General features: G+C 62.6%; 54 protein-coding genes (1 of these 54 running past the window's edge). 24 read left to right on the forward strand and 30 right to left on the reverse strand.

All coding sequences use genetic code 11. The features are described 5' to 3' along the window. Positions 1–47 precede the first annotated feature (47 nt). From J3D46_RS21780 to J3D46_RS21790, 3 genes are all read left to right on the forward strand, one after another. The gene (locus J3D46_RS21780) at positions 48–1,490 is read left to right on the forward strand and encodes a PucR family transcriptional regulator (protein WP_231340697.1); all 1,443 of its coding nucleotides are present in this window, start codon (positions 48–50) and stop codon (positions 1,488–1,490) included. A gap of 78 nt (positions 1,491–1,568) precedes the next feature. Beyond that, a complete protein-coding gene (locus J3D46_RS21785) occupies positions 1,569–2,855 on the forward strand; it encodes an MFS transporter (protein WP_231340696.1) in 1,287 nt (428 codons plus the stop codon). Next, the gene (locus J3D46_RS21790; RefSeq protein ID WP_253468797.1) at positions 2,852–3,532 is read left to right on the forward strand and encodes a FadR/GntR family transcriptional regulator; all 681 of its coding nucleotides are present in this window, start codon (positions 2,852–2,854) and stop codon (positions 3,530–3,532) included. The genes J3D46_RS21785 and J3D46_RS21790 overlap by 4 nt, the downstream gene beginning before the upstream one ends. Here the strand turns inward: J3D46_RS21790 and J3D46_RS21795 are convergent, their stop codons facing one another. The 9 genes from J3D46_RS21795 to J3D46_RS21835 all read right to left on the reverse strand — a co-directional run bounded on the left by J3D46_RS21795 (position 3,533) and on the right by J3D46_RS21835 (position 13,230). Then, positions 3,533–4,894 carry an MBL fold metallo-hydrolase gene (locus tag J3D46_RS21795; protein ID WP_253468799.1) on the reverse strand — a complete coding sequence of 454 codons (1,362 nt, stop codon included), beginning with the start codon at positions 4,892–4,894 and terminating at the stop codon, positions 3,533–3,535. It lies immediately after the preceding gene. 111 nt (positions 4,895–5,005) lie between these two features. Next, complete coding sequence (locus J3D46_RS21800; protein ID WP_231340049.1) at positions 5,006–5,476, reverse strand: hypothetical protein; 471 nt, start codon at positions 5,474–5,476, stop codon at positions 5,006–5,008. A gap of 41 nt (positions 5,477–5,517) precedes the next feature. Further along, on the reverse strand, positions 5,518–6,132 hold the full coding sequence (locus J3D46_RS21805; protein WP_231340050.1) for a hypothetical protein: 615 nt from the start codon (positions 6,130–6,132) through the stop codon (positions 5,518–5,520). Between the two features lie 54 nt (positions 6,133–6,186). Then, the gene (locus J3D46_RS21810; RefSeq protein WP_253468801.1) at positions 6,187–6,573 is read right to left on the reverse strand and encodes a hypothetical protein; all 387 of its coding nucleotides are present in this window, start codon (positions 6,571–6,573) and stop codon (positions 6,187–6,189) included. Between the two features lie 436 nt (positions 6,574–7,009). Beyond that, a complete protein-coding gene (locus tag J3D46_RS21815; protein WP_253468803.1) occupies positions 7,010–8,476 on the reverse strand; it encodes an FAD-dependent oxidoreductase in 1,467 nt (488 codons plus the stop codon). Positions 8,477–8,496: 20 nt separating this feature from the next. Next, positions 8,497–9,774, reverse strand: coding sequence for a uroporphyrinogen-III C-methyltransferase (gene cobA / locus J3D46_RS21820; protein WP_231340053.1), 1,278 nt, complete (start codon positions 9,772–9,774; stop codon positions 8,497–8,499). 89 nt (positions 9,775–9,863) lie between these two features. Beyond that, entirely contained in the window at positions 9,864–10,682 is an 819-nt protein-coding gene (locus J3D46_RS21825; protein ID WP_231340054.1) for a DNA alkylation repair protein, read from the reverse strand. A gap of 15 nt (positions 10,683–10,697) precedes the next feature. After that, a complete protein-coding gene (locus tag J3D46_RS21830) occupies positions 10,698–11,609 on the reverse strand; it encodes a glutaminase (RefSeq protein ID WP_231340055.1) in 912 nt (303 codons plus the stop codon). A 4-nt stretch (positions 11,610–11,613) separates the two neighbouring features. Then, positions 11,614–13,230 (reverse strand): CdaR family transcriptional regulator, encoded by a 1,617-nt coding sequence (locus J3D46_RS21835; protein ID WP_231340056.1) that lies wholly within the window; start codon positions 13,228–13,230, stop codon positions 11,614–11,616. A 339-nt stretch (positions 13,231–13,569) separates the two neighbouring features. On the opposite strand from J3D46_RS21835, the gene J3D46_RS21840 reads away from it, so the two are divergent. Together J3D46_RS21840 and J3D46_RS21845 are read left to right on the forward strand one after the other, a co-directional pair. Then, positions 13,570–15,048, forward strand: coding sequence for an amino acid permease (locus J3D46_RS21840; protein ID WP_374110819.1), 1,479 nt, complete (start codon positions 13,570–13,572; stop codon positions 15,046–15,048). Between the two features lie 28 nt (positions 15,049–15,076). Next, complete coding sequence (locus J3D46_RS21845) at positions 15,077–17,794, forward strand: aminotransferase class I/II-fold pyridoxal phosphate-dependent enzyme (protein WP_231340057.1); 2,718 nt, start codon at positions 15,077–15,079, stop codon at positions 17,792–17,794. On the opposite strand, the gene J3D46_RS21850 is transcribed toward J3D46_RS21845, so the two are convergent. Then, a complete protein-coding gene (locus J3D46_RS21850; RefSeq protein WP_231340058.1) occupies positions 17,791–18,828 on the reverse strand; it encodes an LLM class flavin-dependent oxidoreductase in 1,038 nt (345 codons plus the stop codon). The genes J3D46_RS21845 and J3D46_RS21850 overlap by 4 nt on opposite strands. Before the next feature lie 143 nt (positions 18,829–18,971). Here J3D46_RS21850 and J3D46_RS21855 point away from each other — a divergent pair, with 143 nt between their 5' ends. From J3D46_RS21855 to J3D46_RS21875, 5 genes are all read left to right on the forward strand, one after another. Then, positions 18,972–20,891, forward strand: coding sequence for a hypothetical protein (locus tag J3D46_RS21855; RefSeq protein WP_231340059.1), 1,920 nt, complete (start codon positions 18,972–18,974; stop codon positions 20,889–20,891). 17 nt (positions 20,892–20,908) lie between these two features. Next, on the forward strand, positions 20,909–21,439 hold the full coding sequence (locus J3D46_RS21860) for a hypothetical protein (protein WP_155854051.1): 531 nt from the start codon (positions 20,909–20,911) through the stop codon (positions 21,437–21,439). Positions 21,440–21,546: 107 nt separating this feature from the next. Further along, positions 21,547–22,083: a hypothetical protein gene (locus tag J3D46_RS21865; protein WP_231340060.1), complete on the forward strand. Its 537-nt coding sequence runs from the start codon at positions 21,547–21,549 to the stop codon at positions 22,081–22,083. 6 nt (positions 22,084–22,089) lie between these two features. Then, the gene (locus J3D46_RS21870; protein WP_231340061.1) at positions 22,090–22,719 is read left to right on the forward strand and encodes a hypothetical protein; all 630 of its coding nucleotides are present in this window, start codon (positions 22,090–22,092) and stop codon (positions 22,717–22,719) included. An 86-nt stretch (positions 22,720–22,805) separates the two neighbouring features. Then, a complete protein-coding gene (locus J3D46_RS21875) occupies positions 22,806–23,360 on the forward strand; it encodes a hypothetical protein (protein WP_231340062.1) in 555 nt (184 codons plus the stop codon). 57 nt (positions 23,361–23,417) lie between these two features. On the opposite strand, the gene J3D46_RS21880 is transcribed toward J3D46_RS21875, so the two are convergent. Continuing rightward, positions 23,418–23,975: a dihydrofolate reductase family protein gene (locus J3D46_RS21880; protein WP_231340063.1), complete on the reverse strand. Its 558-nt coding sequence runs from the start codon at positions 23,973–23,975 to the stop codon at positions 23,418–23,420. 689 nt (positions 23,976–24,664) lie between these two features. Here J3D46_RS21880 and J3D46_RS21885 point away from each other — a divergent pair. Continuing rightward, the gene (locus J3D46_RS21885) at positions 24,665–25,282 is read left to right on the forward strand and encodes a DUF305 domain-containing protein (protein ID WP_231340064.1); all 618 of its coding nucleotides are present in this window, start codon (positions 24,665–24,667) and stop codon (positions 25,280–25,282) included. 110 nt (positions 25,283–25,392) lie between these two features. Here the strand turns inward: J3D46_RS21885 and J3D46_RS21890 are convergent, their stop codons facing one another. The 10 genes from J3D46_RS21890 to J3D46_RS21935 all read right to left on the reverse strand — a co-directional run bounded on the left by J3D46_RS21890 (position 25,393) and on the right by J3D46_RS21935 (position 36,015). Further along, entirely contained in the window at positions 25,393–25,932 is a 540-nt protein-coding gene (locus J3D46_RS21890; RefSeq protein ID WP_253468805.1) for a hypothetical protein, read from the reverse strand. 176 nt (positions 25,933–26,108) lie between these two features. Further along, the gene (locus J3D46_RS21895) at positions 26,109–27,053 is read right to left on the reverse strand and encodes an ABC transporter permease (protein ID WP_089595921.1); all 945 of its coding nucleotides are present in this window, start codon (positions 27,051–27,053) and stop codon (positions 26,109–26,111) included. Then, positions 27,043–27,774 (reverse strand): ABC transporter ATP-binding protein, encoded by a 732-nt coding sequence (locus tag J3D46_RS21900; RefSeq protein ID WP_231340066.1) that lies wholly within the window; start codon positions 27,772–27,774, stop codon positions 27,043–27,045. The genes J3D46_RS21895 and J3D46_RS21900 overlap by 11 nt, the downstream gene beginning before the upstream one ends. 96 nt (positions 27,775–27,870) lie before the next feature. Continuing rightward, positions 27,871–29,022: an ABC transporter substrate-binding protein gene (locus tag J3D46_RS21905; protein ID WP_231340067.1), complete on the reverse strand. Its 1,152-nt coding sequence runs from the start codon at positions 29,020–29,022 to the stop codon at positions 27,871–27,873. 155 nt (positions 29,023–29,177) lie between these two features. After that, a complete protein-coding gene (gene mmuM / locus J3D46_RS21910) occupies positions 29,178–30,131 on the reverse strand; it encodes a homocysteine S-methyltransferase (protein WP_231340068.1) in 954 nt (317 codons plus the stop codon). 101 nt (positions 30,132–30,232) lie between these two features. Continuing rightward, the gene (locus J3D46_RS21915) at positions 30,233–31,645 is read right to left on the reverse strand and encodes a sulfate adenylyltransferase subunit 1 (protein ID WP_231340069.1); all 1,413 of its coding nucleotides are present in this window, start codon (positions 31,643–31,645) and stop codon (positions 30,233–30,235) included. Further along, a complete protein-coding gene (gene cysD, locus J3D46_RS21920; protein ID WP_231340070.1) occupies positions 31,646–32,605 on the reverse strand; it encodes a sulfate adenylyltransferase subunit CysD in 960 nt (319 codons plus the stop codon). Then, positions 32,602–33,354: a phosphoadenylyl-sulfate reductase gene (locus tag J3D46_RS21925; protein ID WP_231340071.1), complete on the reverse strand. Its 753-nt coding sequence runs from the start codon at positions 33,352–33,354 to the stop codon at positions 32,602–32,604. Before J3D46_RS21925 ends, cysD begins: the two co-directional genes overlap by 4 nt. After that, positions 33,351–35,093: a nitrite/sulfite reductase gene (locus tag J3D46_RS21930; RefSeq protein ID WP_253468807.1), complete on the reverse strand. Its 1,743-nt coding sequence runs from the start codon at positions 35,091–35,093 to the stop codon at positions 33,351–33,353. The genes J3D46_RS21925 and J3D46_RS21930 overlap by 4 nt, the downstream gene beginning before the upstream one ends. 154 nt (positions 35,094–35,247) lie before the next feature. Then, positions 35,248–36,015: a sirohydrochlorin chelatase gene (locus J3D46_RS21935; protein WP_253468809.1), complete on the reverse strand. Its 768-nt coding sequence runs from the start codon at positions 36,013–36,015 to the stop codon at positions 35,248–35,250. Between J3D46_RS21935 and J3D46_RS21940 the strand changes: the two genes are divergently transcribed. Together J3D46_RS21940 and J3D46_RS21945 are read left to right on the forward strand one after the other, a co-directional pair. Continuing rightward, on the forward strand, positions 36,016–36,687 hold the full coding sequence (locus J3D46_RS21940) for a trimeric intracellular cation channel family protein (RefSeq protein WP_159700895.1): 672 nt from the start codon (positions 36,016–36,018) through the stop codon (positions 36,685–36,687). Between the two features lie 13 nt (positions 36,688–36,700). Then, the gene (locus J3D46_RS21945) at positions 36,701–37,123 is read left to right on the forward strand and encodes a hypothetical protein (RefSeq protein ID WP_159700898.1); all 423 of its coding nucleotides are present in this window, start codon (positions 36,701–36,703) and stop codon (positions 37,121–37,123) included. 181 nt (positions 37,124–37,304) lie between these two features. On the opposite strand, the gene J3D46_RS21950 is transcribed toward J3D46_RS21945, so the two are convergent. The 4 genes from J3D46_RS21950 to J3D46_RS21965 form a co-directional block, all read right to left on the reverse strand. Further along, the gene (locus J3D46_RS21950; protein ID WP_253468811.1) at positions 37,305–38,177 is read right to left on the reverse strand and encodes a type IV toxin-antitoxin system AbiEi family antitoxin domain-containing protein; all 873 of its coding nucleotides are present in this window, start codon (positions 38,175–38,177) and stop codon (positions 37,305–37,307) included. Positions 38,178–38,763: 586 nt separating this feature from the next. Beyond that, complete coding sequence (locus J3D46_RS21955; RefSeq protein ID WP_231340075.1) at positions 38,764–39,867, reverse strand: polyprenyl synthetase family protein; 1,104 nt, start codon at positions 39,865–39,867, stop codon at positions 38,764–38,766. A 9-nt stretch (positions 39,868–39,876) separates the two neighbouring features. Beyond that, a complete protein-coding gene (locus J3D46_RS21960) occupies positions 39,877–41,220 on the reverse strand; it encodes a geranylgeranyl reductase family protein (RefSeq protein WP_253468813.1) in 1,344 nt (447 codons plus the stop codon). A 29-nt stretch (positions 41,221–41,249) separates the two neighbouring features. Further along, complete coding sequence (locus J3D46_RS21965; RefSeq protein WP_090817170.1) at positions 41,250–42,011, reverse strand: demethylmenaquinone methyltransferase; 762 nt, start codon at positions 42,009–42,011, stop codon at positions 41,250–41,252. Positions 42,012–42,102: 91 nt separating this feature from the next. Here J3D46_RS21965 and J3D46_RS21970 point away from each other — a divergent pair, with 91 nt between their 5' ends. The 4 genes from J3D46_RS21970 to J3D46_RS21985 all read left to right on the forward strand — a co-directional run bounded on the left by J3D46_RS21970 (position 42,103) and on the right by J3D46_RS21985 (position 46,105). Further along, positions 42,103–43,458, forward strand: a complete 1,356-nt coding sequence (locus tag J3D46_RS21970; protein ID WP_231340077.1) for an isochorismate synthase MenF — start codon at positions 42,103–42,105, stop codon at positions 43,456–43,458. 158 nt (positions 43,459–43,616) lie between these two features. Then, positions 43,617–44,414: an ABC transporter substrate-binding protein gene (locus J3D46_RS21975; protein ID WP_231340078.1), complete on the forward strand. Its 798-nt coding sequence runs from the start codon at positions 43,617–43,619 to the stop codon at positions 44,412–44,414. Positions 44,415–44,507: 93 nt separating this feature from the next. Continuing rightward, positions 44,508–45,299, forward strand: a complete 792-nt coding sequence (locus tag J3D46_RS21980; protein WP_253468815.1) for an amino acid ABC transporter permease — start codon at positions 44,508–44,510, stop codon at positions 45,297–45,299. An 11-nt stretch (positions 45,300–45,310) separates the two neighbouring features. Then, positions 45,311–46,105: an amino acid ABC transporter ATP-binding protein gene (locus tag J3D46_RS21985; RefSeq protein WP_231340080.1), complete on the forward strand. Its 795-nt coding sequence runs from the start codon at positions 45,311–45,313 to the stop codon at positions 46,103–46,105. Positions 46,106–46,199: 94 nt separating this feature from the next. Here the strand turns inward: J3D46_RS21985 and menD are convergent, their stop codons facing one another. Together menD and J3D46_RS21995 are read right to left on the reverse strand one after the other, a co-directional pair. Further along, positions 46,200–47,909: a 2-succinyl-5-enolpyruvyl-6-hydroxy-3-cyclohexene-1-carboxylic-acid synthase gene (gene menD / locus J3D46_RS21990; protein ID WP_253468817.1), complete on the reverse strand. Its 1,710-nt coding sequence runs from the start codon at positions 47,907–47,909 to the stop codon at positions 46,200–46,202. A 43-nt stretch (positions 47,910–47,952) separates the two neighbouring features. Continuing rightward, positions 47,953–48,210, reverse strand: a complete 258-nt coding sequence (locus J3D46_RS21995) for a metal-sensitive transcriptional regulator (RefSeq protein ID WP_231340082.1) — start codon at positions 48,208–48,210, stop codon at positions 47,953–47,955. A gap of 122 nt (positions 48,211–48,332) precedes the next feature. On the opposite strand from J3D46_RS21995, the gene J3D46_RS22000 reads away from it, so the two are divergent. From J3D46_RS22000 to J3D46_RS22020, 5 genes are all read left to right on the forward strand, one after another. After that, on the forward strand, positions 48,333–48,944 hold the full coding sequence (locus tag J3D46_RS22000; RefSeq protein ID WP_253468819.1) for a rhodanese-like domain-containing protein: 612 nt from the start codon (positions 48,333–48,335) through the stop codon (positions 48,942–48,944). Continuing rightward, the gene (locus J3D46_RS22005) at positions 48,941–49,699 is read left to right on the forward strand and encodes a sulfite exporter TauE/SafE family protein (RefSeq protein ID WP_231340084.1); all 759 of its coding nucleotides are present in this window, start codon (positions 48,941–48,943) and stop codon (positions 49,697–49,699) included. Before J3D46_RS22000 ends, J3D46_RS22005 begins: the two co-directional genes overlap by 4 nt. A gap of 21 nt (positions 49,700–49,720) precedes the next feature. Beyond that, positions 49,721–50,062, forward strand: coding sequence for a rhodanese-like domain-containing protein (locus J3D46_RS22010; RefSeq protein ID WP_231340085.1), 342 nt, complete (start codon positions 49,721–49,723; stop codon positions 50,060–50,062). 31 nt (positions 50,063–50,093) lie between these two features. After that, complete coding sequence (locus tag J3D46_RS22015; protein WP_231340086.1) at positions 50,094–50,390, forward strand: rhodanese-like domain-containing protein; 297 nt, start codon at positions 50,094–50,096, stop codon at positions 50,388–50,390. 153 nt (positions 50,391–50,543) lie between these two features. Then, positions 50,544–51,944, forward strand: coding sequence for a rhodanese-like domain-containing protein (locus J3D46_RS22020; RefSeq protein WP_231340087.1), 1,401 nt, complete (start codon positions 50,544–50,546; stop codon positions 51,942–51,944). A gap of 70 nt (positions 51,945–52,014) precedes the next feature. Here the strand turns inward: J3D46_RS22020 and J3D46_RS22025 are convergent, their stop codons facing one another. From J3D46_RS22025 to J3D46_RS22035, 3 genes are all read right to left on the reverse strand, one after another. Then, positions 52,015–54,105, reverse strand: a complete 2,091-nt coding sequence (locus J3D46_RS22025; RefSeq protein WP_253468821.1) for a PhoX family phosphatase — start codon at positions 54,103–54,105, stop codon at positions 52,015–52,017. A 78-nt stretch (positions 54,106–54,183) separates the two neighbouring features. Further along, on the reverse strand, positions 54,184–55,200 hold the full coding sequence (locus J3D46_RS22030; protein WP_253468823.1) for an o-succinylbenzoate synthase: 1,017 nt from the start codon (positions 55,198–55,200) through the stop codon (positions 54,184–54,186). A gap of 60 nt (positions 55,201–55,260) precedes the next feature. Beyond that, complete coding sequence (locus tag J3D46_RS22035; protein ID WP_253468826.1) at positions 55,261–55,854, reverse strand: hypothetical protein; 594 nt, start codon at positions 55,852–55,854, stop codon at positions 55,261–55,263. Positions 55,855–55,956: 102 nt separating this feature from the next. On the opposite strand from J3D46_RS22035, the gene J3D46_RS22040 reads away from it, so the two are divergent. Both J3D46_RS22040 and J3D46_RS22045 read left to right on the forward strand, forming a co-directional pair. Continuing rightward, positions 55,957–56,598, forward strand: a complete 642-nt coding sequence (locus tag J3D46_RS22040) for a DUF2510 domain-containing protein (protein WP_253468828.1) — start codon at positions 55,957–55,959, stop codon at positions 56,596–56,598. Continuing rightward, positions 56,595–57,002 carry the 5' portion of a DUF2510 domain-containing protein gene (locus J3D46_RS22045; RefSeq protein WP_253468830.1) on the forward strand. The gene runs 102 nt beyond the window's last position, so 408 of the gene's 510 nt are visible here — the first part of the coding sequence; its start codon is at positions 56,595–56,597; its stop codon lies off the right edge, out of view. Before J3D46_RS22040 ends, J3D46_RS22045 begins: the two co-directional genes overlap by 4 nt.

Raw genomic sequence — 57,002 nt, forward strand, 5'->3', positions numbered from 1 at the left:
AACCCCCCACTTAGTGCGCTTGACCAGTGCAGGGTTACGCTTTAACCATGGCAATGTCCCTCGCTTCACTCGTCGCTGTCCCCTCCCTGAAACTCCGCCAGGCAGGACTTGCCGAAACCACGCTGAACCAAGACATCAGCTGGGTCGCGGTGACGGAGCTGGAGGACCCCCAACGCTTCCTGAGCGGCGGCGAATTGGTCCTCACCACGGGCCTGCGCCTCAAGAGTGCGGCGGATCAGCGGCGCTTCGTCCGTCAAGCCCAGCGCGCGGGAGCCGTGGGGATCGGTTTCGGCATTGGCCTGACCCACGAGTCGGTTCCCGATGCCCTGGTCGCTGAGGCCAACCGCTGGGGCCTGCCCTTGGTGGAGGTCCCTTACGAGATCCCCTTCATCGCCATCGGCAAGCTCGTGGCCGAGTCCCACTCAGCGGACCACTACTCCAACCTGGAACGGCTTCTGGCCGGGCACCAGATCCTTGCCCGCTCCCTGCTCACCGGCGGTGGCCTCAACGAACTCCTCAAGCAGTTGGGCAGCATGCTCCGCACCGATGTTGTGCTCACCCAGTTCAGCGCTCAGCTCTACAACAGCGTGGCCGGCAAGCCCGCGCCGACGGCGGATGGCTGGGCTTCGTATCCGATTCCCACCGGCCGCAGGGACGCCTGCACCTTGTGGTTGCGGCAGCCTTTCGTCGACTCCGGAATCGTCAGCTACGCGCAGAACCTCATCAGCGTGGAACTCAACAACATGGTCAAGCAGCGCCAGTCCCAGCGTGCCATGGCCGGGCAAGTGCTGGACGACGTCATCCACGGCACCCTGGAAACCATCGAGGCCGCCCGCCGCTTGGCCGGCGTCGGCATCAACAGCACGCGTAAGAACGTAGTACTCGTTGCCGAATCCGCGGCACACCACAAGCAACTGGTCAGCATTTCGCTGCCCCAGGCGCTGGAAGCCGGCGTCAGCGCCGTCGTCGGGAAGGACCTTGTCACCGTCATCAGCGATGACGGCAGTTCCGCTACCGCCTTGGCCAAGAGCCTCAGCGACCACCTGCAGGAGGCCGGTATCCACGCCGTGATCGGAATAGGCGGCGCCTACACGAAGCCCAACGGCCTGCGCTGGAGCTACTTTGAAGCGCGCGACGCCGTGGCGCACGGCTTGCCGGTTAACGAGCCGGAGCGCCTCAGCCTGACGTCCCTGCTCCTCGCCAGCGAGGACGTTCCCCTGGCCGATATGGCCAGCGAGTCGCTGACGCCTCTCCGGAAGTTCGACGCCGCTCATGGGGCCGAGTTGGTGGCCACCCTGGAAAGCTACTTGAACCACAACGGGTCTGTTGCCGCCGTCGCCGAAGCCCTGACGTTGCACCGGAATACCGTGCGATACCGTCTGGCGCAGATCACCGAACTGACGGGCTACGACCCTTCGCAGACGCAGGACCGGGTGCAGCTCTGGCTGGCGTTGGCGGTGCAGCGACTGGGTTCACGCAACCCCCGCTAAGGATCCCCGTCCGCGCACAGCCGGAGAGGTTCGCCACATAACTCTAGACATTAGACATCAAACGTCTAACCTTTAGATATGGCCGCGACGACTCCTCTTACCCCCAGCACCGGAAACATCCCTACGATTCCCACCGCCCAGGCTGCTCCTGCCCTTTCGGTCAACGCAGCCGTCCCGAAGACCCGCGTCGTCGCCGTCGTCGGCATTATTGCCGTGGTCCTTATCGGCCTGAACCTGCGGGCGGGCATCACCAGCGCCGCAGCGCTGTTCCATGAGCTGCAGCAGGTGCTGGGCTACGGCGCCCTGGTCGCGTCCATCCTGCCGTCCATCCCCCTGCTGTGCTTTGCTGTCGCAGGCATGGGAACGTCGTGGTTGACCCGTCGCGTGGGTGTCGAGAAAGCCATTGCCATAGCCCTGGCGCTGCTGGCCGGCGGCTTGTTGGTACGCGGTGTTCCAGTGACGGGCGCCCTCCTCGGCGGTACGGTCCTGGCGATGTCCGGACTGGCGGTGTGCAATGTGGCCATGCCGTCCTTCATCCGCGAGCACTACTCCGAGCGCACCTCCATGATGACCGGCCTTTACACCTTCACCATGTCCGGCGGCGCCACCTTCGCCGCAGTCGTCAGCGTTCCGTTGGCGCAGGAACTCGGCTCACCGTCCATGGGCCTGGCCGCCTGGGGCCTGCTGGGTGTCGCAGCCCTCCTCGGCTTCCTGCCGATCGTCCTGCACACGCACCGGAGCGCCACCAAGACTGATCGGCCCCGCGTGTCCATGTGGCCGTTGCTCCGCACCCGGCTGGGCATCCTGATTACAGCGATCTTTACGTTCCAGGCCTTCCTTGCCTACGCCGTGATGAGCTGGTTCGCCTACATCCTGACCTCCCAGGGCCTCAGCGCTTCAGAGAGCGGCCTGCAGTTCGGTGTCATGCAGCTGGTCTCCGTAGCTGCCGGCATGATCCTCCTTGCGTTCGGCTCCCGGCCCGGCATGCTCCGCCCCGCCCTGTACCTCGCCAGCAGCTCCACGTTGCTGGCCATCGCCGCCATGGTCTGGCTGCCGACGTCGCTGGCGGTTGTCCCGGCCGTCTTGTTCGGATTCGGCTTGGGCATCTTCCCGCTGGTTTTGGTGATCATCAGCCGCAGCGGACGGTCGACGGCGGAAACCACCGCGCTCTCCACCATCGCCCAATCGCTGGGATACTTGATTGCGGCCATTGGCCCCTTTGGCATGGGACTGCTCCACAGCGCCACCGGCGGCTGGGTACTGCCCCTGAGCCTGCTGTCCATCGTGGCCGTGGCGCTCATGGTCACCTGCCACCTGCTCACCAGCAAGCGCACTGCCACCAAGACCGGACCGAGGACTGCATGACCCTGACTCCATCGCATCGCCCGGCCCTGGCCGAGGAGGTCACTTCCAAGCTCCGGGACATGATCAAGTCCGGCGAATGGCCACTTCAGGAGCGCATCCCCGCGGAGCCCGAACTCATGTCCACGCTGGGCGTTTCGCGGGGAACCCTGCGCGAAGCCATCAAGGCACTGGCCCACTCCGGAATGCTTGAGGTACGACGCGGCGACGGCACGTATGTGCGGGCCAACAGTGAGATGTCCGGCGCGGCCCAGCGCATGTACCTGGAGCACACCCAGGAACATATCGTTGAAGTCCGGCTCGGCCTGGACACCCAGGCTGCCCGCCTGGCCACCAAGCACGCCACCGCCGAAGACCTGGCCGAAATGCGACGTCTCCTGGCGCTACGCCACGATGCTTGGCAGGCCGAGGACTATCCCACGTGGGCCAGCGCCGACTGGGAATTCCACGAGCGCGTTGCCTTGGCGTCAGGGAATCCCCTGCTGCACCAGTTGTACGTTTCGTTCGGTGGCGTGTTCCACAACGACCTCCTCAGGCAGCAGCGCAAGGGCGGCTTCAACGGCATCCCCCGCGAAGGGCACGACGAATTGGTGGATGCCCTCGAAGCCCACGATCCCGACGCCGCCGTGCGCAGCGTGTACCGGAACCTGGACTACTGTTCGGACCAGGGCCCGCGGTAACTAGGTTGTTTCGATGCCGGCCCCGGCGGCATCCTTGAACCTGGCATTGATGAGCACCACATCCCGCCCGGCCCGGTCCAGCAAGCTGGCGGCAACACTCGCCCTGTAGCCCGTGGCGCAGTGCACCCAAATTCTGTCATCCGGCAGCTCACTGATCCTTGCGAGGAGCTCGTAGACGGGCACGTTCAGCGCACCCTTGATATGGGAAGTCTTGAACTCGCCAGGACGCCGGACGTCCAACACCATGTCCTCCGGCTCCCGGCCCTTGAGGAGAGCTGTCCAGTCCCCATGCGGGTAGCTCGCACGTGGAGACTCCGGTGCCCACTCACCAGGTTGAGGCCCGACGGCGGCATCCGGGTTGTCGATGCCGATCCTCGCCAAGTCGCGGATCGCCTTATGCACCTCGCCGTGTGGGCCCAGCAACGTGAGCGGTTGGTTCCACGGGATGACCCAGCCCAGGTAGCTGGTGAAATTGTCGCCCTTCCCGTACTCGAAACTCACGCTTCCGTGCAGGTGGCTGTCCGCGAACGCGACGCGATGCCGCAGATCCACCACCCACTCCCCAGCTGTGAGACGCCGGTCAAGTTCCTCCGGATCAACGGAGTCCGGCACGTCCAAGTCCGCAGGGCCAACGCCGGCCGCATTGAGTGGGCTCATGTGGGCGTAATACGCGGGATAGGCCGTGATGTTCTCCAGAAGCTGCGCAACGAAGTGGTCCTCGTTGGAATCCGTCAGGGCGTGGTTGGACTCTGCTTGCTCGCCGATCGTCGATGATTCCTGGTGGCTCGCGGGGCCGATGGAGCAGAACGATCCGAAGCCGTGGGTCGGGTAGAGCGCAGCGTCAGGATGCGCCGAGTCCACCAATCGGCGGACCGACGAGTATTGGTCGTGGGCCAGCTTTGCGGTGTCGTGCGGCGATACCAGGTCCGTCCGTCCGACGGAACCGTAGAGCAAGCTGCCGCCGGAAAACACAGCCTCAGGGCCGCCGTCGTGCGTGTCATCCCGGACCACGTAGGAGAGGTGCGTGTGCGTGTGACCCGGGGTTGCCACCACCGAGACACGAAGGCGGCCAACGTGGAGGACCTGGCCGTCAGTGACGGGAACCCTCACAAACGAAACCTCATCGGCCGCGTTCACCAAGTACGCGGCACCGTGCTTCTCCGCCAGAACCAAACCACCAGTGACGTAGTCATTGTGCAGGTGCGTTTCGGCCACATGCGTGATCCGCACGCCGGCTTCACGGGCAGCCTTTTCAACCCGGTCAATGTCCCGTTGGGGGTCTATCACCACCGCCACAGTGCCGTCATGCACCAGGTAGCTGCGGTCCCCCAACTGGGGAGTTTCGATGACCACTACGTCCATGGTTCAGGGTACCGCGGGTGCACGGAACGGAAGCAGAGGAGCTTACTGTGGTGATTCCTGCACCAGGAATCACCACAGTAAGCTCCTCTTGAGTCAGCCCACCCCTTTGTCTCAGGTTATGGAATCATGATTCTCTTCATCGCTCGGGTCTCCTGAGGCCAGAAACCGGTTCCTCGAAATTGCGATGCTCCAAAAAATGAGAATACCGAGAACTGTTGCAGATGCAAGTGAAAACGCCCCCTCTACCAGCCACTGCAAGAAAATTGAATTAGTGCGCTGGCCCAGCTCCGTTTCTGGTTGACCAATAATGATGGCGATAATCATCGTCATGCCCAATGTGATGGTTGCTCCCCAAAGTGGGGCCACCGAGCCATTCGATTTCTGAGGCGAGAAACGGTTGCGGAAAACCCCCATTGTGACTGCACTGAGAATCACTGTTGCGAGATGGTATTCCCACGCGACCCTCGGAACGATGGCTTGAATAGGGTTGCCTGGAAAATCTGTAATAATCCCGTCATGGGCGTTTCGAGTTTGGATCAAAAGGAAACCAAGGGCAAGTATCCAAGCAACTGTAACCATCATCGACCCGAGCGTTCGAACAACACTGGTGCTGGGCACGTTGCCTAGTCCAACCGGTTAAGAACGAACGCACGCTTCGATGTGCTTCGCGGCAGTTCGACCGTGTGAGGCAAGTCTTCGAGGCCTTCAACCAGGAGCAGTCCGCTTGCCCGATTACTCTTAACCGAATCTGCCCGCAGGGACTTCGATGTCGGGTTGGCTTCCAGTTCGACATCAGCGGGCACCAGATAGGCGGTAACTCCCTTCGCGTTAGCGGCTGACTGATCGCCCCAGAGATGGAGTGAAAGACCACTCTCATTGAAGTGGGCCCGTGTCATGCAAGCCGTTCCGATGTTTCCTGCCGGCGCCTCGAGGGATACGACCATGCAGACTTCTGACCGATCAGAGCTCACAGCCGCATAGTAGGACGCGCTATCTGTCTTCTTTAGCAGGCGCATGGAATCTCTCGCCAGGTCAGACAAGGCATGGCTTGCGGTTACAGCTGAAGGGGGCAGGTCCATTGCCCGCTGCTCTTGGCCTAACGCAGGGACCAAAACGTCCGGATCCAGCGAACCCTCTTTAGTGGCGAGGGCCGGGGACGCGAAGATGGCCAACGCTACGCTGGAGATCGCGAGTGTGGCAGCGGCGGTCGAGCGTAAGTGCTTTGATGAAAAAGTCATTTGCTACTCCTGAAGGAAGAGGGAAGGAAAGCCAGGTCTCAAATGCAATACGGCTTATTGTCGTGACCTGGCACAATCAACCCCTGTTGTCCCTTGAATTTGAAGCCCGTAGCCCCACCAGCAGTCGCCGTGCGTCAAAGCGGCAGGCAAGTGCGTAAAACGGGTACGGGCATGATTGGGTACGTCAATACCTCCATAGACATAACCGCTGTTATCCCCGCGAGTTCGGACGTACAACTTGCCGCCAAAAGTGGAATTCATGAATCCCTCACCGCCGACATTCGTTCCACCGTATCCGCTCTCTGCGTGCTGCCCTTGCGCAATTGGTTTCTGCAATGCGTAGTAGATGTCCGAGGCACCATGTGCCGCGGCGGGAATTCCTAGCGGAATCACAACCATCATTGCCATGACAGCAGCGGATTTTAGATTTCCAACCTTCATTGCTCCCCCTGAGAAAGCGGCGACTACGATGTCGCCGTCGTGAGGGAATGTTTACATCTTTCTGATCATTGCACCAGTTAATCATTTTCTGGAGTGTCAATAATCCCGAATTCGAAGAAATATCTGGATTTCCGCGTCACGAAAGAGCAAAAGCCGTTTCGCGCATTGCGATCTGCGTGCTGCATGATGTGGCAGCTCTGGTCCTGGCAACCGACACTGATCCATGCAAAAAAGACCCACCCTAGTTGGTCCAAGCTGGGTCGTCGATTGATGCTGAACGGTTTGGTAGGTGTAGGGAACACATACTTGGGCGGCCTCTACGAACAACTCTTCGGATAACGAACTAGCTCCAGATATAGCTACTCCCCGAAAGGCAGAACTGATTTCTCAGCTCAACTTCCGGGGAGCAGCTAGATGGGGTGACCCCCTCGTAGTTTTAGACCTGTGCGGCTACGCCATCACGGGAGATGTTGACCATGTCCTCGCGCGGCACCACCTTGATGCGCTCGCGCTTGACCTCAACACCGTGGGAAGTACCGGCTTCGGTGGCTGCTGCGCCGAGGGCGAGTTCGTGGGCGTCCAGGGCCAGCCACCCTTCCCAGCTGGTGAACTTCACGCCGCGGGCGTCAAGGAGTTCCACCACTGCGTCAGCTGCGGGAACCTCGGCCAGCGGCAGGTTTTCGCGGTCTTCAAGGAGGTAGGTGACGGTTTCCAGGGCATCGCCCTTGGTGTGACCGATGAGGCCAACCGGACCACGCTTGATCCAGCCCGTTGCGTAGAGGCCCGGCACGTGCTGGCCGTCGGCGTCCAGGACGCGACCGCCGTCGTTGGTGACGACGCCCTTCTTGTGGTCGAACTCGACGTCCGGCAGGGCCGAACCGAAGTAGCCGATGGCGCGGTACACGGCCTGGACCGGGTAGTCGATGAACTCGCCGGTACCGCGGGCGTTGCCCGTGCCGTCCAGTTCGGTGCGCTCGAACTTGATGCCCGCAACCTTGCCCGGGGTTTCGGCGGAGTCCACGATCTCCACCGGGCTGTGCAGGAAGTGCAGGTGCAGGCGACGGGAAGCCTTGAGCTCGGAGAGGTCCTCAGGCTGCTCGGCGATCCAGTTGGTGAGCGTGCCAACCATGGTCTTGATCTGGTTGTTCGTCTGGACCTGGCGGTCGGACTCTTCGTCGAATTCGAAGTCCTCGGCGTAGAGGATGATGTCCACGTCCTTGGAGTGCGAGAGTTCGCGGAGTTCCAACGGGGTGAACTTCACCTGTGCCGGGCCGCGGCGGCCGAAGACGTGCACGTCCGTGACCGGCGAGCTCTTGAGGCCGGCGTAAACGTTGTCCGGGATTTCGGTGACCAGCAGGTCATCAGCGTGCTTGGAGAGTACGCGGGCCACGTCCAGGGCCACGTTGCCGTTGCCGAGAACAGCGATCTCGGTGGCTTCCAGCGGCCATTCACGGGAGACGTCCGGGTGTCCGTCGAACCAGGAGACGAAGTCGGCGCCGCCGAAGGAGCCTTCGAGTTCGATGCCCGGGATGTTCAGGTCCGCGTCCTTGATGGCGCCGGTGGCGAAGATGATGGCGTCGTAGTGCTTGCGGAGGTCCTCGATGGAGATGTCCGTGCCGTAGTCCACGTTGCCGAAGAAGCGGATGTCGCCGCGGTCCAGCACCTTGTGCAGCGCGTTCACGATGCCCTTGATGCGGGGGTGGTCCGGAGCAACACCGTAACGGATGAGGCCGTAGGGAGCCGGGTAACGATCGAAGAGGTCGATGCTGACGTTGAGCTCGCCGCTCTTGACGGCCTCGCTCTTTGTCAGGATGTCCGCTGCGTACACGCCTGCCGGGCCGGAGCCGATGACGGCGACGCGAAGCGGACGGTCCGCAGAACCTACGGGGGTGCTAATTGACACGGCTGTGTTCCTTCTTCTTCTCAGTTACTGCGGACGCGGGGACGATTGGGGGTGATAGTGCTGTAGTCAGCGGTCTTGAAATGCTGCGGTGCAAACGGGCTGACACGGACCACATCGCCGATCACAATGACCGCCGGGTTGGCCACGCCGACGGCTTCCGCCTGGTCCGCGATGGTACCCAGAGTGCCGATGGTGACGCGCTGGTCCGGCAAATACCCGTTCTCTACGATACCTACTGGTGTGTCCAAAGGCAGACCCGAGCCTGCCAGCTCAGCCGCGGAATCACGCAACTGCGCCACTCCCATGAGCAACACCACAGTGTGATCGGGGCGTGCGGGGACTTCGGACAACTCTTCGTGTCCGGTCACCACGCTGAAGCCCTTGGCCAGGCCACGGTGCGTCACCGGGATACCGGCAGCGGCCGGAACCGAGATTGCCGACGTCACGCCGGACACCACTTCAACCTCGACGCCGTTCTGGCGGCAGAACTCTGCTTCCTCGCCGCCGCGGCCCAGGACGTAGGGGTCGCCGCCTTTGAGGCGGACCACGCGGTTGCCCTTCAGTGCTTCGTCCACCAGGATGCGGTTGATCTCCAGCTGCGGAACCGGGTGGTGGCCGGGCGTCTTGCCGACCTCGATCACGCGGACATCCGGGGCAAGCTCTTTGAGCAGCTCCCGCGGGCCAAGTCGGTCGGCAACCACGACGTCGGCCTGGCCCAGCAGGCGCCTGCCGCGGACCGTGATAAGTCCCGAGTCGCCAGGACCACCACCGACGAGGGCGACGGAGCCGGCGGGCGTCTTACCGGCGGCGTCCGGCTTGCGGTGACGGCGGAGCGGAAGGTCACCGGTTTCCAGGGCGGTGGCAACGGCGTTGCGGAGGGCCATGGCTCGGCGCGGGTCTCCCCCGGCATTGATGGCGATCTTGACGTCGTCCACCACGGCCACGGCGGGTGTCCACGCGGCCGATGCTTCATGGTCCGAGGCGTTGACGCACCAGATGCGCTGCGCTTCGGCGTCGGCCGCTACCTGGGTGTCCACGGCGGATGCGCCAGTGGCGGTCTGAACGAACCAGACGCCGTCGAGGTCTGACGTTCGGTACTCCCGCGGCTCCCAGGTGAGGAGTCCGGATGCGGCGAGTTCGCGAAGGTTCGCGGTGGCAACGGGAGCGACGACGGTGACTTTAGCCCCGGCGTCGAGCAGCCCCTTGGCGCGGCGCTCCGCGACGGGTCCGCCGCCCACAACCAGCACCGGTCGGCCGAGCAGCCGCAGCGCGGTGGGGTAAATGTCCTGTATTGCCATGAAAAAACTGTAGGGCGGCTCCGTAACATGCTTCAAAGGCTTGGAAACACCCGGTAACGCTGGGTAATCCAACGTCACATACTGCCCCGCTAGTTCGGGGAAACCCTGTCTTTAAGCGTCAGGTAGTGGGCCCGCTGCTCCTTGCCAAGATGCTCGATGGCGTAACGAAGCGTGGTGCGCGGCATGGTGGCTGCGTGTTCGTCGAGGAACGCCAGGAGTCGTTCGCGGCTGCTCCGGCCAGCGTCGCGTACCCAGCCGCCCACGGCCTTGTGGATCAGATCCTCTTGGTCTGCGAGCAGGATCTGGGCGATGGCGAAAGTGTCATCCAATTGGCCCTCGCGGATAAACGCCGACGTGGCGACGATGGCTGTCCGGCGCTCCCACATGTCCTCCGAGCGCGCCAGTTCATACAGCGGGTCCCGTGGCTTGTCCATAAGCCACCCACCCACCACGCGCCCCGCCCCCAGGTCCACCAGGTCCCAGTTGTTGATGCGGTCGTGCCGTCGCAGGTACAGCTCGTAGAGGCTTTGGCGTACCGCTTCCGTGGTCTTCTTCTTCTGCGCTTGGAGCGACATGATCTTCACGGCTCCAGCCCGCGCCTCGTGGATGTCTTCCTCCAGCAGCTGCTCGATCTCGTCCAGCGGCATGACCGCGAACTCTTTGGCAAGCGTGAATACCTCACCCATGCGCACGCCCATGAAGAAGTCACCCTCGGCATAGTCACCTTGGCCGGTCTTGAAGTACCGCTGGTATTTGGCTTGCTCGACGTCGGACTGCCGCATCTTCAGGCGCTCCAGGAACCCGACGGCGGTGGGCTGGGTTCCCGGCGCCAGCGCGGCAGGCTTTCCGGAGTTTCCCGCCTTGGGCGCCTTCCCGGTTATAGGTGTCTTTCCAACCTTGGGGGTCATCCCTCAATAATGCGCCTAAAAGACGGACCAGCCAGTACGGGTAGTGAATTCGTCCAGCGCGGCCACGCCAGCCACGGAATTCCCGGAGCGCCCCAGGCCAGGACTCCACACGCTGATGGAGCACTTGTTGGGGACCACTGCGACGATGCCGCCGCCGACGCCGCTCTTGCCGGGAAGGCCCACCCTGTAGGCGAATTCACCCGCGGCGTCATACGTTCCACAGGTGAGCATCACGGCGTTGATCCTCTTGGTCTGCGCCGGAGACAACAGCAGGCTTCCTGCGGCTCCGAGGCCGTTGGACGCGAGGAACCGGGTTGCGAGCGCGAGGTCTTCGCAGGTCATGGCCAGGGCGCATTGCTTGGCATACGAGTCCAGGACCTCATCCACGGGGTTCTCCAAGTTGCCGCAGCTTGCCAGGAAGTGGGCCAACGACGCGTTGCGGTGGCCGTTCCCCAGTTCGGAGGACGCCACAACGTGGTCCGTGTCGACGTCTGCATTGCCGGTCTCTCGCCGCATCAGGTCCCTCACGGCGTGGGCAGCGTTGCCCGTCAGGCTCAGGAGCCGGTCGGTCACCACGATGGCACCGGCGTTGATGAACGGATTTCGGGGTATGCCTTCCTCACTCTCCAACTGGACCAGCGAGTTGAAGGGGTTGCCCGAGGGTTCCCGGAAAACGCGCTTCCAGATGCGGTCCCCGTCAGAAGCCAGCACCAAGGCGAGGGCGAAGACTTTGGAAATGCTCTGAATGGAGAACTCCACGTGAGCATCTCCGGCCGAGAAGACTTCGCCGTCCCGCGTGACTACGGAGATCCCGAACTGGTGCGGGTCCACTGCTCCGAGTTGCGGGATGTAGTCGGCCACTTTTCCTTGACCGACGTGCGGTTGAACTGCTCCCACGATGTCATCGAGGAGATTCTGGATATCCATATTTCTAGCCCCTGGTCCCTGTGTAGGTCCAAAGCCTGATCTGGAGGTGTGCCAGCAGGCGTTCATCCGCGGATTGCAGGTCCAGGCCAGCCACCTCGCAGGCGCGGCGGAGCCTGTAGTGAACGGTGTTGCGGTGGACAGCCAATTCCTCGGCGCATCTGTTCACGTCGCCAAAGAACTCCAGATAAGTCAGGAGTGTCAGCGCGAATTCCGGATAACGGCTGCACAGCCGAGTGATTCCTGCATGGCGCAGGGTGGTCCGCGATTCCATCAAATCCAACAATTCCCTGGTCAGGACTGTTGTTTCCACGTCGCTGTACGAGGCCACGCGCACGTCCGGTGTTGCTTCCATGACTTTGAGGACGCTGCGCACGTGGTCAAGGGTGGCGTGCAGGGCGTCAAGGCGCGGAACGATGGGACCAACTGCTGCCTGCACCTGGAAATGAAGGTGGGTGGTGGCATCACGAACAATGGTGTTGACCAGGCGATTGATGGCGGGGAGGGATTTCAGCGGGTCCACATCGGGCAGGATGATGGCCGTTTCCATCCCCAACGCCCCCACGACGGCGCCTGGTCGATAGGCTGCCGCGTGGATTGATGCCACTTTGGAGAGCTCTCCCCTGCGGAGCTGAAGCCCCGCCGCGCTCTGGCTAAGCCCGCCCGCCGAGATCAGTATCAAAGCCGCTGGCTTCGACGGGTCGATGCCTGCCGATTGGGCCTGCGAATGGACTTGTGCCGTTCCACTGAGCAGGCCGGACACACGGTCCTCGCGCATCGACTGGGACTGCTCATTGCGGTGGCGTACCAATTCGATGGCCGCATGCCGGGCTGCACCCACCATGATGCGGTCCGTGTTGGCCGCCAAGGGTTCAGCACCTTCCTGCAACCAGATGTATCCCATGACACGGCTGCCCGCGTGAATGCCGATTGCCACACGTTCACGAAGACCCGCATCAAGGTTGGCTTCCACATGGACAGGCGCTTCAGTGGCCTGCAGGTGCTTGTAGACTCCTGATTCCTTCAGGAGTTTTTGGTACTTTTCAGGGCCACGCCTCGCCAGGATGGATAGCCGGCGGAGCTCGTCAACGTCATTGGATGCCGGGGAGTAGGCAAGAACCCGGTTGCCCGGATCTTCGATCACCACGTGCCCGTTGGTCAGTGTGGCCGTGGTTTGGGCGATTGCGAACAAGTCCCGGTGAACTGACATGGGGGTTTCCCCTGGCACATCGTTCTCACGGACCCGGTCCAGCGCGATGCTCTCGAACTTATCCCAACGGAGTCCCGGGGCAACCGCCACCAGCCCAATGCCGGTCGGTTGGAGCAACTCGGCCGCGGATTCCAACTCGGGCTCGCTGCCCTTGACCGCAACTGCCGTGGGACGGCCCCCCATGATGCGGCGGAGTGCAGGGAGCGCCGCACGCCCGCGAACGCCGATCAACATGACCAGGGCGCCTGGGCGGATCTCGTCGTCGTCTTCAGCATCAACAATGACAGTTTCGCGGACGGTTCTGTTGTCCTCTGCCGGGGCCAGCAGCAACCGGGCGTTGCCGACACCCAGGTCTTCCAGGACATCGCTCAATAAGGTGACGACTCCGTCGTCGTCAATTTCCAGGGCTTTCAACGAAGCTATCGCTTCCTCTCCACATCAGTTTCTTCAGCAGTACGCTTCCTCGCCATTGAGGGCGCCGCCGGTACATGTGCGCAGGCACGCACAGCGAGAAACATTACCGGCCCTTCAGAACAGCAGTGTTGTCCTCCCGGCACAAGAGCCGGGCCCTGAATTTGGTTCGCCAGCCAATTTGTTGTCGACGGCAGCGACCTAGAGTTGGTGACTGTCCCACACACCACAAAGACTGCCTGCAGTGCGGCCAATTTCAGGCGCAATTGCCAAGCAGTCAGCCCCACGTTGTGGAGTATTGAGCCACCTGAGGTGGCAACGGAGTCAAAGGAGACCCCCGAAGTGATACCCACCCCTGCGTCCACACAAACCCTTCCCTCCCCAACAGACCTGGCCGCCAGTCCGCCGTCGAACGCTTTCGCCCAAGAGGAAACCGGCTACCGCAAGACCCTCAAGCCCCGGCAAATCCAGATGATCGCCATCGGCGGCGCAATCGGTACCGGGCTGTTCATGGGCGCCGGAGGACGTCTCAACGGATCCGGACCTGCGCTGGTCCTGGTCTATGCCGTCTGCGGATTCTTCGCGTTCCTGATCCTCCGGGCACTGGGCGAGTTGGTGCTGTACCGCCCCACGTCGGGCTCTTTTGTTTCTTATGCCCGCGAGTTTTACGGCGAGAAAATGGCCTACACCGCCGGCTGGCTGTACTTCCTGAACTGGGCCATGACCTCGATTGTGGACGTCACCGCCGTTGCCCTCTACGTGAAGTTCTGGGGCCAGTATTGGGCGCCCATCAATGACGTCCCGCAGTGGTTGATCGCGTTGATCGCTTTGGTAGTGGTGCTCTCCCTGAACCTGGTGTCCGTGAAGATCTTTGGCGAGATGGAGTTCTGGTTCGCCATGATCAAGGTGGGCGCCCTGGTGACGTTCCTCGTGGTGGGAATCTGCTTCATTGTTTTCGGCGGCCGGACGGACGTGGGCATTCCGGGCTTCAACGTCATCGCCGAGAACGGCGGCATGTTCCCCATGGGCTCCGTGGCGCCGCTCCTGGCGATCAGCGGTGTGGTGTTTGCCTACGCTGCGGTGGAACTCGTGGGCACCGCGGCCGGCGAAACGGCCGAACCCCACAAGGTAATGCCAAAAGCGGTAAATACCGTAGTGATCCGCATCGGAGTCTTCTACGTCGGCTCCGTCCTGCTGCTCTCGCTGCTGCTTCCCTTCACGTCCTACAAGGCCGGCGAATCCCCCTTTGTCACCTTCTTCTCGCACCTCGGCGATCCGCAGGCCGGTGCCATCTCCGCATCCGTGATGAACTTCGTGGTCCTCACGGCGGCGCTCTCCAGCCTCAACGCCGGGCTGTACTCCACCGGCCGCATCCTCCGCTCCATGGCAGTGAACGGCTCGGCTCCGCAGTTCACCGGACGGATCAGCGCGTCCGGAGTGCCTTACGGCGGCATCCTGCTCACGGCCGTCATCACCTTGGTGGGCGTTGCATTGAACGCCGTTGTCCCTTCGCAGGTCTTTGAGATCGTGCTGGAAATCTCAGCGGTGGGCATCATCGGCGGCTGGGCCACCATCATGCTCTGCCACATCAAGCTCCAGAGCTGGGTTCGCAGCGGCAAGGTTGCCCGGCCAGCGTTCCGGCTGTTCGGCGCCCCCTTCACCTCTTACCTCACGCTCGGTTTCCTGGCCTTTGTCCTGGTCACCATGGGGTTCTCGGAAACAGGTCGCTGGGTGCTGGCCTCGCTGCTGGTCCTGGTGCCGCTGCTGATCGCCGGCTGGTACGCGTATCGCGGCCGCATCCGCACCGCCCTGACGTCCTAGACCCCTTTTCAGTTTGAAAGTGAAACACATGAGCACCCCTTCCCCGTCCCCCAAAATCGGCACCCCCAGCAGGGCCTGGCGGTCCCGTGCCGACGCTTGGGAGTTTTTGGGATACGCCCTCAGGCAGCTCGCCTCGGCCCGGCACCAGGAGTCCGGTTTGCTGTCCCAGATCGATAGGACCTTTGCCCTCCTGGCAGCGGTGGAACCGTATTGGGCAGAGCCTGGAGTCAACGCTGTGGCCCAGTTGCGCCAGTTAATCGACGACGGCGAACCCCAGGCCGCGCTCCAGCTTCTGGGCGGTTTGTCCCACCTCCCGCTCGCCTCTGCCGGGGAAACAGCTGCGGTGCCGCGCGCTGAGCTCCCGGACGAGGAAGTTGTTGACCAGTCCGAGCCGGCTGACCGGCCACGCTTCGAGGTCCTGGTGGTGGATACCATTGAGCCCGAAGAATCCGAAGCGCTCAAGAACACCATGGCTGCGCAGCGCCGCCCTTCGGATGCGTTCACCTACACTGTCACCGTGGTTCCCAGCTATGAGGATGCCTTGGTGGCCATCATGCTGAACCCTGATATCCAGTCTGTTGTCCTTCGCCCGGGCTTCTCCCTCCGCAGCTCCCATCTCTTGGGCAGCGACCTCCAACGGTTCCTGGTCCGGCACACCTCCGCAGACTTGCAGGACTCACGGCCTATCGAGCGAATCCTTGCCCTGGCCGAGGCTGTCTCCGGGCTTCGGCCGGAGCTTGATGTCTACCTGGTGGCAGGGGTTTCCATCGAGTCGCTGGCTGGATCCCTGACGCGAAAGTTCCGGCGGATTTTCCGGCGACAGGACCATTTGGACCTGCATCTGTCACTGCTGTCCGGGGTGGCCGAACGCTACGAAACGCCGTTCTTCACGGCGTTGCAGGACTACAGCCGCCGCCCGGCCAGTGTCTTCCATGCCCTGCCAATTTCCCGGGGCGCGTCGGTAGGGACGTCACCGTGGATCCGGGACATGGCCGATTTTTACGGGACAAACCTGCTGTTGGCCGAAACGTCCGCCACCTCGGGCGGTCTGGACTCTTTGCTGGATCCCCACGGCTCCATCAAACGCGCGCAGGAACTCGCCGCCCGCGCCTTTGGGGCGCAACGAACCTACTTTGTCACCAACGGCACATCCACGGCCAACAAAATCGTGCACCAGTCACTGCTTGCCCCGGGCGATGTTGTGCTGGTGGACCGCAACTGCCACAAATCCCACCACTACGCCTTTGTGCTTGCCGGTGCCCGTGTGTCCTACTTGGATGCCTATCCCCTGGACAAGTACGCGTTTTATGGTGCTGTCCCTCTGGCCAGCCTGAAGCGCAGGCTCCTGGAGTACCGGCGGGCAGGCCGGCTCCACGAGGTGAAGATGGTGACCCTCACCAACTGCACGTTTGATGGAGTCGTCTACGACGTCGAAAGGGTCATGGAGGAATGCCTGGCCATCAAACCGGATCTGGTTTTCCTGTGGGACGAGGCGTGGTTTGCCTTCGCCCGCTCCCATCCGGTGTACCGCCGTCGAACCGGCATGGCGGCAGCAGCCGCTCTGGAAGCTTCCTTCAGCGATCCTGCCTACGCCGCCCGGTACGCGGAACAGGCCGCTGCCCTTCATGACCCGGCCACCGGCGAACCCCTTGATGACGACGCCTGGCTCACCACCAGGCTGATTCCGGATCCTGCCAAGGCACGCCTGCGGGTCTACGCAACGCAGTCAACCCACAAAACGTTGACCTCGCTGCGGCAGGGTTCCATGATCCACGTGTATGACCAGGACTTCGCCGGCTCCAACCGGGAGTCCTTCCGCGAGGCGTACATGACCCACACGTCCACCTCCCCCAACTACCAAATTCTGGCTTCCCTGGACATTGGCAGACGACAGGTGGAACTGGAAGGTTTCGGCCTGGTGCAACGGCAATCGGACCTTGCCGTGTCCGTGGCCCAAGCCGTGGCCCGGCATCCCCTGCTGAAGAAGTACTTCCGTGTGCTGACCTCGCGGGACCTCATCGGTCCGCGCTATAGGGAAACCGGCTCCAGCATGCCGCTGCGGGATGGGCTGGCCGAGCTGGAGGATGCCTGGCAGCGGGACGAGTTCGTCATCGATCCCAGCCGCCTGACGCTGGACATCAGCAAGACAGGGATCGACGGCGACACTTTCCGCCACAGCTACCTCATGGACGATCACGGCATCCAGGTGAACAAGACGTCACGGAACACGGTGCTGTTCATGACCAACATCGGCACGTCCCGAAGCTCCGTGGCGTACCTGATCGAGGTCCTGGTGAAACTCGCTGAGGGCTTTGAGAATCCACATCCATCGTCGCGGGCTCGGACGCTACCTGCCTCATCCGATGCTCCGCGTCCCACTCCCCCGCTCCCGGACTTCAGCACCTTTGCCGCGCGCTTCCGTACGGATGATTCCTGCGAGGACGGTGATATCCGGGCCGCCTACTTTGAGAGTTACAAGCCCGATTCCACGGTGTACCTGTCCGCGGCTGAGGTGGCTGCGGCGGTGGCCGCGGGACAGGAAGTGGTCTCGGCAGGGTTCGTTACGCCGTATCCGCCCGGGTTCCCCATCCTGGTCCCGGGGCAGGTGATTACCCGGCAAACCCTCGAATTCATGGCCGCCTTGGATACGCGTGAAATCCATGGGTTCGATCACGAACGGGGGTACCGGGTGTTCGTGGAGCCTGCTTCTTCTTCTGTTCTCGAGCTGGTGGCTGTGGCGTCCTAGGCTTTCGCGCTCCAACCGAAGGCAGGGGCGACGTGCTTGGCGGCGTTGCCCAGCAGCTTGGCGTTGTAGTCGACGCCAAGCTGGTTGGGCACCGTGAGAAGGACCGTGTCGGCTGCTTGCACGGCTGCGTCCTTCGCAAGTTCGTCCGCCACTTGATCCGGCTCGCCGATGTAGCTTTTCCCGAAGCGGGACAAGGCGCCGTCGAGAATTCCCACTTGGTCTTGGCTGTCCGCTTGGGCTCGGAGACCGAAGTAGTGGTTGTCGACGTCGTCCACGATGGGGATCACGCTGCGGCTGACGGAAATCCTTGGTTCAAAGTCGTGCCCTGCGGCGGCCCAGGCTTCGCGGAACATTCGGATCTGCTCGGCTTGCAGTTCATCGAAAGGCACTCCCGTGTCCTCAGTGAGGAGGGTTGAGCTCATGAGGTTCATGCCTTGCTCTGCTGCCCAGACTGCAGTCTTCCGGGTTCCGGCGCCCCACCAGATTCTCTGCGGGAGGCCGGGTGACTGGGGTTGGATGGGCAGCAGACCTGTGGCCCCGCCGGAGTAATGTGGGTCCGCTTCGGCCACCCCGTGCCCGGCGATGGCTTTGCGGAACAATGCAGTGTGGCGGCGGGCCATGTCGCCACCGTCCTCACCGTCCTCGGGGACGTAGCCGAAGTTGGATGCTCCGTTCCGTGCGGGTTCGGGTGAACCACGGCTCACTCCGAGCTGCAGCCGCCCATCACTGATGAGGTCCGTGGCTGCTGCTTCCTCGGCCATGTAGAGGCTGTTTTCGTACCTCATGTCGATGACGCCGGTCCCCATTTCGATCCGGCTGGTCCGTGCCGCAATAGCGCTCAGCAGTGGAAAGGGCGATGCTTGCTGCCGGGCGAAGTGGTGCACCCGGAAGAAGGCTCCGTCGATGCCCAGTTCCTCAGCAGCCACAGCGAGTTCGATCCCCTGTTTCAGGGCCTCCCCAGCCGTTGGCACGAGGGAACCGGGGACGCGGGCCCAGTGACCGAAGGAGAGGAAACCGATCCGTTTGTTGTGCATGTTCGGGACAACTCCGCGAGGGCCCGGAGAATTCCACGGAGCCCCTCGTCCGCCTCTCAGCGTCTTCCGAAAGTGATTCAGAATCCGTCGAGTGCATTAGGTATAGTGGAGCCGTCGGCGGTTTATCTATTTGATGGAGTAAAGTGAATTTCGACACGGGGGTTGCCGATCGTCTGATCGGTGCATGTCGAGACGCAGCCCGTACGCTGCAGGATCAACGCGGCGGACGGGAGTCGATCTCAACGGCTGCCCTTACGGAATTCCGGGGCGTGTTCGCTGACTGTTTCCGGGAGAACGTTGCCGCTGAACGGGCGGCCCGTTCGGAGCTGGTCCATATGTTGGAAGATGTTGCCCGTCAGGTCCAGGATGCGAAGAGCGCCGCGGAGGTTGAGCAGCGTCGCTTGGATGACGTGACGGAGTGGGTGCTTGCCTCCGGCTGGGTGCGTGCTGGCGGGGGTGTTGGAGTGAATGTGGGGCCGCGCCCGTCGATGGAGGAGACTGACCGTCCGGTGGTGAGCGTGAACACTGTGCGGCAGGGGTTGCGTGTCTGGGCGAGTGGAAGCACTGCTGGGGCGAGTTCCGCTGATCCGGACACCTTGGAATCCGCAGTGTCAACCTTCAGGATCCAGGACGGCTCAGACCGAGGCGCGGCCAACAGAGTCAGTGCAGCTATGTCCGAGTTCGAGGACAGGTGCTCCTGGGCGCACTCTGATCTCGACGCTGTCCGTGGCGGGCTGCGACGGTTCCTGGAAGACAACCATCAGGACGCGACCCGGCTTTCCGACATCGCGTCCACGTTCCGCGCTGCCGGTGGGAGCGGTGACCTCGGGCAGATAACGGTATCGAACGGCGTTCTTGTGCTTGCAACGGCGCCGATGACCTTATCGGGCTCGGCGCTGCTGGGCTACTTGTCCACTGCATCCGAGGCTGACGTGAAGGCATTGGCCACAATACCCGGATGGCAGCAGACCCTGCGAGGCTTGGACCCATCGAAGATCGGGACTTGGTGGGCGGGCATGAACGCGGGAGCCCACCCTGCAGCGAACGAGTCCGGGCTCACGCAGGTGCAGGAGCTCCTGCTGGCTGCGGCTCCGGCCATGTTCGGCGCTTTGGACGGGATGCCCGCACTGGCTAGGGTCCGGGCTAACCAGTTGAACGCGCCAAGCCTGCTCCGCGCGGCGGAGAAAGACCTGGAAACAGCCCGGAAGTTGTCGGGGATCGGGCAAGCACACCACGACCCGAACCGAACAAAGATGCTGGAAAATGAGGTGGCCTACCTGAAGCAGGTGGAAGCCGGGGACGTACGGCTTTACCTCTATGACCGGGACCAGTCCCGGATTGTGCAAATGATCGGCACCCCAGACCCCAACACACGGCATGTGATCACCTACGTCCCGGGAACGTTCACCGGACTGAACATCTTCTACGAAGGCGGCGTACAGCAGGTCTCGAAATACCTCAATAACAACGTGCCGGGGACGGTGGCTTTCGTCTATAAGGATGGGCGGTTCCCCGGAGAGGCGGACACCGCAGGAGGTCCCAACCTGGCGAGAATTGGTGAGGCGAACGACGAGAACCTTGCACGCACCTCGGGGCAGCAACTGGCAGGTTTCGAGACCGGGATGCGCACTGACCCCTACCTGAACGGTGCCGAGCAAACTGGCATCGGGCACAGCTGGGGCCTGGCGAACCTCACCAGTTCCGAGGTCGCCGGAGCCCGATATGACAAGGTGATTTCCCTCGCCGGGGCCGGAATGCTCCCGGACTGGAAACCACAGCCAACCACGGAATACTCGAACCTGTACTACTATGATCTGCTCGTCCATGGTCAGGGAGTTCCCAACCTCATCACGAAGAGAGGGGTGGTGTGGGATGGAAATAACCCCATTCATCGGGATGAGTTCGAACAGCACTATTACCGCGGCCCCCACGACGACCAACTTAGGGCGATTAACACCGTCGAAGAAGGGAACATCCTCATGGAAAACCACAACCTCATCGCCTCCGACAGCAAAGACAACAAGAAAGCGCTCAAAGACATGCTTGGAATTGTGACTCGATGATAGGGCGACGCGGCACCATGGCGTTGTTGCTGGCGGGCCTCATGGGGCTTACGGGTTGCGCCGGAACCCCAAATACGAGTTCGACAGAGTCAACTGTGCCAAGCGCCACCAAAACACAGGAGGAACCGGTGAAAGTTGAACTGACATGGCAGGATGCCAAAGCTCATACCCAAGCTCTGGAACTGGAGATCGCCGCCCAAGTCCCTGAAGACGCCGTTATCTCGATCGATCAGAAGACGAAGGGCATGCTTCTGTCCTGCAACCGAACCAAACACAGCTGGAATGGTTCAACGACAATCACGGTCACCGAAGGAACCAAAATCGAGCCGATCCTGAAAGAAATCAAAACCCACTATCAGAGTGGACAATACGTCGTCGAGGACAGGCTTGATATCAGAGGATCATACGAAGTCCAGATAAGCCCTCACAATACGAGCGATGAAAACTACATTGTCGCCGAAGGGTTAGCCCCAAACCAGATCCGCATTGATTCGGGCTCTGAGTGTTTCACGTTGCCAGAAGGTATTTACCCGGGCGGGAATTTTTAGATCCTCATGAAAAACCAGAACCTCCTCGCCTCGTACAGCGAGGACAACGTGCACGTGCCCAAGTGCATGCTGGGAAGTGCAATTCGGTGAGGATTCGGAGCGGCGCCGTGGCGTTGATGCTGGTCGTTTCAATCGGGCTTGCCGGCTGCGCCGGAAACCCAAGCGCGAGTTCGACGGAGTCAACCGTGCCAACTGCCAGTGATACACAGGAGGAACCGTTGATAGCCGAACTGACCTGGCAGGAAGCTAAAGCAAGCACGGCAAAGGAAGCGCTGGAGATCGCGGCCTTGATCCCAAAGGACAAGATTACTTCCATAGTCCAGAAAGAGACGGGCGTTCTCCTATCCTGCAGCAATACCGAACACAACTGGAACGGTTCGACTTCGATCACGCTGACTGAGGGAAGCGAAGCTGAATCTGTCGTGAAAGAACTTGAGACGGCTGCTCGGGCACACTACACGGATCATCGTTTTGAGGTCTCAAGCGACCGGACCATACAAGGCACCTTTCGTGTTGAGATAAGCGATCCGGCCACCTCGGAAATGTATCTCATCAGGGAGGACGATCCCGGCGTCATTCGCATTGCATCAGGTTCGCCTTGCTTCACTTTGCCCGAGGGCATCTACCCGGGTGGGGATTTCTAGATCCTCATGAGCAACCAGAACCTCATCGCCTCCACAAGCGAAGACAAGCAAGCAAGTACTCAAAGACAGGCTTGGCATTGTGGCTCGATGAGGGCGCGTCGCGGTGCCATGGCGTTGTTGCTCGCGGCAGGTTCGATCGGGCTTGCCGGTTGCGCCGGGCCACCCACCGGGAGTTCGACGGAGTCGACTGTGCCAACTGCGGCCAAAACACAGGAGGCAACGATGAATGCTGAGCTGACATGGCAGCAAGCGAAAGCTCATACACAAGCAATGGAACTGGAGATTGCCGCCCTGATCCCAAAAAATGCTGATTACTCCATTGATCAGAAAAAGAAGGGCATGCTTCTGTCCTGCAACAGCACCCAACACAAATGGAAAGGTTCCACTACCATCACGGTCGTTGGAGGAACCAACATCGAGCCGATCGTGAAGGACATCGAAGCCCACTACCGGGCGAAAGGAACGAAAGTATCCGCCGACAGGAATGTCGACGAAGACTATCGAATCCAAATCGATCTGGGAGGCGGGGAGAACTACATCGTCGCAGAAGGCTTGGCCCCAAATGAAATCCGTATCGCCTCGGGATCTGAGTGTTTCATTTTGCCCGAGGGCATCTACCCGGGCGGGGATTTTTAGGTCCTCATGAACAACCACAACCTCATCGACTCAAACAACGAAAACAACGAGCAAGTACTCAAAGACATGCTTGGAATTGTGGCTAGATGAGGGCGCGTCGCCGTGCCATGGCGTTGTGGCTGGTGGCAGGTTCGATCGGGCTCGCCGCTTGTGCTGGAAACCCCAACACGGGTTCAATCCAGTCGACCGTGCCAACGCCTGTTAAAACACAAGAGGAACCGATGAAAGCTGAACTGACCTGGCAGGAAGCAAAGACCCAGGCCCAAGCCATGGAAGTGAAGCTCGCCGCCCTAATCCCAAAAGACGCTGTTATCTCGATCGATCAGAAGAAGAAGGGCATGCTTCTGTCTTGCAACAAAACCCAACACAAATGGAAGAGTTCAACCACCATCACGATTGCCGCAGGAACGAACATTGAGCCGGTGGTGAAGGACATCGAAGCCCACTATCAGAGCAGCCTCTTTGGAGTCAGGAACAGGCTTGACATCAGGGGTTCCTATGAAGTTCAAATGATCGCTCTCAGCGGAAGCGGGGAGAGCTATATTGTTGCCGAAGGCCTGGCCCCAAATCAGATAGACATCGATTCAGGTTCGCCTTGCTTCACACTGCCCGAGGGCATCTACCCGGGTGGGGACTTCTGAAGCGCAGTTCCGCGTGGAGTGGTACAAACTTCACGTCGTCCGGTGCCTGCTCCTTCCTCATTCAGCCCGGCGATAATGCATCGCCACCGCTCCGTTACTGAGCGGCTCGGCCGAGATCAGTTCAAGGCGCCGGGTGCTGGGCAGTCCGCCTTGGTAAAGGGTGGGTCCGTGGCCTGTGATCATGGGGTGGATGAGGAATTTGTACTCGTCGATCAGGCCCAATCGGTCCAGCTCTGTTGCTAGTTTCCCGCTGCCGACAAGCACCCCCTTGGGAGTCCTGTCCTTGAGTTCCTGAACGGCCGTACCCAGTTCGCCGACCAGCCGGTGGCTGTTCGTCCAGGGGAAGTCGCTCCGCGTTGTGGAAACGACGTACTTGGGTTTTCCCTCCAAGGTGATCGCCCACTCGCGTAGGGCTGGCGGCGCTTCTACTTCGCCGCGAGCAACCAGGGGCCAGTAGACCTCCATCATTTCGTAGGTAGTCCGGCCCCAGAGCATTGCGCCGCTCTGATCCAGGAGACGCGTGAAGTGGGCGTGCGTCTCGTCGTCGGCGATGCCCTCCTGATGGTCCACGCAACCATCAAGCGTGACGTTGATGCTGAACGTTAGAAGGCCCATTCGACGATTCTAGGCCGCGAATCGCAACAGCGCACCGGACAACGGAGGAATGCATAGGGCCAGGAGTGCCAACAATAACGCATCCCTCTCAGATACCCTATGGGGGTATACTGTCACCACTGGAAGTGGACGAAGGTGGTGAAGCATCATGAGCAAGCAGCTGTCCCCTCAACCTCGTGCCGCCCTCCTCGGGCGGGCGTTGCTTCTACTTCTGGTAACGGCCGTCATTGCAGGCATATTCGGAATGCACATCATCAGCGGTTCCCATGGGGCAGGTGGATCGCATGGGACTCATGCGGCATCGCCTGTAGTGGGCACCCCATCGTCCCACCATGCGCACGGCTCTTCTCTTGAGGTGAGCGGTGCCCCGGCTGGCGACGATCACGGCACGGAATTTGGAACCTGCTCCTGCACTCAGGCTGCCAGTTGCATCCCATCCCTCACAACAGCTTCCCTGAGCGCTCCCCCACCCACGACAGGCGAAGTCACCCCTGCATCGTGGGAACTGCCCACCATTTTTCCGTCCTGGTCCTACCAACCCCACGGTCCTACACCCGGGCAACTCTGCATCAGCCGTACGTAAGCACTGGATGGCCCGATAACAACCGGGACCGCACATCCATTCACCATCTGCTGACTACCGGCCGGCTGACTATCCACGCCGCCCGAAATGCAAAGGACTTTTACTCATGAACAGAACTCACTTCACTGTGACCGGAGCGGCTCTCGCAGGTCTGCTTGCCCTGGCTGGTTGCGCTTCGAACCCTGGCTCCGGTTCCATGCCAGGCATGGACCATGGAAGTTCCGGCACCTCCATCAGCCCCTCTGCGAACAGCGGCGACGCCGGGCACAACGCAGCGGACACCATGTTCGCCCAGATGATGATCCCCCATCACTCCCAAGCGGTGGAGATGTCCGATGCCATGCTGGCGAAGGCTGACATCCCGGCCTCGATTACCAACTTGGCCGTGAAGATCAAAGACGCGCAGGCACCCGAAATAGAGAAGATGACGGGGTGGCTGAACAGCTGGAACGTGCCTGTCATGGGATCCTCGGGTCATGGCGGCCACGGCATGGACGGCATGCTGAGCGAGGCGGACCTGCAGAAGCTTAGAGATGCCCAGGGTGTGGACGCGACCAAGCTCTTCCTCACGCAGATGATCGCGCATCACGAAGGTGCTGTGACCATGGCCAAAACCGAGATAGCCCAGGGCAAGAACCCGGAGGCTGTCCAGCTAGGCAAGGACATCGTCACCGCGCAGGAAGCAGAGATTCGGGAAATGCGGGATCTGCTGACCGGACTCTAACCTCACCGTCTGGTGACGCAAGGGCTCGACGGCGGGAGGTCGCCGTCGAGCCTTTGCGCGCCGTCCGGAAGTCGACTGTTATGCAGCGGCCGACGCGAAGTGCCGAGCGCCTAAAGCGTGTCTGGATCAACAATTGTCGTCGGGTAAGGCTTGCCCGGATTTTCAGGGGCGATACTGCTGATCTTCCACGCGTCGCCGGTCCTCTCAAGCTCAACGGTTTGGTCGTATACGTACCCCTCGCCGGGGCCTTGCACGCCGTTCACCGGACCGTGTTCCAGCTGTGTCTGCTCCGAGATCTCAACCTTGGCGCCGGTGTTGGTGATGGTGAATTTCTTGATGGTGATCTCCGAGCCGGTGTCCGTCAAAAGGACGCCATAGGGAGCAAACGCGTCCCTGCGTTGGTGGAGTTTTCGGTACTCAAGCTCTACACGCTCAACTGCCGCCGGGACGAAATCCATACTGATCTCCTCCTTGGTGGAGGAGAACCCTGTGACAACTTGATGATTCCTACGGTCGATGGCCCGCTCGATAAGAGACTGAACAGTGGCCTTCGCTTCCGCGTCGGGCTGTGGGGCCGGCGCTGCACACGACGTCACGGAAAGCAGTGCAGCTACAGCAACCGACACCAGTGTTCTTTGCTGCATGATCATGAGCTGTCACCGTCCACACGATTCCCGGAATCGCCTCCCCCATATGCAAAGGCTCGTGGCAACGTAGCATGTGGTCCGGGTCGAAACCAGATCCGGCCGGTAAGGGCGAGTTTTTGTACACGTAATGCCCCTAAGAAGCGCTCTTAAGGGCATTAAGTGTACAAAAACTCCAATGGTTAGCGGCTGCTGCCCGCCAGCAAACCCCGGCGCTGCAGCAGTCGCTTTTCGATCGGCCCGAACACCAGGAGCTCGATCAGGATGCCCACGAACAGGATCAGCAGGATCGCGGACATCACGATGGTCATATCGGAGAGCAAACGGCCCTGATCCAGCAAGGAGCCCAGCCCGAAGCCGATCGTGCCGCCCACTGCGATGATTTCCGCCGCCATGAGGGAACGCCAGGAGAAAGCCCAGCCCTGCTTCAAACCACCGATGTAGCCGGGAAGCGCGGCCGGGAGGACGATCTGCAACGCCATCTGGAGCCGGTTCGCGCCAAGCACGGTGCCCACACTGCGGTACTGCGGCGGGATCTGGTCCACACCCGAGATCAGCCCGTTGATGATGGACGGAATAGCGCCCATGAACACCACGAAGTAGACGGTGGCATCGGTCAGTCCGAACCAGATGATCGCGGCAGGAACCCACGCCACGGAAGGGAGCACCTGCAGCCCGGAAATCAGCGGCCCGAACGCACGACGCAAGGGAGCCACCTGAGCCAGAATCAACCCCACGGGGGTGGCGATGACTACGGAGATCAGGAAGCCGATCACGCCACGCTGCAGCGAGGTCCACACAGCTTCCTGGACTTTGCCCTCGCCCCACATCGTCACGAACTGGGTGAGCACGTCCAACGGTCCCGGTACCAGGTCGCGGCGCTTGAACCCCAGCGAAACATAGAACTGCCACGCGAGGATAAGCACCACAAGCGCAGCGACGGGCAGCAGCACCCGCTTCCATTCGATACCGCGCTTGCGGCCCGTGTCCGACTGGAGGTTATCCAGGCCCGCTTCGAGGTCCCGGAGTTCCGAGGCATTGCCCTTCAACGACGGCGAGGTGATGTGCTCTTTGGATTCAGTCACGGGAAGGGTCCGCTCTTCGGTGGTGATGGGGTTACTTGGCATGGCGGCGGATCTCCTCGCGAAGACGGCGGGTAATGACACCGGTCAGCTCCCCGGCACGGCCGGCATCGGTACGGTGTTCCTCGGTGACATCCCACTCGGCCACCACCCGACCAGGACGCGAGGACAACAGCAGCACGCGCTGACCCAGACGAACAGCCTCGCGCACGTTATGCGTCACGAACACGATGGTCCGGCCCGTTTCCTTCCAGATCCGCTCCAGCTCGTCATGCAGAAGATCGCGGGTGATCGCATCGAGGGCAGCAAACGGCTCATCCATCAGCAGCAACTGCCGATCCTGGGCCAAGGAACGGGCCAACGCGACGCGCTGCCTCATGCCGCCGGACAGTTCGTGGGGACGCTTATCCCCCGCGCCGCCCAGGTGCACCAGTTCCAACAGCTCGGCGGCACGGGCACGCCGGCTCGCCTTCGTGCTGGACTTGTCTGCCAGCTGCAACGCCAACTCAATGTTGCCGCGTGCCGTCAGCCACGGGAACAAGGCCGCGTCCTGGAACATGAAGGCCGCGCCGTCGCTGGGTACTTCAAGAGCGCCCGACGTCGGCGGTTCCAGTCCCGCCATGATGTTCAGCAAGGTGGACTTACCGCAGCCGGACGCACCGAGGAGGGCGACGAACTCGCCTTGAGCGATGGTGGCGTTGACGTCGTCCAGCACCGGGGCGCCGTCGCCGAAGCGTTTGCCCAGGTTCTCGAGTACGACTGGCATGGTCCCGTCCTTCATGTTGATTGGTAGAGCTGATGCGGCCAAAAGCCGGCCCGCTCCCCCATGATTCGGAGGGGAAGCGGACCAGCCCGTTACTGCTTAGTCCTGGCCAAGACCTGCGGCTGAGGTCTTCTTGCCTTCAACCTCGTTCAAGGTGCGGAGATCGAAGATGCCGTTGATGTCGGCCTGCTGGGTGGTCCCGGCCTTGACACCGTCCTCCAACAGCTTGTTGTACGTCCCGGCCAGCGGGTCGGTAGTGAACTTGATGTTCTGGAGCGCACGCTCAATCACGTTGGCCGGCAGCGGCTTGCCTGCCGTGTCCTTGAGGACCGCGTTGATGGTGGTCGCCTTCTCCGAAGCGGAAGCCGAATTGAGCCAGTTCACGGATTCCACGTGGCCCTTCAGGAGGGCCTTCACGGTTTCCGGGTGTTCGGCAGCGAACTTCTTGTTCACGATCAGGATGGTGGTGGTGAAGTCACCGTTTTCCCACAGGTCCTTCTCGTCAACCAGGACCTTCGCTCCTGCTTCGAGCACCAGGCGGGAGGCCCACGGCTCAGGCAACCACGCGCCGTCGAGCTTTCCATCCTGGAAGAGCTTCAGCGACTGGGCGTTTTCGGTCGGGTTGATGTTGACGTCGCCGCTGCCATCAGTGTTGGTCTTGAAACCCTGGCCACCAAGCCAGGCGCGGAGAGCCACGTCCTGGGTTCCTCCGAGCTGCGGGGAGCTGAGGATCTTACCCTTGAGATCGGCCGCGGAGTTGATCTCCGGCTTGACCACCAACTGCGCACCGCCGGACGCTGCACCGGCGATGATGCTGATGGACTCGCCCTTGCTCTTGACGAAGGAGTTGATGGCCGGGTTCGGGCCGATGTAGGTGGCGTCGATGGCGCCGGCGTTCAAGGCTTCGATCGCGGCCGGGCCGGCGTTGAAGACCTGGGTGCTGAGTTTGGTGTCGCCGAGTTCCTTGGCGATCAGGCCCTTGCTGGTACCTACCAGCGCCGGGCCGTGGGTGACGTTGCTGAAGTAACCGAGCTTCAGCTCAGCAGCCGGCGACGTGGTGGGGGCCGGGGCGGCCTGGTTGTTCTGCGAAACAGCGGAAGCAACGGCGGCGCCTGCACCGATCAGCAGCACCAGGCCGACGGCCAGGCCGATTTCCAGGGTGCGGCGGCGCTTGGGCTTGGATGCGGTCTCACCGGCGACGATGCGGGTGGTACCGGAATCGGGTTTCTGTGACTCGGGAGTGTTCGACATGAGGGTGGGTCCTTAGGAGATGTGGGATGCGAGCGGGGCGAAGATCAGGCCCCGTGACATCGCCCGTCGAGGGCAAGCAAGGACCATTCCGGAGAGGTCATGCCTTCACAGTAGGGACTGTCATATTTCGGCTTCAATCCCGTAGAAATCAAGGTTCACGCGGGTTCACGTGGCGTCATATTCGCCGCGAGGGCTTCAATGTCGCGCGGAGTTGTGCGGCAGCAGCCACCCATGAGATGGGCGCCCCGGTCCTGCCAAACAGCTGCGTTGCCGGCCAAGGTTCCGGTGCCTTGAACGCCCTTCGACGGACCCCACTTCTTGGTCACGGCATCGTACGTCTCCCCCGAATTCGGGTAGGCCACCAGCGGCTTGTCGGAGGACTGCTGCAGGGTGCCCAGCGCGTCCGTCACCAGTTCCAGCGGCACACAATTGACCCCGACGGCGGCCACCCGCGGTTCCGCGCGCAGCAGCGCAGCGACGTCCGCAAGGGGCGTTCCATCACTGATGTGGCTGCTGTCCCGCAGCGTAAACGTAAACCAGGATTCGACGTCGAACTCCGCCACGAGCGCCAACAGCGCCTCCGCTTCGGCGTACGACGGCAGGGTCTCGCACGCCAGGAAATCGGCCCCGGCCTCCACCAGCGCCGCAATACGGGGGCGGTGAAAATCCTGGAATTCTGCGGCGGAAAGCGTGTAGTCCCCACGGTATTCGGAGCCATCGGCGAGGTAAGCGCCGTAGGGTCCAACGGATCCGGCCACCAACAAAGGGCCGCTCGCAGACCCCTCCGCCAAGGCTTCCTGGCGGGCTTCGTCGGCCAGCCGGACGCTCAATGCCACCAACTCCAACGACTCGTCAACGGACAACCCGCGCCGCGCAAAGCCCTGCGGAGTGGCCTGGTAGCTGGCCGTGATGGCTACGGAGGCACCGGCGTCGAAGTAGTCGCGGTGGACTTGCTTGATCAGGTGCGGCTGCTCCAGCAGGACCTTGGCAGACCACAACGCGTCTTCCAGGTCGCAGCCGTGGGCCTCCAATTCCGTGGCTAACGCACCGTCCAGGACCAGGTCCTTGCCGGCGTTGAGGAGAGTGCTGAGCGAGGTGTTCTGTGGCATGGGTCCTTCCCCAAAAAAAGAAAACCGCAGCCTGTTCGAAATTCCCGCCGTACAACGTGAGGAGTCGCGAACAAGCTGCGGTTTTGTGACTACGTGTGACCCTAGATGACGTAACGTTCGTCTTCGTGGTCGCCTGGGTGGTCCTTGACCAAGCCGGCGGCAAGGGTGTTGCCGTCGATGGGGTCGATCACCAGGAAAGCGCCCGTGCGCCGGTGGTGCAGGTAGTTCTCCAACGGCAACGGAGCAGACAGTCGCAGCTGCGCATGGCCGATGTCGTTGAGCTCCAGGTTGGACGCAGGCTCCACGTTGAAGGTGGCCAGGTCCAGCTTGCCAGTGACGTTGCGGACCAAGGCCTGCACAGTGCGCGTACCGTGCTTGACCAGGACCTTCTGGCCTTCGCGGAGCGGCTTCGGCGAGAGCCAAGCCAACGACGCATACAGGTCAGCAGTGCTCTCGCGGACCGTGCCGGCGGCGGCGATGGTGTCGCCACGGGCGATGTCGATCTCGTCAGCCAAACGGACAGCCACCGACTGCGGAGCGGCAGCCTCGTCCAGCGACTGGCCAGCGAAATCGATGCCCACAACGGTGGTGGTGCGCGGCTCGTGACCCGGGCTGATAACGGAAACTTCGTCGCCAACCTTCACCGAGCCCTCAGTGATCTGGCCTGCATAGGCACGGTAATCGCGGTACGCCTCCACATCAAGCCCGGCAGCAACAGCATCCGGAGCCAAGGCACCCTGAGGACGGATCACCAGCTGGACCGGGAAACGGAAGCTCTCCAGGTCTGCCTCAAGCTCGTCAGCCGCCGGGAGGGTTTCGAGGACCTCCAACAGCGCTGGACCGGTGTACCAAGGGCTGCGCTCGGAGCGGTCCACCACGTTGTCGCCGTCCAGCGCCGAAACGGGAACCACCAGCAAGTCGGCCACACCATCAGACCCAAGGCCAAGCTCGCGGGCAACCTTCTGCACGTCCGCTTCGATGTCGCGGAACACCTGCTCGCTGAAGTCCACCAGGTCGATCTTGTTCACGGCCACAATCACGTGGGCAACGCGCAGCAGTTGCAGCACGGACAGGTGCCGGCGGGTCTGCTCCAGGACACCCTTACGGGCGTCGATGAGTACGACGACGGCATCCGCAGTGGACGCGCCGGTCACCGTGTTCTTGGTGTACTGAACGTGGCCGGGGCAGTCCGCCAGGATGAAGCTGCGGCGGTCCGTTGCGAAGTAGCGGTAGGCCACATCGATGGTGATTCCCTGCTCGCGCTCGGCACGCAGGCCGTCGGTCAGGAGGGCGAGGTCGATCCCGCCCTTTTCCCCGCCGAAGCCGCGGTCCGCAGAGGTGCGGGCAACGGCGTCGAGCGTGTCAGCAAGAATCGCCTTCGAATCGTGAAGGAGGCGGCCCACCAAAGTGGACTTGCCGTCGTCCACCGAGCCGGCAGTCGCGAAACGGAAGAGCGTGGACGGAAGCGCCTCGGAGTTGAGTCCGGCGTCCAGGAGTGCGGTTTCGGTGCTCATTTAGAAGTAGCCGTCCTTCTTGCGGTCTTCCATGGCGGCCTCGGAGATGCGGTCATCTGCTCGGGTGGCGCCACGTTCGGTCAGGGTGGAGGCAGCGACTTCAACAACGACGTCGGCCACGGTGCGTGCATCGGACTCAACAGCACCGGTGCAGGACATGTCGCCTACCGTGCGGTACCGGACCAGCTTGGTGATGACGTCCTCGTGCGGCAGCGGCTGGGAAACCTCGCCCACTGCCCGCCACATGCCGTCGCGGGCGAAAACTTCGCGCTCGTGGGCGTAGTAGAGGCCCGGGAGCTCGATGTTCTCTCGCTCGATGTAGCGCCAAATGTCCAGCTCGGTCCAGTTGCTGATGGGGAACGCACGGACATGCTGGCCCACCGTGTGGCGGCCGTTGTACAGGTTCCACAGCTCGGGGCGCTGGTTGCGCGGATCCCACTGGCCGAATTCGTCACGGAGGCTCAAGATGCGCTCCTTGGCGCGGGCCTTGTCCTCATCACGGCGGCCGCCGCCAAAGACGGCGTCGAACTTGTTTTTCTGGATCGCATCAAGCAAGGGAACAGTCTGCAGCGGATTGCGGGTGCCATCGGCACGCTCGGCCAGCTCGCCGCGGTCAATGAACTCCTGGACCGAGCCGACAACCAGCTTCAGGCCCAGGCGCTCCACCGTACGGTCCCGGAAGTCAATGACCTCGGGGAAGTTATGCCCCGTGTCCACGTGCAGGACGGGGAACGGAACCTTGCCCGGCCAGAACGCCTTCGTGGCAAGGTGCAGCATGACCACGGAGTCCTTGCCACCGGAGAACAGCAGCGCGGGCTTCTCGAACTCGGCGACAACCTCGCGGATGATATGAATCGCTTCGGACTCGAGGGTGTCCAGGCTGGAGAGACGCTCCGCTGAAGGGGCGTCGACTGCCGCTGCAACTTCCACCGTGGACTCCTCTGTTGTGTACGTGCTCATGTGTGTAGTCCGCATTCTGTCTTGTCGGATCCTGCCCAGCGGCCGGCTCGGGGGTCTTCGCCCGGGGCCACTTTGCGGGTGCAGGGCTGGCAGCCGATGGACGGGTAGCCCTGGCTCAAGAGGGGGTTGACCGGAAGGATGTTGTCCTCGGAGTACTCGATCAGCTGATCGAAGGTCCAATCGACCATCGGGTTCACCTTGACCAGGCCGAAACCCTCATCCCAGGTGACCACCGGCGTGTTGGTTCGTGTAGGTCCCTCGTCACGTCGGACCCCGGTGAACCACACTTCATAACCGGCCAGCGAACGGCGCAGGGGCTGGACTTTGCGCAGCGCGCAGCACTGGGCGGGGTCGCGGGCGAACAGGTCCTTGCCAAGCAGGCGGTCCTGCTGCTCCACGGTGCTTTCCGGAAGAACGTCCACCACGTTGACGCGGAGGTTTGCTGCGACTTCGTCGCGGGTCTCGTACGTTTCCTTGAAGTGGTAGCCGGTCTCCAGGAACAAGACGTCGACGCCGGGAAGCTGGTCAGCGACCAAGGCCGGCAGGACGGCGTCGGCCATGGAGCAGGCCACCGTCACTGTGGGCAGTTCGAAATTGCGGGCCACCCAGGCGATGACGTCCCGGGCAGGGGCGTTCCAGCCGAGTTCAGCGGCTCCGGCTTCGGCCAGGGCCTTGAGCTCTTCGTGGGAACGCAGCGCCGGCCGGGCTGCTGCACTGGCGAGGTTGGTAATAGTGACGGGATCTGTCATTGGAGATCTCCTTCGTCGGCGGAGTGTGCCCACTCAGCGAAGGTCTGGCCCTCGGCGCCAACGGCGACGAACTTACGGACCACGCGCTCCACGTAATCGGGCAGGTCTTCCACCGTGACCTTCAGGCCACGGACGGTACGTCCCAAACCGGCTTCCTCGCGCTCGTTGTTCGCCAGCCCGCCACCGAGGTGGACCTGGAAACCCGGGGTGGGGTCGCCGTCGGGCGTTGGCAGCATCATGCCCTTCAGGCCGATATCGGCCGTCTGGATACGTGCGCAGGAGTTCGGGCAGCCGTTGATGTGGAGGGACAGTGCCGAGGGCAGCTGCTTGGTCTCCACGAGGTCGGCCAGGCGGCGTTCGAGTTCAGCGATGGCCGTTGCGGCTGTGACCTTGGTTTCCACGATGGCCAGCTTGCAGAACTCGATGCCCGTGCAGGCAATGGTGCCGCGGCGGAACACGGACGGACGGGCGGAGAGGCCCAACGTGTCCAGTTCAGCGATCAGGGGCTCAACCTGTTCCTTGGCAACGTCAAGGATGACCAGCTTCTGGTGCGGTGTAGTGCGCAGGCGGTAGCTGCCATGCTTCTCCAAGGTGTCCGCCAGCGTGACAAGTGCCTCGCCGGAGGTCCGGCCCACAGTCGGGGTCACACCGATGAAGAACTTGCCATCCTTCTGCTCGTGGACGCCGATGTGGTCTCCGGGAGCCGTGGGCTTCGGAGCGGCAGGGCCGTCCGGAAGCTTGAAGCCGAGGTATTCGTCTTCAAGGATCTGGCGGAACTTCGCCGGACCCCAGTCGTTCATGAGGAACTTCAGGCGGGCCTTGGTGCGCATGCGGCGGTAACCGTAATCGCGGAAGATGCTGGTGACGCCAAGCCATACTTCAGCTGCAACATCGGCGGAGACGAACACACCGAGGCGTTCGGCCAGGCGCGGGTTGGTGGACAGGCCGCCGCCAACCCAGAGGTCGTAACCGGCACCGTGCTCGGGGTGGACCACGCCTACCAGGGCGAAGTCGTTGATCTCGTGCACCACGTCCTGGGACGGGTGGCCGGTGATGGCGGTCTTGTATTTGCGGGGCAGGTTGGCCAGCTCCGGGTCACCGATGAACCGTTCGGCGAGCTCGTGGATGAGCGGCGTCGGATCAATGATCTCGTCCTTGGCAATGCCCGCAACCGGGGAACCGAGGATGACGCGCGGAACATCGCCGCAGGCCTCGGTGGTGGACAGACCGATGGACTCAAGGCGGCGCCAGATCTCCGGCACGTCCTCAACGCGGATCCAGTGCAGCTGGATGTTCTGGCGGTCCGTGAGGTCGGCCGAGCCGCGGGCGAAGTCCACGGAGATCTGGCCAATGACGCGCAACTGCTCGGTGGTGAGCGCACCGCCGTCGATACGCACGCGCAGCATGAAGTACTTGTCCTCGAGCTCGTGCGGTTCAAGGGTTGCCGTCTTGCCGCCGTCGATCCCGGGCTTGCGCTGGGTGTAGAGGCCCCACCAGCGGAAGCGGCCGTGAAGGTCCGTGCCGTCGATCGAGTCGAAGCCTTCTTTGGAGTAGACAGACTCAATCCGCTCACGGACGTTGAGTCCGCTGTCTTCCTGCTTCCAGGTTTCGTTGGCGTTCAGGGGCGCGGTGCCGTCAACCTTCCACTGGCCGTGTGGCTTGGCGGCAGGGCGGGTGCGTGCTGGGCGCGAGGGAACTGCGGTGTCCGCGGACGCACCGGCTACAGCTGTATCTGTCATATCTCGACTGTAGGTCTGGCCAGTTTTCGCCAGCAAAGGTCCGGAAACGCTAAGTCACCTAGGGAAACATTTCGTCACGAAGGGGTTCCGGACCTTGTTCAAGGACGCTACTTATGCAGGTTCCCGCCGGGTTTAGCCGCCCCTTGCTTGCGCGTCAGGAAGGGTTGCCAACTACGGCGTCGTAGCGTTCCAAGGCGATCTCAGCGAGCACCTGCGACGGCAGCAGCGGTGCCGTAACAATGTCTGCTCCGGCCTTGGCCAGCTGGTCGTGGAAGTAACCGGTAGCCAGTAGGTAGGAGGAGATGAAGACCCTTCCTGTCCCACCATCAGAGGCGAGTTCCGCACGCAAGGAGGCGACGCCGTCGGGCACTGTTGGCTGGGCGCTGGCGCCATAGGCCACCCGCACCTTGTTCGGCAGCAGCTCGGCGAGCAACCGTGCTTGCTCTTCCGAGTCCACGGAGCCGTCAGGGAGGGACGATCCCGCGGCAGCCAGCAGCACGCCGTCGTCTTCAGTCAGTCCAGCGGCGCGCAGGTGGGTGGCGAGCAGCTCGGCAAGCCGCGCATCGGGGCCGAGCGGCCGGGCAGCCACAACTTCGGGCCGGCTCTTGATCGCCTTGGGCACGTCCACCTTGACGTGGAAGCCGGTGGACAGCAAAAGCGGTACGACGACGGCGGCAGTCCCCCCGGGCATGTTTTCCACCACACCGGACAATTCGGGTTCCTGCACGTCAACGTATGCCTCCAGGACCTGCAATCCGGGACGGAGGGCTTCGATTTCAGCCATGACCCGGCGGATGGCTGCCTGGCCTTCGGCGTTGCGGGTTCCGTGGGCGCACGCGATCAAAACGGGGCTGTTCATGGGAGCTAGCGTAACGTTGAGCCAGCATCTGTTGAGAGCCGTACCCAGAAAGAACCCGTCCACTTGATTTCCATCGACATCGTCCTTCTCTGGCTTGACCTGGTAGGCGTGTTCTTCTTCGCGGTCTCCGGGTCCCTGTTGGCCGCCCGCAAACAATTCGACATCGTAGGCTCAGTGCTCCTCGGCTCCATCGTCGCCCTGGGTGGCGGCGTGATCCGTGACATCGTCATCAACGCCGGTCCCCCGATCGCCTTCACAAACCCTGCGTATCTTGCTCCCCCGCTGCTGGCTGCGATGCTGGTCTACTTCCTGTTTTCTTCGGTCCAGCGCTTCACATCCCTGCTGACGCTGTTCGACGCCGGCGGGCTGGCTCTGTTCTGCATCACGGGGACGTTGAAGGCGCTGGGTGCCGGAATGAACCCGGTGGCCGCCATCCTGCTGGGTGTCACGACTGCTGTGGGCGGCGGGCTCCTCCGCGACATCACAGCCAATGAAATCCCTACCCTGTTCAATGCCCGCGACCTCTATGCCTTGCCAGCCTTTGTGGGGGCTGGACTCACCACGTTGTTGTGGCATCTGGGCATCTTCAGCGGTCTCTCTGCCTGCATCGTGGCAGCTGTTGTTTTCGCTTTCCGCGTCATCGCGTGGCGACGCAGCTGGCACGTGCCGTTGGCCGTCCGTGGATGGCACCGCCCCGGCAGTGGAACAGGCGCAATTTCAGGCGTCCGGGATTAGCTAGGATAAGAGCATGACTGACATGTTCCTCGAGAAGTTCCGTGCGCTGGTCCCAAAGTATCTCGAGGATGAATGGCAGGAAGAAGACGGCCTCACGCCTGACGAACTGGATGACGCCCTCGCCGATCACTCCTTCACCATCCCGCTGGTTCTGCGCGAGTTCTACCTGGCAATCGGCGGTTGTGAGGACCTCATGGAGGCATACCACTACTTCTGGGACCCCGAGGAACTCGAGGTCGATGACGAAGGTTTCCTCATGTTCCTCGAAGACGAAGAGGAACAGTTCACCTGGGGCTTCCGCACTGCCGATCTCGGCATCCCGGACCCCATCGTCTGGCGCCGCAACAACGCCCGCGGCCAGTGGAAGAGCGAAGAGGGCACCTTCTCCGAATTCGCGTTCGACATGTTCGAATGGGCATTCAACGACGAAGACTAAGTTTCCGCAAAAAACAGCCCCTTTCCTGACTTCCTGGTCGGGAAAGGGGCTATTTTGTTGTGACCCGTGTGCCTCCAGCACCCACTTTGATGTCGAAAACGCCCTGACACGCCGTTCAGGTGGTGTGTCGCCGGAGAATTGCCGTCAAAGTGGGTGATGGCGGTACATGGGAGACGCAAACTCACGACGACGGCGGAACCCACCCAGGTGCGTACCGTGCCGGTGCGTAGCGGCCAACTTCCCTGTTGCGCAGGACTGCCTTGACCTCGGCAACCATCCTCTCCGGGTGATGAACGACATCCGCGTAGTAGTAGCGAAGGCTCAATAGCCCCATCCGCATGGCTGCGTTGTTCCTGTATTGGTCCTTCTTGACCTGTTTTCCCTCTAGGTGTGTGCCGCCGTCGAGTTCAACGATCAGGCATTCGTTGACCAAACAGTCCACTTCACCTACTTCCGGGACGTCCGCGTGCATCTGGACCCCAAATCCAGCCTTGGTGAAGTGGGTGTGCGCCAACACCTCCAACAGGGAGTCGGATCGGGGCAGAACCGCATCCAAGGTTGCGCGAACCCGGCCGTTCCTGTTGCCCGGAAGCCTTGACTTCAAAAAGTCCGTCGAGAGGAGCGCCAGGCTGACCGCACTCTGCACCAAGACGAGTGCATCCAATTCAGGCAAACATCGGAGCGCGTGGATCAGGACATCGGCCACCCCGGCAACCGGCAGGTACGGATGGTCGGGGTGCTGGCGGGCCCCGTGGTGCGCAACACGGCGCCTCGCCAGGCCGGTGCTGCAGCTCAAATGGAGTTCCTCTGCACTCTCAAGAGTCCACAGACCATAGAACCGGGCGGCCGAGATACAGGTAAGTACGCCATCGGCCCGGAAGGCGGCAACGACGTCGGGATCGGCGTCGCCCGAGGTATAGACGCCACGGTGTAAGCGAGCAGCTGTCCCGTCACTGACAGCCTTCGCCAGTGCCCGCTGAGTAAAGCCGGCCTTCCTGAGGGTTTCCGTTCTGGCTGCTCCGTGCCGGCTGCGGAGGAATTCGTTGATATCCATGCAGCCATGCTGGGTTCGGCGAGGACCCCGCGGCTGCCGGGAAGTTCCCTATGTGGACAACTACGGGTACCTCCACCACCTGGTTTGCGGGCCTGCAATGTAGCGACACACCCCCTGTACGGCGAGTCCCCCCGCTCCGTGATCCAAAGTAGGTGATGGAGGTTCGGCGCTTCGCTGTAAATCGCACGGCATAGAGGAAAAAATCGTTGACCCAAAAAGTTGCATATATGACAGAGTTGTCATAAACTTTTCACGGATCCACTAAATGCCTCCGGTGGTTCTGATGCGAACGGAGATTGTGGTCCCGGTTCGGTGCAGCGTATGACTCGTAACGTTGCAACGAGCCGGGGCCATTCCGTTTTTCCGGAACCTCAAGTTTGGCCGCGTACGTCCACCACCCACTTTGATTCCACCAGCAGCCCAACACGCCGTAACCACAGGCGAGTCGCCACGTTCGAACACTCAAAGTAGGTGCTGACGGTACGGGTTTCACGACGACGACGGGCCTGCATCCGAAATCCGGACAACAAAAAACAGGCGCCCGGCCTACATGAGACCGGACGCCTGCGAAAGCAAAGGAAAAAAATTAGCTGCTGCGGTCCACCACTGCATGCGCGAAGTTGGTCAGCGATGCCTTCACAACGCCCTCGGGCAGCGGGGCCAGGGCAGCGACGGCCTCGGCGGACCACTGGCGGGCGATCTTCCACGACTCGTTGGTGACGGGATGCTCGCGCAGGCCGGCTACGGCCTCGGCCAGGGCCGAGTCGGAGGACAGGTCACCGTCGATCAATTCCAGGAGCGCAGCAGCAGAGGCATCCCCGGCGGCAGCATCGCGGCGCAGCAGCAACACGGGCAGCGTGGGCACGCCTTCGCGAAGGTCGGTGCCCGGGGATTTGCCGGACTTGACCTTCACACCAGTGACATCGATGACGTCGTCGGCAAGCTGGAAGGCAACGCCCACCTTCTCGCCGTACTCAACCAGCAGGTCCTCGTAGGCTTCGTCTGCGCCTGCGAAGATCGCGCCGAGCTGTCCTGACGCCGCAACCAGGGAGCCGGTCTTGTCAGCGATGACGGACAGGTAGTGCTCCACGGGATCTTCGTCTTCGCGCGGTCCCACGGTTTCGTGGAGCTGGCCAAGGCACAGTCGTTCGAAGGTCCGGGCCTGGATGCCCAAGGCGCGGGAGCCGAGCTCGGAGACCAAGATGGATGCTCGGGCGAAGATGAGGTCACCGGTGAGGATGGCCACGGAGTTGCCCCATACTTCGTGTGCCGTGGGTGCACCGCGGCGGAAGGGAGCAGAGTCCATCACGTCGTCGTGGTACAGCGTGGCGAGGTGCGTGAGTTCAACAACCACGGCCGCCTGGACAACCTCGGGGCGTGAAGCATCACCGAGGTGCGCACACAGCAGAGTGAGGAGCGGACGGATGCGCTTGCCACCGGCTTCCACCAGGTGACGCGACGTCGCGTCAGCCAGGGGGTCCGAGTTGGAGATGGCTTCGCGGAGCTTCTTCTCAACCCGGGCAAGGTTGGTGGTGATGGCGGGGCCGAGCTCGGCGTCGCCGGCGATGGCGGCAAAACCGGCGGGCAACTGGAGTCCCGTGGCAATCGCGGTGGTGTTGGGAGCAGGCTCAACGGTGTCCGGCAGGCCGTGCCCGGCATGCGTCCAGCTGTGTTCGGCAGAGTTCGTCACGGAATAACCCTAACTAGTTGTTGCGGAAACCGCGGTGTCGGTGCCTGCCGGCGTAAGGGCGCGGGCAGCGGAAGTGTTGGACGTGGCCGGAACCAGCATCTCGAGGACGCGGATCACGCGGTCTTCGAAGCCCTTCGCGGCAGGGTCGGTGAGGTTGGCGAGCATGCGGACCACAAAACGCATCAGCACTGGAATGGGCATGCCCGTGCGCAACGCCAGTTTCATCACGGCAGGCTTGCCAATCAACGCAGCAAACGCACGTCCCAGCGTGAAATGCGATCCCCACTGGTCCCGCACGTAGTCCGCGTACCGCGAAAGGTGGGCATCGGCGTCGTCGGCGGTCCAGCCTGCTGAGCGCGAACGCGCGGCGCCGTCAATCAAGAACTCTGCGGCGAACCGGGCTGATTCCATCGCGTAGGAGATGCCCTCGCCGTTGAACGGAGACACCATTCCACCGGCGTCGCCCAGCAGGAGCAGGCCGGGTGAGTAGTGCGGCGTGCGGTTGAAGCCCATGGGCAGTGCGGCGCCACGGATCTCCCCCACCTGGTTCTCAGGGGTAAAGCCCCACTCAGGAGGCATGCCGGCCGTCCATTCGCGAAGGACCTGCTTGTAGTCGAGCTTGCCGAATTCCTTGGACGAATTCAGGATGCCGAGGCCAACGTTGGAGGTGCCATCTCCGACACCGAATACCCAGCCGTAGCCGGGAAGCGGTTTGCCTGACTTGCCGGGAAGTTCCAGCCAGCCTTCCATCCAGTCGTCTTCGTGCCGCGGCGAGGTGAAATAAGTGCGCACAGCGACACCCAGCGGACGGTCGTCGCGCTTGTGCATGCCAAGCGACACGGCGGTTCGCGTCGAGTTTCCATCGGCTGCGAGTACGACGTCGGCATGGAAGTCGCGCGTTTCGCCCGTCTTGCGTCCGGACTCGTCGAGAATTGACGCCCGCGCGCCGATGACGCGACCGTCGTCGGCGGTCAAAGCCGAGGTGACGCTGTGGCGTTCCAGCACGACGGCGCCGGCGGCCTGGGCGTGCCTGGCCAAGTCTTCGTCGAACCCGAGACGGGTGCGGATCAGGCCGTAGGTGGGAAAGTCGGAGACCTCGGGCCAGGGCAGCTCGATGGTGCGCCCACCGGCAATCAGGCGCAGCCCCTTGTTCCGGCGCCACCCTTCCTCAACAGCGTGCGGCAGTCCGAGCTTCTGGATTTCGCGGACAGCGCGGGGAGTCAGGCCGTCGCCGCACACCTTTTCACGCGGAAAGGAGGTCTTTTCCAGCACCGTGACGTCGATGCCCGCCTGGGCGAGGTAATACGCGGCGGTGGACCCTGCAGGGCCCGCGCCAACTATCAGTACTTTCACGTCGTCCTAAATCAGCAGGCAGTACGAAGTCAGCCGGCCTGGTGGCGCGGCTTGATCTGGCGGCGAAGCTTGGCTACGGGGACACTTTCGCGGTGCTCGGCGGGCTTCTGTGCACGGTGGACGGCGACGATGCCGCCGCTGAGGTTGCGGTAAGTGATGTCCGTCCAGCCAGCGTCACTGAGCCACTGGGCCAAGTGGTCCTGGTCCGGCCAGGCGCGGATGGACTCGGCGAGGTACACGTAGGCATCCGGGTTGGAGGACACCTTGGTGGCGATAGCCGGCAGCGCACGCATGAGGTACTCGGTGTAGAGGTTGCGCCAGAGCGGCACTACGGGGTGGGAGAACTCGGCGATGACCAGGCGACCACCGGGCTTGGTGACGCGGAGCATTTCCTCAAGGGCCTTGCGGGGCTCCACCACGTTGCGGAGTCCGAAGGAAATGGTGGAAGCGTCGAAGCTGTTGTCAGCAAACGGGAGGTTGGTGGCGTCACCGGCGATGAAGTCGATGTCCGGCCGGCGTCGCTTGCCAACTTTGAGCATGCCCAATGAGAAGTCGCAGGCCACGACGTCCACGCCAGCGTCTGCATAGGGTTCGCTGGAGGTTCCCGTTCCGGCTGCGAGGTCCAGGACCTTCTGGCCCACCTTCACGTCCATGGCATCAACCACGATCCGGCGCCAACGCCGGGTCTGCCCCATGGACAGGACATCATTGACGACGTCGTATTTTGGGGCGACATCATCAAACATCGTCGCAACTTCGTCCGGACGCTTTTCCAAGGATGCTCGGTTCACCCTGTAATTGTCTCAGACATTCAACCGACTTTGCTGCGCTGTAGAAGTCGGCTCAGATTCTGGTTACGCGCGGGAGTACTGTTGTTCCATCATGACGAGCACGCTCCGCACCTTGACAGTCCCCCTCGATGTTGACTCATCCTCCGGGGGGCTGCCGTCGTTTCTGGTGCGGGACGACGTCCTGTGCTGGTCCCGCCGCGAGGCCGGCCTGGTTGGCTACGGCGAACTGACCCGCTTCAATGCCACCGGCCCGGAGCGTTTCCTTGAGGCCGATATCTGGTGGCGGCACCTCATTCTTGAGGCCGAAATCACGGACCACGTAGACCTTCCGGGCACCGGTCCCGTCGCTTTTGGCTCGTTCGCTTTCTCCAAAACGTCCCCGCACGTCTCACGTTTGATCCTCCCCGAACTGGTGGTTGGCATCCGCGATGGCCGTGCCTGGGCTACCCAGCTAACGTTCGACGACGGTCCCCTCACCGAGGCCGGCGTCCTCGCCTCCGTGACTCGCTGGCTGACTGAGCCGGAACCGAACGGCGAGGATTCAGCGGCGGGAGGATCCGACGTCGCCCCCTCACCTGAGGCTGTTGCCGCGGACGGTTCGAGCGGTCACCTCAGCCACGGTTCCCTCAGCGAGTCCGCGTGGATGCAGGCCGTTTCCAATGGTGTCGACGAGATCCGCGCCGGGAAACTGGAGAAACTCGTGTTGGCGCGCGACGTCGTCGCGACCCTTCCGGACGGCGTCAACGCTGCGGAGGTACTTCGCCAGCTGGCCGCAAGGTACCGCGAGTGCTGGACGTACGGCGTGGACGGACTGGTCGGTGCGACGCCCGAGATGCTGATCCAGGTGGAGGGCCGCACTGCACAAGCCCGCGTGCTGGCCGGTACCTTGGACCGCCGCGACGCCGATGGCTTGGACGGCTCCCCCATGGCGTACGCCGAACGCGTCCTGGCTGGATCCGAGAAGCAGCGGCACGAGCACGAGATCGCCATAGATTCGTTGACACGGCAGCTGGCGCCCTTCTCCGAGGCGATGAATTCCCACAGCGAGCCGTTCATTCTTGAGCTGCCCAACGTGTGGCACCTGGCCTCGGACGTGAAGGCTGAGTTGGCGGACATTGAGGGACACGTGCCCACCTGCCTGGCCCTCATCAACGCCCTGCATCCCACGGCTGCCGTGTGCGGAACCCCGACGCTGGTGGCCGGAGCGTTGATCCGGAAACTCGAGCATTTGGACCGTGGCCCGTACGCCGGACCCGTCGGTTGGCTCGACGCCGCGGGCAACGGTGAATGGGGTATCGCGCTCCGTGGCGCGGTCATCGAAGACGCCAACACGGTGCGCCTATTCGCGGGCTGCGGCATTGTGGAGGGCTCGCAGCCGGAGGCCGAACTGGCCGAGACGTGGGCCAAGTTCAGGCCGATGCTTGAGGCGCTGGGCATCCGCCGCTGAATCCGGGATCCCAGACAGACCTTCTGCTGGGGTGGTTGATAAGTGGGTAAACTTGTTATCCAATAGTGAAACTTCGTTTCCTGTGATGCACATCTCACGTTCGGCGCTACACTAAAACCGACTCAGTTCAGCATCCACCGCAACAAAAGGTAAACAACATGCAGATCTCCCGTTCGGTTCTGTCCGGCACCAAGATTGCCGCCGTGCTCGCAGCCGGCGCACTGGCCCTCACCGCTTGTGGCGGCTCGTCCACCCCTGCGGCTACGGATGCCTCGGGCCTCAAGCTCATCAATGCCGGCAAGCTCACGGTGTGCTCGGACGTTCCCTACGAGCCCTTCGAATTCCAGAAGGACGGCAAGATTGTCGGCTTCGACATGGACATCGCCGCTGAGATCGCCAAGGACGCCAAGGCAGAACTCAACGTGGTGGACAGCTCCTTCGAAGCCATCGAGACCGGCACAGCCCTGACCGGCTGCGACGTTTCCATCTCCTCGATCTCCATCACGGACGTCCGCAAGAGCGTCATGGACTTCTCCACCCCTTACCTGGATGACGACCTGACCCTCGTGGCCACCTCGTCCTCCGGCATCAGCAACCTTGATGGCGCCAAGGGCAAGAAGGTGGGCGTCCAGCAGGCCACCACCGGCGCCCAGTACGCCAAGGACAAGGGAATCGACGCCCAGCAGTTCGAGGACTCCGGCCTCCTGGTCCAGGCGCTCAAGGCCGGCACCATCGACGCCGCAGTCGGCAACCAGTCCGTCCTGGGCTACGCCATCAAGGACGACTCCAACCTGAAGCGTGTCGAAGACTACGCAACGGGCGAGAAGCTGGGCATCTCCATCAAGAAGGGCAACACCGCCATGGCGGATGCCGTGAACGCCACGCTGAAGCGCATCACCGACGACGGTTCACTGAAGAAGTTCGAGACCACCTGGTTCGGCGAAGCCACCAAGTAGTCCGAGCCCCGGCTCCCGAGATCCACGCAGGCGGGCCCCGAAACGATACGTTGTTTCGGGGCCCCACCTGCGCAACATGAATGTGAGAACACCATGGCAATGACTGCACGTCAACGAGCCAAAGTCAGTTTGTACGTCCAGGCCGGAATCTTTGTTGTGGTCCTGGCCGCAGTGATCCTTGCCGTGGACTGGAAGACGATCGGCACCAGCGTCTTCAACTTCGCCAAGATCGGCCCGATGTTCCCGGACATCTTCCTGGTTGGCCTCAAGAACACCCTCATCTACACGGCGCTGGCCTTCGTGGTGGGCTTGTCCGGCGGCCTCCTGCTTGCCCTGATGAAGCTCTCCACCTTCCCTCTCTACCGGTGGCTGGCCACGGGCTACATCGAGTTCTTCCGCGGCGTTCCTGCACTGTTGGTCTTCATCGCCTTCGGCTACGGCGTTCCGCTCGCATTTGGTGTCCAGTGGGACGTCAACATCGTGGTCATGGTTTCGCTGGGCATGGTGGCCTCGGCCTACATCGCTGAAACCCTCCGCGCGGGCCTCCAGGCTGTGCCCAAGGGCCAGATGGAAGCCGCCCGTTCACTGGGCATGCCGCAGTGGCGGGCCATGGTTTCCATCGTCATCCCCCAGGCTTTCAAGATCGTCCTTCCGCCGCTGACCAACGAGATCATCCTGCTCACCAAGGACTCCTCGCTGATCTACGTCCTGGGCCTCACCGCGTCCCAGTACGAGCTCACCAAGTTCGGCCGTGACGGCATCTCCAGCCTCGGAGCCGGCCTGACGCCGCTTCTCGTGGCCGGCGCTTTCTACCTGGTCATCACCATCCCCTTGAGCCTCCTGGCACGGAAGTTCGAAAGCCGCTCCGCGCGGACGAAGCGATAGGCAGGACAGTCATGAATAACTCCACTGGGAGCACGTCCAGCGTTCGCGCTGCGGGCGTCGACATCAAGGATCTGCGCAAGTCCTACGGGAGCAACGAGGTCCTCAAAGGTATCTCGCTGACCGTTGAACCGGGCCAGGTAGTTTGCCTGATCGGGCCCTCGGGCTCCGGCAAGTCCACCCTCCTGCGCTGCGTCAATCTGCTGGAGCAGCCCAATGCGGGCACCATCAACGTGGGCAAGTTCGAGGCCACAGACCCTGACGTGGACCTCAACAAAATGCGCCAGAGCGTTGGAATGGTGTTCCAGCACTTCAACCTGTTCCCGCACCTGAGCGTGTTGGATAACTGCACCATTTCGCAAATGAAGGTCCTCAAGCGCTCCAAGTCCGAGGCAGCCGGCGTGGCCCGCCACAACCTGGAGCGCGTTGGCTTGGGACACCTCGCCGACCGATTCCCGGACCAGCTCTCCGGTGGCCAGCAGCAGCGCGTGGCTATTGCCCGTGCCCTGTCCATGGACCCGCAGCTCATGCTTTTCGATGAGCCCACGTCAGCTTTGGACCCTGAGACCGTGGGCGACGTCCTTGCCGTCATGCGCAAGCTGGCCCAGGAAGGCATGACCATGCTGGTGGTCACGCACGAGATGGGCTTCGCCCGTGAAGTCGCCGACCGCGTGGTCTTCATGGACGCCGGTGTCGTGGTGGAAGAAGGGCCGGCGGAGAACGTCATCAGTGCCCCCACCCAGCCACGAACCAAGGAATTCCTGCGCCGTGTCCTGGACCCGACGCACATCGGTGTCGAGGAAGCCTGACGCCACGCAGATTCGCTAGCGCCACGGAACCAGGAGGGCGACACCCATAGGTGGGTGTCGCCCTCCTGTTTCTGTGTCACCGGCGAGCCTGGGCTTAGCCCGCCGTGAGGACCTGGCCCACCGCAGCGTTGATGGCTTCCTTGATCCGAGCATGGAGCACCCGCAGGCCTGCCCGGTCGACGCGCACCTCCACGATGGTGCGCCCCTTGAGCGGCAGCTTGAGTGCGTCGGCGAGTTCCGCCGTCGTACTTACCGCTTGATGTCCGACGCCGTACGCGGCCGCGAGTGCCGCAATGTCCACTGAGTGCGGGGTACCGAAGAGGCGTTCGACGGCGGTGCCGTAGGCGCCTGAGTCCTCGACGGCGCCGTGCTCGAGCAGGCTGAAGATGGCACCGCCGGCGTCGTTGAGCACCACGATGCGCAGGTCCGGCACAGGTTCACCGTGGCCGAGAAGCAACCCCCCAGCGTCGTGGAGGAAGGTGACATCGCCCAGGAGAACCGTGGTTTCGCGTCCGCTGCCCAGGGCGATGCCGGTGGCTGTGGCGATGGTGCCGTCGATTCCGGCGAGGCCGCGGTTTGCGTGCACGGTAGCGATGGGTTCGGTGTGGGGTTGACCGGCGAGGTCGACGTCGCGGATGCCGTTGGAGGAGCCGAGGACCAGCTGACCGCGGGAGTGTTCCCAAACGGTTGCACCAACGGAGGGACCGTTGGCGAGGGTCTCCCCCGCGAGCACTCCGTCAAGGCTGTGTTGGGCTGCTGCGCCTGCGAGGAGCCAGGAATCCAGCCATTCCGCAGACCCCCGGCCAGCGAAATCGGCCAATTCGGGGAGGGTTTCGATGGGTGTTTCGCGGCGTCGGCCCGCCTCATACCAAGCGACTGGAACAGGCTGGTAGATGGCTGTGCCTACGGACTCGCGGGCCAGCAAGGATGCCACGGGACGGGACAGGGTTGCCCGGCCAAAAAGGACCACCCTTTCGATCGGAGCGGGCGACTCGGGGCCGAAGTGCTCCAACAACACCCGGTACGGCCCAACTGCGTTAGGCCCGAAACGTGCGTTGGAGGACGGTTCCGCGAGCAACGGAAGGCCGTGGGCCCGCGCAAATGCTTCAGCCACGGGGCCTGCGTCGTGGCCTGCGAGGACCACGGTGCGTCGCTCGGCGAGTTCGCTGGATGCTGCCGGGAGATCCAAAACCTGGGGGCCGGCGTCATAATGGAACACTCCGTGTCCGGTGGTTTCGGGCAGGGCGTCGCCGGCCGCGGGAACCAGCGGATCGCGGAACGCGAGGTTCACTTGGACAGGGCCGGGCGGGGTGTCTTCAAGTGCGCCGGTGGCGGCATACAACGCGGTGGAAACAGCCTTTTGCGGATGGTCACCGGCAGGGATGTCGACGGCGAATCGTACGTGGTCGCCGAAGAGGTCCAGTTGGATGGTTGTCTGGTTGGCCCCGGTTCCGTGGAGTTCCTCCGGCCGGTCCGCGGAAATGACCACCACAGGCACTGCTGAGTGGTTGGCCTCCATGACGGACGGAAGAAGGTTGCCAACCGCCGTGCCTGAAGTGGTTACCACAGCCACCGGCGCCTCGGTGGAAAGTGCCAGGCCCAGGGCTGTGAACCCGGCATCGCGTTCGTCAATGCGGACGTGCAGCCGGACGCGGCCGGCAGCTTCTGCTTCCGCGAGGGCGTAGGCCAGGGGCGCCGACCGTGAACCAGGGGCCACCACCACGTGCCGCACCCCGCCGTCCAGCAGTGCCGTCACGGCGATCCGGGCGGCGGCGATGGATGTCAGAGAGTCCTGGGAAGTCACCCGTCCAGTCTATTGGCGCGTGTGGACGCTCATTACACCCCAATCAGGCGAGCGAGAGGAAGAGCTTTTCCAATTCTTTTCGATCCATCGTTTCGTCTTTTTGGGTGATGCACTGCTCAAGGCCAGTGGCGATGATGGCGAACCCGGCGCGATCGAGAGCTTTCGACACCGCTGCAAGCTGGGTGACCACATCCTTGCAGTCCCGCCCTTCTTCAAGCATTCGCGTGACGGCCGCGAGCTGGCCTTGGGCGCGCTTGAGCCGGTTGATAACGGGTGTGAGTTCTGCCGGGTTGAGTTCCATGAGCTTCTCCAAGGTGTCGGGAATCTCCCACTACTATATACCCCCTGGGGTGTTTGACTACCCCCCGGGGTATCTGGAATACTCGGCGGGGTATCCGCTACTGCCTATTCGAGAGGCTCTCCATGACGTCCCCCACCAAGGCATCCGCCATCACCACGCTCGCCCCGGAAACACTGCACAACTGGATTGCCGAACACCGCGATCTGATGGTGATCGATGTGCGCTCAGCTGCCGAGTTCGAATCCATGCACATCCGCGGGTCCTATAACGTGCCCCTGCCTTTGCTTTCGGAACATACCGATGAACTGGCTGCCAGACTGGGTTCCCGCGTGGTTCTGGTGTGCCAGTCAGGCGCACGCGCCGAGCAGGCCCGTCAGCGGCTTGGCGCGTCTGGCATTGAAGGTGCGCACGTTCTGACCGGAGGGGTCCCCGGGTTCGTCGCCGCCGGTGGCGACGTTGTGAGGGGCAAGGACCGCTGGGACCTGGAGCGCCAGGTCCGCCTCGCTGCCGGCTCCTTGGTGGTGCTGGGCATGGTGGGCGGCAAGTTCATCTCACCCAAAATCCGCGTGCTAACCGGGGCCATCGGCGCGGGGCTGACCTTCTCGGCCGCCACCAACACCTGCGCAATGGGGAAAGTCCTCTCAGTCATGCCGTGGAACAAGGCCGCCAAGGAGCCCACCCGCGAAAGCGCCATCCTCCAGCTTCCGGCACCAGAAGCGGGCATTGCGGCATGATCCCGGCCCTGGCCCTGGGACTCATTGTCGGGATCGTCCTGGGAGTGGTGGGTGGCGGTGGGTCAATCATCGCCGTCCCCGCCCTTGTCTACGGCGTGGGCATGAGTCCTACCCAGGCCATCCCGACGTCCCTGTTGGTGGTAGGAGTATCGTCTTTGGCGGCACTACTTCCGAGGGTCCGGGACGGCCTGAACTGGCCGGTCGTCGCGTTGATCGGTCTTGCAGGCATCCCGGCAGCCTGGGGTGGTGCAGCCGTAGGCCGACTGCTGGATCCAAACATCCTGATGCTGGCATTTGCGGTGATCATGGTGGCCGCAGGGATCCGAATGCTCGCCAAGCCCCGCGAGTCCGATGGATCCTGCAGCACGGGCCCCAACAGGGCCTTCCGATCCTGCGCTCCAAAGGCAGTGGGGGTAGGGCTGCTGGTGGGATTTCTGACCGGACTGCTGGGGGTTGGCGGCGGCTTCCTCATCACCCCCGCCTTGACCATCCTTCTGGGCCTGCGCCTGAAGCAGGCTGTCGGAACGTCCTTGGCCATCATCGTGATCAACTCCGCCGCAGGGTTCAGCGCGCACGCTGCCGGGTACACCATCGACTGGGCAACCACACTGGCATTCGCCGTCCCGGCCATCCTGGGCTCGCTGGTCGCCGCCCGGGTGGCCCGCCGCCTGAAGGACAAATACGTCCGCATCTCGTTCGCAGTACTCATCTTCGCCGTCGCGGCGTGGGTGACCACCGGGGCCGTAACTGCCTAACCAAGGAAGAAGGAGAACACTATGGGACTCATGGATACCGTCAGAAAGGCCTTCGGTAAGCCCTATAAAACGATCGACGTCGCCAGGGCCAAGGAACTCCTGGACTCCGGCGCCACGCTGATCGATGTCCGATCAGCGCAGGAGTGGCGAACCGGCCGCGCCACGCAGGCCAAGCATATTCCTTTGGACCGACTGCAGACCAGCACCTCCGGCATCCAGAAATCCCGGCCCGTCATCGCCGTGTGCGCTTCAGGGGTACGGTCCGCTTCGGCGGCCCGGCTGCTAGCCACAAAAGGGTATGACGCCTACTCGCTACGCGGAGGCATGGCAGCCTGGCGTCGCGCCGGCGAACCTGTCCGTTAGCGACTGTCACTATCTTTCGAAGGAGAATCCAATGGCCGAAATCACTGTCACCGAAGCAGAGCAGCGGCGCTCCACCGTCTGCATCCTCGACGTCCGCGAGGACTTTGAGGTCGCCGAAGGCATGATTCCCGGAGCCCTCCACATTCCCATGGGTCAGTTGCAGGCACGCCTGTCCGAACTGGACCACAAAGTCCCGGTCATTGCCGTATGTCGAAGCGGCAACCGTTCAGCCCGCGTCGCTGACGCCCTCAATGGCGCCGGCTTTTCTGCGGACACGATGGCCGGGGGCATGATCGCCTGGATCCGGGCCGGTCTTGCCACCACCTGAACGAAAACGCGGCAGTGCGGCACCCTGACATCACTTTCACCAAAGTGGACACCGCACGTACGCACCAAAACTGCTGGCCGAACTCCCCTTGGAATATACCCCCATGGGTATTCGTTTCAATTACGTCATCTACTCCACGAAGGAGAGCACACCATGCTTATCGAGCGCATTTACGATGAAGACCTCGCCCATGCCAGCTACCTGATCGGCTGCCAAGCCAAGGGAGAAGCCATTGTTGTCGATGGCCGGCGTGACATCGCCGTCTATCAGGATCTCGCCGCGAAGAACGGCATGAAGATCGTGGCCGTAACCGAGACACATATCCATGCCGACTACCTTTCCGGCACTCGTGAACTTGCCGCCGTCACCGGAGCAAAAATATATGTTTCCGGCGAGGGCGGCCCCGAATGGCAGTACGAATTCGACGGCGAGCGGTTGCATGACGGTGACAGGATCGCCTTGGGCAACATCAGCATCCAAGCAGTGCATACCCCGGGCCACACTCCTGAACACCTTTCCTTCCTGGTCACCGACGGCGCGTTCAGCGACCAGCCAGGCTACTTGCTCTCCGGGGACTTCGTTTTCTCCGGCGACTTGGGTCGACCGGACTTGCTCGATGAGGCCGCGGGCGGAATCGACACCCGTTTCGAGGGCGCCAAGCAACTCTTTGCCAGCCTCCGGGACAAATTCCTGACCCTTCCCGACTACGTCCAGGTCCACCCGGCCCACGGTGCCGGCAGCGCCTGCGGCAAGGCCCTCGGGGCCATACCCTCGTCAACCGTGGGCTATGAGCGCCTGTACGCCTGGTGGGGACCCTACCTGGCAGCGAACGACGAGCAAGGATTCGTTGACGAACTCCTGGACGGGCAACCCGACGCCCATGCTTACTTCGGACGGATGAAGCGGGAAAACCGTGAAGGGCCCGCCGTCTTGGGCGCACGCCTGCCCCTTCAGGAGCTGGACGCCGCGGAGGTGTCCCAGGACCTGGCATTGGACAAGGTCACGTTCATCGACACCCGCCCGCACACTGAGGTCCACCACAGCACAGTAATCCGGTCGCTCAACGTTCCCGCGGGCAAGTCGGTAGCCAGTTACGGAGCCTGGGTGATCAACCCGGAAACGGACAAAAACCCGCTGGTTCTCTTGGCACCGGACCAGGGCGCAGCCCAGGACATGTGGGATCACTTGGTACGTGTCGGCATCGACAACATCGCCGGATTCCTCACCAGCATCGACGGCCTGCCAATGTTCACGCCTAAGCTCATCCAGCCGGAGGAACTCGACGGCTTCAACGCTGCCATGGTCCTGGATGTCCGTAACAAGACAGAGCACAATTCCGGCCATATCCCTGGTTCCCACCAGCTCAGCGGTGGCCGCGTCATGTGGCATCTTGACGAACTACCCGCCGAAGGCACCATCGTGAGCTATTGCCAGTCCGGCGTTCGGAACTCAGTTGCGGCCAGCGCCCTTCGCCGGGCCGGATACGACGTCGTCGAACTCGACGGCAGCTACGCAGCATGGTCCGCCCAGCAGAATTCACTGGCCACCGCCTAAAGCCTAGGGCCCTCCCGCCCGTCAGTTACCGCGGGTGAGAGGGCCTTCGTTCAACGATCAGGGGCAGGCGTTACTTGCGGAAGACCTGCACGATCGACGGACGCGGGGCGCGAACGGCACCGGCGGCAGGAGTGGCCCCGGCCGGCACGTAATCCGGGAAGAAGGAGTTCTGCGCTGCGAACGAGCCCTCTTCACCCGGGTGCTGGACGGCGACGAACACTGTTCGCTCTTCGTCGTGGATGATCGGACCACAGGTCTCGGCATCACGGGGCACTGCGAGGAACTGCTCCACCTTGCCGCGCTCACGACCCTCAAGGGTGACCTTGAAGAGGCCATCGGCGTACCCGATGCTGGACGGTGCACCATCGGTGGAGATCCAAAGATTGCCCACGGAGTCGAACGCCACGTTGTCCGGGCAGGAGATCGGCGAAACCTTGTCCGTGGGGAATCCGGAGAAGTAGGTGGAGGTGTTCTTGGCAGGGTCGCCGGCAACCAGCAGGAGGTTCCAGTTGAACTTGGTCCCCGTCTGCTCGCGCCCTTCGGTGATTTCCACAATGTGTCCATCGCGGTTCAACGTGCGCGGGTTGACCTCCGTGGCGCCTTCCTTGCCGGCCTTGCCGCGGTCGGAGTTGTTGGTGCAGGCGACGTAGACCTTGCCGGTGAGCGGGTTCGGCTGGACGTCTTCGCAGCGGTCCATCTTGGTGGGGCCAACTTTGTCGGCGGCGAGGCGGGTGTAGACCAGTACTTCGGGGACAGACATGCCCGGAACGGCGGACTTTCCGTCGACAACCAGCGGCAGCCACTCGCCGCTGCCATCGAAGGCACCATCGGCAGGGAGCTTTCCTGAGCCATCGATCTCGGCAACCGGCGAATCACCCGTGAACTTGGCAACGTAGAGGTCGCCCTCGGAGAGCAGACCCATGTTGTTCCTGCGGGCTTCCTTGGAGTCGCCGGCCTTGTACTTGCCCTTGGAGACGAACTTGTAGAGGTAGTCGAAGCGCTCGTCGTCGCCCATGTAAGCCACGACCTTGCCGGAGGGGGCAACAATGACGTTGGCGCCTTCGTGCTTGAAGCGGCCCATAGCGGAGTGCTTCTTAGGCGTGGAGGTGGGGTCGAACGGGTCAACTTCCACGATCCAGCCGAAGCGGTTGGTCTCGTTGGCGTAGCCGGAGTTGCGGGTATCGAAGCGCGGCTCGTCGAGTTCCCACTTACGCGAAGTGGGGTTGGCCGTGATGCCGTACCGCTTGTCGCCATCGCTCGTGCCCGGTGCGGCGAAGTAGCCGTTGAAGTTCTCTTCGCCGGAGAGGATGGTGCCCCACGGGGTGGTGCCGCCGGAGCAGTTACCCAGCGTGCCCTTGATCCAGCGGCCTGCGGGGTCATCGATGGTCTTGACCAGGTTGGTACCTGCTGCGGCGCCGGTCAGTTCGTAGACGGTGTCCGTGAGGAAGCGTCGGTTCAGGGGTGCGCCCTGGACGTAGTTCCACGGCTTGTTCTTGTTCTTGCGTTCGAGCTCAACCACTGCCAGGCCGTGCCCGGCCCGACCAATGGCACGTGCCTCGGCGGGGTCAAAGCCCACGGGCAGCATGATGTTCTCGTTGGTGTACTCGTGGTTGGTGAACAGTACCGCACGGCGATCCTTGGAACCGGGGATGGGCAGGATGTCCGTGTAGTCGTTGTTGTAGCCGAACTGTCGGGCCTGGGCTGCGGCGGTCTGCGCGTTGAGGTCGAAGGCCGGCGAATCGGCGAACAGGGGGTCGCCCCAGCGGATGATCGGCTTCCAGTCGAAGCCTTCGGGCACGGTGAAGGCGTCCACAGCGGCATCGACCGGCTTGATCGCGGAGAACTTGAGCTTGGACTTCTCGAAGCCCTTCTTCGCGGCCTCGGAGAGTCCGTTGCCGGAGTCGGCCACCGCAGTATCGGCACCGCTTACAGCACCACCGAGTACGACGGCGAGCGCACCGGCGGCGCCGAGGCCAAGAGCGGCGCGGCGGGACATTGCCGTTGAGGCGATGTCGCGGAAGTAGCCGTTGGCGCTGGTGTTGCAGACATCGCCCGAGCAGGCGTTATCGCACTTAAGGGCACACGTCACGGGGCTGCGCTTGCCCTTGGTGTGGCCGAGCATGGGGAGCAGCGCAAACGTGCGTCCGGTGGTTTCAGACATGGGGGAAGACCTTCCAGAGGATGTACCAGGTTCCCGTTGAGCCTTTCAGCGGAATCCGAATCTGAGAGGTCTCTCTGGTTAAGGATCGGTGAACAAACCGTGCTGGTTTCCCTCCAGCACCGAGTGCACCCGCCGTAGACGGTCCAGCCACCAGTCCCGACGCTCCCCCGATGCTGCGTACTGCTCAAGCAGCCCCGGATCGGCGATGCTTTCGCGCAACGTGATGGCGCCGTCGTCGGCCACCAGTGGGTCCAGCGTGATATCAGAGGCGAACAGCGAAACGGTTCCCAACCCACAGGCGTACGGAAGGGACGGTAGGGCCGCTGCCAGTGCGAGCCCGGCACGGATGCCCACGGAGGTATCCAGCGCAGAACTGACGACGGCGGGCAGCCCGGCTTGGTGCACGATGTCCAAGGCCCGCCGGACTCCCCCGAGTGGAGCGACCTTGACCACGATGAGGTCTGCAGCACCGGCTCTGGCTACCCGAAGGGGATCGTCTTCCTTGCGAACGCTCTCGTCTGCGGCGATGAGGACAGGTGTCCCCGCGGCAACGAGGCGACGGCGGACCTCGGCCAGACCGTCGATGGTGGGGACGGGCTGCTCGGCATACTCAAGGCCAACAGCGGACAGCTTGCCCAGGGCCTCCACTGCTTGCTCTACGTCCCAGCCTCCATTCGCATCCACCCGCAGGGCAGCGTCTGGAAGTGCCCTACGTACTGCATTCACCCGGGCGACGTCGTCTGCCAGGGCCTGACCACGTTCGGCAACCTTGATCTTGACCGCATCCACGCGGCCGAAGCGAGCCAACACGTCAGGTACACGTTCGGCAGGGACAGCAGGAACTGTGGCGTTGACCGGGATGGTGTCCCTCAGCGCCGGGGGAAACCCAAGCCAGCCCGCTTCCACGGCCGCGGCCAGCCAACGGGAGGCTTCGTCGTCGTCGTATTCAGGGAAAGGACAGAACTCGCCCCAGCCCAGCGGCCCCCGTAGGAGGAGCGTCTCGCGCTCCATGATGCCGCGGAATTTCACGCGCATGGGCAGCGATACTACGTGGGCGGAGTCGAGGAGTTCTTCAAGGGAGGGCAGAGCAGGCATGGTGCCACTGTACCGGCGGCCCTCCGCCTCAATGGAAGGCGAATTGGGCTATGTGGAAATCTACGGCGACCAGTAGTTCCGCACCCGTCCCAGGGCGTCGTCGAACTGCTCACCGGCCAGGACAAGCGAACTTTCAGGCATTCCCAGCTCATCCCAGCGTGCCACCAGCTGCGCATCCCCTTCTACGGGCAGCGGCCACAACCAGTACCGCGCGGAGCCATCCACTTGCTCGTCACTTCCGCCGGTGCCACCGCCGCCTTGATGGGTCAGCACGGGGCCCACCATGTCTTCGGAACCTTCAAACATGGAAGGGGTGGGATGCGCGGCGACGGCCTTCCTGCCGTCGGGGAACGCCACGCCCATCATGATGCCGGGCAGGCCCGGCCGGCTGAAGCTCTGCTCCATGACGTCGCGCCATTCCTGGTCTGATTCGTTTTCGCGCCGGACACACCACACCGTGTCCAGCAGGCACCCTGTGGAGTAAACCTCCACCGACTTCAATGCCACCACCATCCTGGGGCTGTTGTAGAGAAACTCACCAACAGGCACGATGCCCGGCAGCTCATCCGTCGGCGGACCGAACCATCCTGGCCGCACCGGCTGCGGTTGTCGTGGCCGCGCAGAGGGTTCGGGGAGGTCGTCGAAGAAGCTCATAATCCACTCATACACCACCACACAGACACTGGGGAGGGGTACCTGACAACCGAGAGACCTCAATCGCGATATTCTCGGAATACGACTCAATGTGGGGGAGATATGACGCAATCAATGCCCGGTTCCACGACGCCTCCCGGCTGGTACCCGGACCCTTCGGACCCGCGGTTCGTCCGCTGGTGGGACGGACATGCTTGGACTGCAAACCAGGCGCCAGCCCAATTCCAGGCAGCGGCCCAGTTCCAGGCGCCCGTCCAGCTGCCACGTCCTGAGCTCAGCCCGGACACGCCGGTGTACAACCCGTTCATCTGGGCAATAACCTTGCTGCCGCTGCTCTCCGTCCTGCTCCTGCTCACTTGGCAGCCGGAGTTCAGGATGATCACCACGCGGCAGGGCGTTACCACCATGGACCCCTTCTCCATGTACACCCCCGGCTATTTCCTGCTGATGGGCGCAAGCTTCCTGTCCTACGGGCTTTCAGTGCTTTTCGCTTTCCTGGACCGTCAACGCCTGCTCAAGTCCGGCGTCGTCCGTCCCTTCCACTGGGCTTGGGCGTTCCTCAGCGCGCTCGTGTACGTGATCGGCCGCTCTGTGATCGTCAACAAAGTGGCGCCCAAACGGGGGCTGTGGCCGGTGTGGGCCAGCATCGCCGTGATTGTTATCAGCCTGGTGATTGCCGGCATTTGGACGTCCAACTTCATGCAGTCGATGTACTCCCAGTTGGGGTACTCGGTCAACGCATGACAGCAGCGCCCGGCTGGTATCCCCCGCCGGAAACACCACGTCCTTTGTTGCCCACAGATCAGGCAGTTGGCAACCCGTTCATCTGGCTACTCGCATGCCTGCCCTTTGGCGTGGGTACCCTGATGCTGTCCTGGAACCCAGAGGTTCACGCCTACATCGCAAGCAGCGGATACCTTTCCATCGATCCCACTTACATCTTCACAGCAGCCTATTTCGCGATCATGATCGGCTTGATTCTCACGTACGGCGCAACGGTGGTCCTCGCTGTGTTCGACTACAGGTGGCTAGTCCACCGCGGCGTCGTGCGGCCTTTCAATTGGGCATGGTCGTTTCTTGGCGGTGTGCCCTACGTGATCGGGCGAGCCGTGGTGATTCATAAGGTGGCACCACGAAGAGGGCTCTGG

The sequence above is a fragment of the Paenarthrobacter sp. A20 genome, from assembly GCF_024168825.1.
Taxonomy (GTDB): Bacteria; Actinomycetota; Actinomycetes; order Actinomycetales; family Micrococcaceae; genus Arthrobacter.

Bases quoted from the DNA above. Each gene is read 5' to 3' on its own strand.
- J3D46_RS22040 (WP_253468828.1), top strand. From the start codon at position 55,957: ATGACGCAATCAATGCCCGGTTCCACGACGCCTCCCGGCTGGTACCCG.
- J3D46_RS22020 (WP_231340087.1), top strand. From the start codon at position 50,544: ATGCTTATCGAGCGCATTTACGATGAAGACCTCGCCCATGCCAGCTAC.
- J3D46_RS21880 (WP_231340063.1), bottom strand. From the start codon at position 23,975: ATGGGCCTTCTAACGTTCAGCATCAACGTCACGCTTGATGGTTGCGTG.
- J3D46_RS21950 (WP_253468811.1), bottom strand. From the start codon at position 38,177: ATGGATATCAACGAATTCCTCCGCAGCCGGCACGGAGCAGCCAGAACG.
- J3D46_RS22000 (WP_253468819.1), top strand. From the start codon at position 48,333: ATGACGTCCCCCACCAAGGCATCCGCCATCACCACGCTCGCCCCGGAA.
- J3D46_RS21925 (WP_231340071.1), bottom strand. From the start codon at position 33,354: ATGACAGATCCCGTCACTATTACCAACCTCGCCAGTGCAGCAGCCCGG.
- J3D46_RS21895 (WP_089595921.1), bottom strand. From the start codon at position 27,053: ATGCCAAGTAACCCCATCACCACCGAAGAGCGGACCCTTCCCGTGACT.
- J3D46_RS21890 (WP_253468805.1), bottom strand. From the start codon at position 25,932: ATGATCATGCAGCAAAGAACACTGGTGTCGGTTGCTGTAGCTGCACTG.
- J3D46_RS21780 (WP_231340697.1), top strand. From the start codon at position 48: ATGGCAATGTCCCTCGCTTCACTCGTCGCTGTCCCCTCCCTGAAACTC.
- J3D46_RS21905 (WP_231340067.1), bottom strand. From the start codon at position 29,022: ATGTCGAACACTCCCGAGTCACAGAAACCCGATTCCGGTACCACCCGC.
- J3D46_RS21810 (WP_253468801.1), bottom strand. From the start codon at position 6,573: ATGAAGGTTGGAAATCTAAAATCCGCTGCTGTCATGGCAATGATGGTT.
- J3D46_RS22030 (WP_253468823.1), bottom strand. From the start codon at position 55,200: ATGCCTGCTCTGCCCTCCCTTGAAGAACTCCTCGACTCCGCCCACGTA.
- cysD (WP_231340070.1), bottom strand. From the start codon at position 32,605: ATGAGCACGTACACAACAGAGGAGTCCACGGTGGAAGTTGCAGCGGCA.
- J3D46_RS21825 (WP_231340054.1), bottom strand. From the start codon at position 10,682: ATGACCCCCAAGGTTGGAAAGACACCTATAACCGGGAAGGCGCCCAAG.
- J3D46_RS21795 (WP_253468799.1), bottom strand. From the start codon at position 4,894: ATGGACGTAGTGGTCATCGAAACTCCCCAGTTGGGGGACCGCAGCTAC.
- J3D46_RS21915 (WP_231340069.1), bottom strand. From the start codon at position 31,645: ATGAGCACCGAAACCGCACTCCTGGACGCCGGACTCAACTCCGAGGCG.
- J3D46_RS21995 (WP_231340082.1), bottom strand. From the start codon at position 48,210: ATGGAACTCAACCCGGCAGAACTCACACCCGTTATCAACCGGCTCAAG.
- J3D46_RS21885 (WP_231340064.1), top strand. From the start codon at position 24,665: ATGAACAGAACTCACTTCACTGTGACCGGAGCGGCTCTCGCAGGTCTG.
- J3D46_RS22010 (WP_231340085.1), top strand. From the start codon at position 49,721: ATGGGACTCATGGATACCGTCAGAAAGGCCTTCGGTAAGCCCTATAAA.
- J3D46_RS21985 (WP_231340080.1), top strand. From the start codon at position 45,311: ATGAATAACTCCACTGGGAGCACGTCCAGCGTTCGCGCTGCGGGCGTC.
- J3D46_RS22005 (WP_231340084.1), top strand. From the start codon at position 48,941: ATGATCCCGGCCCTGGCCCTGGGACTCATTGTCGGGATCGTCCTGGGA.
- J3D46_RS21870 (WP_231340061.1), top strand. From the start codon at position 22,090: ATGAGCAACCAGAACCTCATCGCCTCCACAAGCGAAGACAAGCAAGCA.
- J3D46_RS21785 (WP_231340696.1), top strand. From the start codon at position 1,569: ATGGCCGCGACGACTCCTCTTACCCCCAGCACCGGAAACATCCCTACG.
- J3D46_RS22025 (WP_253468821.1), bottom strand. From the start codon at position 54,105: ATGTCTGAAACCACCGGACGCACGTTTGCGCTGCTCCCCATGCTCGGC.
- J3D46_RS22035 (WP_253468826.1), bottom strand. From the start codon at position 55,854: ATGAGCTTCTTCGACGACCTCCCCGAACCCTCTGCGCGGCCACGACAA.
- mmuM (WP_231340068.1), bottom strand. From the start codon at position 30,131: ATGCCACAGAACACCTCGCTCAGCACTCTCCTCAACGCCGGCAAGGAC.
- J3D46_RS21845 (WP_231340057.1), top strand. From the start codon at position 15,077: ATGAGCACCCCTTCCCCGTCCCCCAAAATCGGCACCCCCAGCAGGGCC.
- J3D46_RS21860 (WP_155854051.1), top strand. From the start codon at position 20,909: ATGGCGTTGTTGCTGGCGGGCCTCATGGGGCTTACGGGTTGCGCCGGA.
- J3D46_RS21875 (WP_231340062.1), top strand. From the start codon at position 22,806: ATGAGGGCGCGTCGCCGTGCCATGGCGTTGTGGCTGGTGGCAGGTTCG.
- cobA (WP_231340053.1), bottom strand. From the start codon at position 9,774: ATGGCAATACAGGACATTTACCCCACCGCGCTGCGGCTGCTCGGCCGA.
- J3D46_RS21805 (WP_231340050.1), bottom strand. From the start codon at position 6,132: ATGACTTTTTCATCAAAGCACTTACGCTCGACCGCCGCTGCCACACTC.
- J3D46_RS21975 (WP_231340078.1), top strand. From the start codon at position 43,617: ATGCAGATCTCCCGTTCGGTTCTGTCCGGCACCAAGATTGCCGCCGTG.
- J3D46_RS21790 (WP_253468797.1), top strand. From the start codon at position 2,852: ATGACCCTGACTCCATCGCATCGCCCGGCCCTGGCCGAGGAGGTCACT.
- J3D46_RS21850 (WP_231340058.1), bottom strand. From the start codon at position 18,828: ATGCACAACAAACGGATCGGTTTCCTCTCCTTCGGTCACTGGGCCCGC.
- J3D46_RS21970 (WP_231340077.1), top strand. From the start codon at position 42,103: ATGACGAGCACGCTCCGCACCTTGACAGTCCCCCTCGATGTTGACTCA.
- J3D46_RS21980 (WP_253468815.1), top strand. From the start codon at position 44,508: ATGGCAATGACTGCACGTCAACGAGCCAAAGTCAGTTTGTACGTCCAG.
- J3D46_RS21930 (WP_253468807.1), bottom strand. From the start codon at position 35,093: ATGACAGATACAGCTGTAGCCGGTGCGTCCGCGGACACCGCAGTTCCC.
- J3D46_RS21830 (WP_231340055.1), bottom strand. From the start codon at position 11,609: ATGGATATCCAGAATCTCCTCGATGACATCGTGGGAGCAGTTCAACCG.
- J3D46_RS21945 (WP_159700898.1), top strand. From the start codon at position 36,701: ATGACTGACATGTTCCTCGAGAAGTTCCGTGCGCTGGTCCCAAAGTAT.
- J3D46_RS21900 (WP_231340066.1), bottom strand. From the start codon at position 27,774: ATGCCAGTCGTACTCGAGAACCTGGGCAAACGCTTCGGCGACGGCGCC.
- J3D46_RS21800 (WP_231340049.1), bottom strand. From the start codon at position 5,476: ATGATGGTTACAGTTGCTTGGATACTTGCCCTTGGTTTCCTTTTGATC.
- J3D46_RS22015 (WP_231340086.1), top strand. From the start codon at position 50,094: ATGGCCGAAATCACTGTCACCGAAGCAGAGCAGCGGCGCTCCACCGTC.